Annotated in this window: 55 protein-coding genes (2 of these 55 cut by a window edge); 21 read left to right on the top strand and 34 right to left on the bottom strand. The window is 72.1% G+C overall.

Annotation, left to right across the window (positions count from 1 at the left end; genetic code table 11):
* Positions 1 to 731: the end of an AMP-dependent synthetase/ligase gene (locus ABZ386_RS10230; protein ID WP_351343084.1), read on the top strand. 1,096 nt of this gene lie to the left of the window's left edge; the window shows 731 of its 1,827 coding nt (coding positions 1,097-1,827); the start codon falls outside the window, past its left edge; its stop codon occupies positions 729 to 731.
* 74 nt (positions 732 to 805) lie between these two features.
* Complete coding sequence (locus tag ABZ386_RS10225; RefSeq protein WP_351343086.1) at positions 806 to 1,678, top strand: aldo/keto reductase; 873 nt, start codon at positions 806 to 808, stop codon at positions 1,676 to 1,678.
* A gap of 89 nt (positions 1,679 to 1,767) precedes the next feature.
* Here ABZ386_RS10225 and ABZ386_RS10220 read toward each other — a convergent pair whose 3' ends face one another.
* Both ABZ386_RS10220 and ABZ386_RS10215 read right to left on the bottom strand, forming a co-directional pair.
* A complete protein-coding gene (locus ABZ386_RS10220; RefSeq protein WP_356503338.1) occupies positions 1,768 to 2,754 on the bottom strand; it encodes a methyltransferase domain-containing protein in 987 nt (328 codons plus the stop codon).
* Between the two features lie 145 nt (positions 2,755 to 2,899).
* On the bottom strand, positions 2,900 to 4,621 hold the full coding sequence (locus ABZ386_RS10215; protein ID WP_351343090.1) for a glycoside hydrolase family 6 protein: 1,722 nt from the start codon (positions 4,619 to 4,621) through the stop codon (positions 2,900 to 2,902).
* Between the two features lie 407 nt (positions 4,622 to 5,028).
* Between ABZ386_RS10215 and ABZ386_RS10210 the strand changes: the two genes are divergently transcribed.
* Complete coding sequence (locus tag ABZ386_RS10210) at positions 5,029 to 7,947, top strand: glycoside hydrolase family 48 protein (RefSeq protein WP_351343092.1); 2,919 nt, start codon at positions 5,029 to 5,031, stop codon at positions 7,945 to 7,947.
* 210 nt (positions 7,948 to 8,157) lie between these two features.
* Complete coding sequence (locus tag ABZ386_RS10205) at positions 8,158 to 10,803, top strand: cellulose binding domain-containing protein (RefSeq protein WP_358964531.1); 2,646 nt, start codon at positions 8,158 to 8,160, stop codon at positions 10,801 to 10,803.
* Positions 10,804 to 10,849: 46 nt separating this feature from the next.
* Here ABZ386_RS10205 and ABZ386_RS10200 read toward each other — a convergent pair whose 3' ends face one another.
* Together ABZ386_RS10200 and ABZ386_RS10195 are read right to left on the bottom strand one after the other, a co-directional pair.
* Positions 10,850 to 12,724 carry a rhamnogalacturonan lyase gene (locus ABZ386_RS10200; RefSeq protein WP_358964529.1) on the bottom strand — a complete coding sequence of 625 codons (1,875 nt, stop codon included), beginning with the start codon at positions 12,722 to 12,724 and terminating at the stop codon, positions 10,850 to 10,852.
* Positions 12,725 to 12,756: 32 nt separating this feature from the next.
* Positions 12,757 to 13,713 (bottom strand): YafY family protein, encoded by a 957-nt coding sequence (locus tag ABZ386_RS10195; RefSeq protein WP_356615831.1) that lies wholly within the window; start codon positions 13,711 to 13,713, stop codon positions 12,757 to 12,759.
* A 39-nt stretch (positions 13,714 to 13,752) separates the two neighbouring features.
* On the opposite strand from ABZ386_RS10195, the gene ABZ386_RS10190 reads away from it, so the two are divergent.
* Positions 13,753 to 14,232, top strand: coding sequence for a hypothetical protein (locus tag ABZ386_RS10190; RefSeq protein ID WP_351343098.1), 480 nt, complete (start codon positions 13,753 to 13,755; stop codon positions 14,230 to 14,232).
* A complete protein-coding gene (locus ABZ386_RS10185; protein ID WP_356503345.1) occupies positions 14,229 to 14,705 on the top strand; it encodes a hypothetical protein in 477 nt (158 codons plus the stop codon). Before ABZ386_RS10190 ends, ABZ386_RS10185 begins: the two co-directional genes overlap by 4 nt.
* Here the strand turns inward: ABZ386_RS10185 and ABZ386_RS10180 are convergent.
* Both ABZ386_RS10180 and ABZ386_RS10175 read right to left on the bottom strand, forming a co-directional pair.
* A complete protein-coding gene (locus ABZ386_RS10180) occupies positions 14,674 to 15,417 on the bottom strand; it encodes a class I SAM-dependent methyltransferase (protein WP_358964527.1) in 744 nt (247 codons plus the stop codon). The two genes, ABZ386_RS10185 and ABZ386_RS10180, sit on opposite strands and share 32 nt — an antisense overlap.
* Before the next feature lie 4 nt (positions 15,418 to 15,421).
* Complete coding sequence (locus ABZ386_RS10175; protein WP_358964526.1) at positions 15,422 to 15,727, bottom strand: 4a-hydroxytetrahydrobiopterin dehydratase; 306 nt, start codon at positions 15,725 to 15,727, stop codon at positions 15,422 to 15,424.
* A gap of 127 nt (positions 15,728 to 15,854) precedes the next feature.
* On the opposite strand from ABZ386_RS10175, the gene ABZ386_RS10170 reads away from it, so the two are divergent.
* The 3 genes from ABZ386_RS10170 to ABZ386_RS10160 all read left to right on the top strand — a co-directional run bounded on the left by ABZ386_RS10170 (position 15,855) and on the right by ABZ386_RS10160 (position 18,171).
* Positions 15,855 to 16,661 (top strand): helix-turn-helix transcriptional regulator, encoded by an 807-nt coding sequence (locus ABZ386_RS10170; protein WP_351343106.1) that lies wholly within the window; start codon positions 15,855 to 15,857, stop codon positions 16,659 to 16,661.
* A gap of 84 nt (positions 16,662 to 16,745) precedes the next feature.
* The gene (locus ABZ386_RS10165; RefSeq protein ID WP_351343108.1) at positions 16,746 to 17,609 is read left to right on the top strand and encodes a helix-turn-helix transcriptional regulator; all 864 of its coding nucleotides are present in this window, start codon (positions 16,746 to 16,748) and stop codon (positions 17,607 to 17,609) included.
* A 94-nt stretch (positions 17,610 to 17,703) separates the two neighbouring features.
* Entirely contained in the window at positions 17,704 to 18,171 is a 468-nt protein-coding gene (locus tag ABZ386_RS10160) for a molecular chaperone TorD family protein (protein WP_351343110.1), read from the top strand.
* Between the two features lie 16 nt (positions 18,172 to 18,187).
* Here the strand turns inward: ABZ386_RS10160 and ABZ386_RS10155 are convergent, their stop codons facing one another.
* The 9 genes from ABZ386_RS10155 to ABZ386_RS10115 all read right to left on the bottom strand — a co-directional run bounded on the left by ABZ386_RS10155 (position 18,188) and on the right by ABZ386_RS10115 (position 30,667).
* Positions 18,188 to 20,272 (bottom strand): LamG domain-containing protein, encoded by a 2,085-nt coding sequence (locus ABZ386_RS10155; protein WP_358964524.1) that lies wholly within the window; start codon positions 20,270 to 20,272, stop codon positions 18,188 to 18,190.
* A 176-nt stretch (positions 20,273 to 20,448) separates the two neighbouring features.
* A complete protein-coding gene (gene dnaK / locus ABZ386_RS10150) occupies positions 20,449 to 22,314 on the bottom strand; it encodes a molecular chaperone DnaK (protein WP_355723747.1) in 1,866 nt (621 codons plus the stop codon).
* A gap of 63 nt (positions 22,315 to 22,377) precedes the next feature.
* On the bottom strand, positions 22,378 to 23,118 hold the full coding sequence (locus ABZ386_RS10145) for a glycerophosphodiester phosphodiesterase family protein (protein ID WP_351343113.1): 741 nt from the start codon (positions 23,116 to 23,118) through the stop codon (positions 22,378 to 22,380).
* On the bottom strand, positions 23,115 to 24,500 hold the full coding sequence (locus tag ABZ386_RS10140; protein WP_351343114.1) for a hypothetical protein: 1,386 nt from the start codon (positions 24,498 to 24,500) through the stop codon (positions 23,115 to 23,117). The genes ABZ386_RS10145 and ABZ386_RS10140 overlap by 4 nt, the downstream gene beginning before the upstream one ends.
* A 123-nt stretch (positions 24,501 to 24,623) precedes the next feature.
* A complete protein-coding gene (locus ABZ386_RS10135; RefSeq protein WP_114256363.1) occupies positions 24,624 to 25,052 on the bottom strand; it encodes an OsmC family peroxiredoxin in 429 nt (142 codons plus the stop codon).
* Between the two features lie 93 nt (positions 25,053 to 25,145).
* A complete protein-coding gene (locus ABZ386_RS10130) occupies positions 25,146 to 26,948 on the bottom strand; it encodes a hypothetical protein (RefSeq protein WP_358964523.1) in 1,803 nt (600 codons plus the stop codon).
* The gene (locus ABZ386_RS10125; protein WP_351343119.1) at positions 26,945 to 28,006 is read right to left on the bottom strand and encodes a MoxR family ATPase; all 1,062 of its coding nucleotides are present in this window, start codon (positions 28,004 to 28,006) and stop codon (positions 26,945 to 26,947) included. Before ABZ386_RS10125 ends, ABZ386_RS10130 begins: the two co-directional genes overlap by 4 nt.
* A 78-nt stretch (positions 28,007 to 28,084) precedes the next feature.
* Positions 28,085 to 30,103, bottom strand: coding sequence for a phage holin family protein (locus tag ABZ386_RS10120; protein ID WP_351343121.1), 2,019 nt, complete (start codon positions 30,101 to 30,103; stop codon positions 28,085 to 28,087).
* Positions 30,104 to 30,265: 162 nt separating this feature from the next.
* Entirely contained in the window at positions 30,266 to 30,667 is a 402-nt protein-coding gene (locus ABZ386_RS10115; protein ID WP_031118186.1) for a hypothetical protein, read from the bottom strand.
* A gap of 83 nt (positions 30,668 to 30,750) precedes the next feature.
* Between ABZ386_RS10115 and ABZ386_RS10110 the strand changes: the two genes are divergently transcribed.
* Entirely contained in the window at positions 30,751 to 31,524 is a 774-nt protein-coding gene (locus tag ABZ386_RS10110; RefSeq protein WP_355727666.1) for an MBL fold metallo-hydrolase, read from the top strand.
* A 29-nt stretch (positions 31,525 to 31,553) separates the two neighbouring features.
* Entirely contained in the window at positions 31,554 to 32,174 is a 621-nt protein-coding gene (locus tag ABZ386_RS10105; RefSeq protein ID WP_351343354.1) for a VTT domain-containing protein, read from the top strand.
* A gap of 87 nt (positions 32,175 to 32,261) precedes the next feature.
* On the opposite strand, the gene ABZ386_RS10100 is transcribed toward ABZ386_RS10105, so the two are convergent.
* The 4 genes from ABZ386_RS10100 to ABZ386_RS10085 form a co-directional block, all read right to left on the bottom strand.
* Positions 32,262 to 33,314, bottom strand: a complete 1,053-nt coding sequence (locus tag ABZ386_RS10100; protein WP_355727664.1) for an MBL fold metallo-hydrolase — start codon at positions 33,312 to 33,314, stop codon at positions 32,262 to 32,264.
* On the bottom strand, positions 33,311 to 34,558 hold the full coding sequence (locus ABZ386_RS10095; protein WP_356615843.1) for an aminotransferase class I/II-fold pyridoxal phosphate-dependent enzyme: 1,248 nt from the start codon (positions 34,556 to 34,558) through the stop codon (positions 33,311 to 33,313). Before ABZ386_RS10095 ends, ABZ386_RS10100 begins: the two co-directional genes overlap by 4 nt.
* A 239-nt stretch (positions 34,559 to 34,797) precedes the next feature.
* Entirely contained in the window at positions 34,798 to 35,505 is a 708-nt protein-coding gene (locus tag ABZ386_RS10090; protein ID WP_355727005.1) for a hypothetical protein, read from the bottom strand.
* Between the two features lie 193 nt (positions 35,506 to 35,698).
* Positions 35,699 to 36,493, bottom strand: coding sequence for an RNA polymerase sigma factor SigF (locus ABZ386_RS10085; protein WP_358964520.1), 795 nt, complete (start codon positions 36,491 to 36,493; stop codon positions 35,699 to 35,701).
* 241 nt (positions 36,494 to 36,734) lie between these two features.
* On the opposite strand from ABZ386_RS10085, the gene ABZ386_RS10080 reads away from it, so the two are divergent.
* Positions 36,735 to 38,531 (top strand): thiamine pyrophosphate-requiring protein, encoded by a 1,797-nt coding sequence (locus ABZ386_RS10080; protein ID WP_358964518.1) that lies wholly within the window; start codon positions 36,735 to 36,737, stop codon positions 38,529 to 38,531.
* Here the strand turns inward: ABZ386_RS10080 and ABZ386_RS10075 are convergent.
* Positions 38,482 to 38,667 (bottom strand): hypothetical protein, encoded by a 186-nt coding sequence (locus ABZ386_RS10075; protein ID WP_114256352.1) that lies wholly within the window; start codon positions 38,665 to 38,667, stop codon positions 38,482 to 38,484. The two genes, ABZ386_RS10080 and ABZ386_RS10075, sit on opposite strands and share 50 nt — an antisense overlap.
* 159 nt (positions 38,668 to 38,826) lie before the next feature.
* On the opposite strand from ABZ386_RS10075, the gene ABZ386_RS10070 reads away from it, so the two are divergent.
* The 5 genes from ABZ386_RS10070 to ABZ386_RS10050 all read left to right on the top strand — a co-directional run bounded on the left by ABZ386_RS10070 (position 38,827) and on the right by ABZ386_RS10050 (position 43,103).
* A complete protein-coding gene (locus ABZ386_RS10070; RefSeq protein WP_114256351.1) occupies positions 38,827 to 39,228 on the top strand; it encodes a DUF2795 domain-containing protein in 402 nt (133 codons plus the stop codon).
* 83 nt (positions 39,229 to 39,311) lie between these two features.
* The gene (locus tag ABZ386_RS10065; RefSeq protein ID WP_114256350.1) at positions 39,312 to 39,743 is read left to right on the top strand and encodes a CBS domain-containing protein; all 432 of its coding nucleotides are present in this window, start codon (positions 39,312 to 39,314) and stop codon (positions 39,741 to 39,743) included.
* Positions 39,740 to 40,414: a diguanylate cyclase gene (locus tag ABZ386_RS10060; protein ID WP_358964516.1), complete on the top strand. Its 675-nt coding sequence runs from the start codon at positions 39,740 to 39,742 to the stop codon at positions 40,412 to 40,414. The genes ABZ386_RS10065 and ABZ386_RS10060 overlap by 4 nt, the downstream gene beginning before the upstream one ends.
* Before the next feature lie 5 nt (positions 40,415 to 40,419).
* Positions 40,420 to 40,962 carry a type 1 glutamine amidotransferase domain-containing protein gene (locus ABZ386_RS10055; RefSeq protein ID WP_351343139.1) on the top strand — a complete coding sequence of 181 codons (543 nt, stop codon included), beginning with the start codon at positions 40,420 to 40,422 and terminating at the stop codon, positions 40,960 to 40,962.
* Positions 40,962 to 43,103: a catalase gene (locus tag ABZ386_RS10050; protein WP_358964515.1), complete on the top strand. Its 2,142-nt coding sequence runs from the start codon at positions 40,962 to 40,964 to the stop codon at positions 43,101 to 43,103. The genes ABZ386_RS10055 and ABZ386_RS10050 overlap by 1 nt, the downstream gene beginning before the upstream one ends.
* 106 nt (positions 43,104 to 43,209) lie before the next feature.
* Here the strand turns inward: ABZ386_RS10050 and ABZ386_RS10045 are convergent, their stop codons facing one another.
* Positions 43,210 to 43,497: a DUF6158 family protein gene (locus tag ABZ386_RS10045; protein WP_114256347.1), complete on the bottom strand. Its 288-nt coding sequence runs from the start codon at positions 43,495 to 43,497 to the stop codon at positions 43,210 to 43,212.
* Positions 43,498 to 43,562: 65 nt separating this feature from the next.
* Here ABZ386_RS10045 and ABZ386_RS10040 point away from each other — a divergent pair, with 65 nt between their 5' ends.
* Positions 43,563 to 44,663, top strand: coding sequence for a Vms1/Ankzf1 family peptidyl-tRNA hydrolase (locus ABZ386_RS10040; protein WP_351343144.1), 1,101 nt, complete (start codon positions 43,563 to 43,565; stop codon positions 44,661 to 44,663).
* Positions 44,664 to 44,694: 31 nt separating this feature from the next.
* On the opposite strand, the gene ABZ386_RS10035 is transcribed toward ABZ386_RS10040, so the two are convergent.
* Positions 44,695 to 46,314: an ATP-binding cassette domain-containing protein gene (locus tag ABZ386_RS10035; protein ID WP_351343146.1), complete on the bottom strand. Its 1,620-nt coding sequence runs from the start codon at positions 46,312 to 46,314 to the stop codon at positions 44,695 to 44,697.
* A gap of 53 nt (positions 46,315 to 46,367) precedes the next feature.
* Positions 46,368 to 46,910 carry an MOSC domain-containing protein gene (locus ABZ386_RS10030; protein WP_355725950.1) on the bottom strand — a complete coding sequence of 181 codons (543 nt, stop codon included), beginning with the start codon at positions 46,908 to 46,910 and terminating at the stop codon, positions 46,368 to 46,370.
* A 93-nt stretch (positions 46,911 to 47,003) separates the two neighbouring features.
* Between ABZ386_RS10030 and ABZ386_RS10025 the strand changes: the two genes are divergently transcribed.
* From ABZ386_RS10025 to ABZ386_RS10015, 3 genes are all read left to right on the top strand, one after another.
* On the top strand, positions 47,004 to 48,497 hold the full coding sequence (locus ABZ386_RS10025) for a diacylglycerol kinase family protein (protein ID WP_351343150.1): 1,494 nt from the start codon (positions 47,004 to 47,006) through the stop codon (positions 48,495 to 48,497).
* Positions 48,498 to 48,600: 103 nt separating this feature from the next.
* A complete protein-coding gene (locus ABZ386_RS10020) occupies positions 48,601 to 49,422 on the top strand; it encodes a class I SAM-dependent methyltransferase (protein WP_358964718.1) in 822 nt (273 codons plus the stop codon).
* A gap of 42 nt (positions 49,423 to 49,464) precedes the next feature.
* A complete protein-coding gene (locus ABZ386_RS10015; RefSeq protein ID WP_020270859.1) occupies positions 49,465 to 49,635 on the top strand; it encodes a hypothetical protein in 171 nt (56 codons plus the stop codon).
* A gap of 55 nt (positions 49,636 to 49,690) precedes the next feature.
* Here the strand turns inward: ABZ386_RS10015 and ABZ386_RS10010 are convergent, their stop codons facing one another.
* From ABZ386_RS10010 to ligD, 11 genes are all read right to left on the bottom strand, one after another.
* Positions 49,691 to 50,005, bottom strand: a complete 315-nt coding sequence (locus tag ABZ386_RS10010) for a gas vesicle protein K (protein WP_114256341.1) — start codon at positions 50,003 to 50,005, stop codon at positions 49,691 to 49,693.
* A complete protein-coding gene (locus ABZ386_RS10005) occupies positions 50,002 to 50,190 on the bottom strand; it encodes a gas vesicle protein (protein ID WP_003994122.1) in 189 nt (62 codons plus the stop codon). The genes ABZ386_RS10010 and ABZ386_RS10005 overlap by 4 nt, the downstream gene beginning before the upstream one ends.
* Positions 50,191 to 50,206: 16 nt before the next feature.
* Positions 50,207 to 50,962: a GvpL/GvpF family gas vesicle protein gene (locus ABZ386_RS10000; protein ID WP_355721420.1), complete on the bottom strand. Its 756-nt coding sequence runs from the start codon at positions 50,960 to 50,962 to the stop codon at positions 50,207 to 50,209.
* The gene (locus ABZ386_RS09995; RefSeq protein ID WP_114256339.1) at positions 50,959 to 51,297 is read right to left on the bottom strand and encodes a gas vesicle protein; all 339 of its coding nucleotides are present in this window, start codon (positions 51,295 to 51,297) and stop codon (positions 50,959 to 50,961) included. The genes ABZ386_RS10000 and ABZ386_RS09995 overlap by 4 nt, the downstream gene beginning before the upstream one ends.
* A complete protein-coding gene (locus ABZ386_RS09990; protein ID WP_358964512.1) occupies positions 51,294 to 52,418 on the bottom strand; it encodes an SRPBCC family protein in 1,125 nt (374 codons plus the stop codon). Before ABZ386_RS09990 ends, ABZ386_RS09995 begins: the two co-directional genes overlap by 4 nt.
* On the bottom strand, positions 52,415 to 53,104 hold the full coding sequence (locus tag ABZ386_RS09985; RefSeq protein WP_351343158.1) for a DNA primase: 690 nt from the start codon (positions 53,102 to 53,104) through the stop codon (positions 52,415 to 52,417). The genes ABZ386_RS09990 and ABZ386_RS09985 overlap by 4 nt, the downstream gene beginning before the upstream one ends.
* Positions 53,101 to 53,364, bottom strand: coding sequence for a gas vesicle protein GvpG (locus ABZ386_RS09980; protein ID WP_114256336.1), 264 nt, complete (start codon positions 53,362 to 53,364; stop codon positions 53,101 to 53,103). Before ABZ386_RS09980 ends, ABZ386_RS09985 begins: the two co-directional genes overlap by 4 nt.
* Positions 53,365 to 53,368: 4 nt before the next feature.
* Positions 53,369 to 54,142 carry a GvpL/GvpF family gas vesicle protein gene (locus ABZ386_RS09975; RefSeq protein WP_351343161.1) on the bottom strand — a complete coding sequence of 258 codons (774 nt, stop codon included), beginning with the start codon at positions 54,140 to 54,142 and terminating at the stop codon, positions 53,369 to 53,371.
* On the bottom strand, positions 54,139 to 54,573 hold the full coding sequence (locus tag ABZ386_RS09970) for a gas vesicle structural protein GvpA (protein WP_114256334.1): 435 nt from the start codon (positions 54,571 to 54,573) through the stop codon (positions 54,139 to 54,141). Before ABZ386_RS09970 ends, ABZ386_RS09975 begins: the two co-directional genes overlap by 4 nt.
* 46 nt (positions 54,574 to 54,619) lie before the next feature.
* Entirely contained in the window at positions 54,620 to 54,991 is a 372-nt protein-coding gene (locus tag ABZ386_RS09965; protein WP_356503367.1) for a gas vesicle protein, read from the bottom strand.
* A gap of 93 nt (positions 54,992 to 55,084) precedes the next feature.
* Positions 55,085 to 55,283, bottom strand: the final stretch of a protein-coding gene (gene ligD, locus ABZ386_RS09960) for a non-homologous end-joining DNA ligase (protein ID WP_355721431.1). It continues 731 nt past the right edge of the window; the window shows 199 of its 930 coding nt (coding positions 732-930); its start codon lies off the right edge, out of view — the gene reads right to left on this strand; it ends in the stop codon at positions 55,085 to 55,087.

The following is a 55,283-nucleotide window of genomic DNA, read 5'->3' as shown; positions in this document are numbered from 1 at the left end:
TGGACCGGCGGCTCGGACTGTTCTTCGCCGGCGCGGGCGTGCACATCTACGAGGGCTACGGCCTGACCGAGTGCACGGCCGCCGCGACCGCCAACCCGCCCGGGCGCACCCGCTACGGCACGGTGGGTCAGCCGATCCCGGGTATGACGGTGCACATCGCGGACGACGGAGAGATCTGGCTGCGCGGCGACAACGTGTTCCAGGGCTACCTCAACAACCCCAAGGCCACGGACGAGACCCTGCACGACGGCTGGCTGGCCACCGGTGACCTCGGCTCGCTCGACGAGGACGGCTACCTCACCATCACCGGCCGCAAGAAGGAGATCCTGGTCACATCGGGTGGCAAGAGTGTTTCGCCCGGTGTGCTGGAGGAACGCGTCCGGGACCACCCGCTGGTCAACCAGTGCATCGTCGTCGGCAACGACCGCCCGTACATCGCGGCCCTGGTGACGCTCGACCAGGAGGCCGTGGAGCACTGGCTGACCATGCGGAACAAACCGCAGATGTCCCCGGCGCAGCTGGTGCGCGACGCCGATCTGGAGACGGAGGTGCGCCGCGCGGTGGTCGCCGCCAACACCCTCGTCTCACAGGCCGAGTCGATCCGCACCTTCCGCATCCTGGCCCAGCCGTTCACGGAGGAGCACGGGTTGCTGACCCCGTCGCTGAAGCTGAAGCGGAAGGCGATCGAAAAGGCGTACGAGAACGAGGTCGAGGCGCTGTACCGGGCGTGACATCCGCCCCGCGGGGCAGGTGTCGCTTCTGAATTCTCCCGTCAGGAATGCATCACGGCTCGTGATCGTTGACGATGGGAGGACACCCTGACCACAAACCGAAGGATCGAGAGCTCGTGAGCAAGGTCCCCCCGATCATCCTGAACAACGGCGTCGAGATGCCCCAGCTGGGCTTCGGTGTCTGGCAGGTGCCGGACGACGAGGCGGAGTCGGCGGTCGCGACGGCGCTGGAGGCCGGGTACCGCAGCATCGACACAGCGGCGATCTACGGCAACGAGGAGGGCACCGGAAAGGCCATCGCCGCCTCCGGCCTCCCCCGCGAGGAGCTCTTCGTCACCACGAAGCTGTGGAACGCCGACCAGGGGTACGACTCCACGCTGCGCGCCTTCGACACGTCGCTGGAGAAGCTCGGCCTGGACTTCGTCGACCTGTACCTGATCCACTGGCCGATGCCCGACCGGGGCACCTACGTGGACACGTACAAGGCGTTCGAGAAGCTGCACGCCGACGGCCGGATCCGGGCCATCGGTGTCTCCAACTTCCTTCCGGAGCACCTGGAGAAGCTGATCGGCGAGACGTCGGTCGTCCCGGCGGTCAACCAGATCGAGCTGCACCCGCACCTGCAGCAGCACGCCTCCCGCGAATACCACGCGGAGCAGGGCATCGCCACGGAGGCCTGGTCGCCGCTCGGCCAGGGCAAGGGCCTGCTGGAGGTCCCGGCGATCGTGGCCATCGCCCGGAAGCACAACCGCACGCCCGCCCAGGTCGTGCTGCGCTGGCACATCCAGCTGGGCAACGTGGTGATCCCGAAGTCCGTGACGCCGTCGCGGATCAAGGAGAACATCGAGGTCTTCGACTTCAGCCTGGACACCGAGGACCTGGCGGCCATCAGCGCCCTCAACGAGGACCGTCGCATCGGCCCGGACCCGGTGGAGGTCAACTCCTGACCCGCACCGACAGCGCCCCGGTCTCCTGAGCCGCTACGCGGCCGGAACCGGGGCGCTGTCCGTGTCCGCCCCCTCGGACTCGGCGGGGGTCAGACCGGCCGGACGGCCGTGTGCACGGTGTGGGCCTCCAGGACGAACACGTCCGGACGGCGGTGCAGGCTCGCCTCGTCGTCGGGGTCGAGGAGGCGGTCGAGGGTCGCCAGGTCCTCGGCGTCGAGGCCGTCCGTGATCCTCTCCCGCACGTGCGACAGGGACGTGACCACATAGGCCCGCGCCCGCTCCGAGGCGGGTGCGGGCAGGTCCAGGAGGAACGTGTGGGTCCTGGTGTGCTTCAGGCCCGCGCCGGCCAGCAGGGCCGGCCAGTCCTCCGTCACCGCGACATGGCCCGGCAGGCCGGTGCGCATCTGCGTGAACCACTCCGCCTCCACCGCGTCGATCCGCGCCTGGAGGCCCGGCCGGCCGATGCCGATGTCGCGCGGCAGGAACCGCGGGGGCAGCCCGCCCTCCATGAGGGCCAGCGTGCCGCCGGGCGCGAGCCGTGCCGCGAAGGCGGCGAGCGCGGCCCGCTGGTCGCCGAGGTGGTGCAGGCTGCGGCTCGCCCAGAGCAGGTCGGCGGGGTAGTCCAACTCGTCCAGTACGTCCGGGAGTTCACCGGCGATCGTGCTGAAGCGGTCGGCCACCCCCTGCCGCTCGGCTCGCGCCCTGGCCCGTTCCAGCAGCGGCTCGGACCCGTCCACCGCCACGATCCGCGCGCCCGGGAACGTCTCCGCGAACAGGCACGACACGACGCCCGGCCCGCTGCCCGCGTCGACGATCAGCCCCGGCTCGGTCACCTCCTGCGCCAGCCAGCCCAGGGCCCGCTCGTACAGGGACGAGAACAGTTCCGCTGAGGACTCCAGCATCGGGCCCATCTCGGCCCAGTCGATGTCCGTGTGATCGTGGTGGTGACCCTGCCCGGGCCCGTGCCCGGGCCCGTGATCGTGCCCCCGGCGCCCGGGGTCGCCGTGCTGCCCGTGCTCGTGATTCTGCCCGTGCTGCCCGTGGTCGTGGTTCTGCTCGTGGTGGTCGTGCGCCATGGTGGTCAGCCTCTCGCTCGGATGCCGTCAGCCTGCGCCGACGCACCGCGAGAAGGCCACCACTGTTGCCGCTCCCGCAAAAATCACGCACCGATCCGCCGGGGCCGAAGCCCCGGCGGACCCGTGGGGACGGGACGTCAGCCGGTCACGACAGCGGCGGGTACGCGTTCTGCATCAGCTGCCGGAACTGGGCGGAGAACCAGTCCCCGGACAGCGGCGCGTCCGGCAGGGCACCCGACATGTTGTAGTTGTTGCGTGCGTTGCCCTCGTACGTCGGGTCGCACATCCGGTCGAAGCCCTTGCCGTCGGGGTTCTCGATCATCTTGCTCGCCCCGTCGGACTCGCCCGGGGGCTTCATCCACACGTACGCGTCGATCCCGGCGGCCGGGTTGGCCTGCGGGCGCTCGCCGAGGCCGGCACCGGACTGGTTGCACCAGTTGCCGACGTGGAGGCGGCGGTCGTAGCGGCCGCCGTCGACGTAGGTGTCGACGGAGGTCTGGGGACCGGGACCGGCGGGCCGGGCCGTGCCGCCCCAGCCGTTGCGGGAGGTGTCGATCAGCATGCCGATGCCGGAGTTGAAGCCGACCGAGACCAGCTGGTTGCGGAAGGCCTGGGCGAAGGACAGCTCGTCGGTGTAGCGGTTCCAGTCGACCCACTTCGACTCGCGGACGGACTTGCCGGCCACGTTGTCGTTGATGGAGAAGTTGTTCTCCTTCAGGGCGCTGTAGTTCGCCGTGTTGGTGATGAAGCCGTGGACGTCGTTGACGGTCGCGCCCTCGGCGGTCGCCGCCTCCTTGAACAGGGTGGCGGAGGGAGCGAAGTTGTCGTCCCAGCCGATCCAGCCGTGGTGGCCGGCGTCGACGTAGTTGTAGACGTTCGGCACGTCGCCGAGCTTGTTCAGGGCGTAGCCGACGCCCTTGACGTAGTTGCCGTTGGCCTTCATGACGTCGCACTGCGGGGTGGCCGTCGGGCGGCTGCCGGTGTTGGTGACGAGGTTCGGCAGCGAGTCGATCTCGACGGTGGTGACGATCCGCAGCCCGGCGTACTTCGGGTCGGCGAGGATCGCCTTGATCGGGTCGATGTACTCGGTCTTGTAGCGGCCGATCTCGTCGGCCTTCAGCTCTCCGTTGGAGGCGAGGGCGGCGCAGTCACGGCCGGGCAGGTTGTAGATGACGAGCTGGACGACGAGCTGGCCGGAGCCCTTCTGGCGCAGTGCCTCGTCGAGGTGGGCGCGCAGGCCCATCTTGCCGCCGGCGCCGTTGATCGCCGCGATCCGGTCCAGCCACACACCGGTCGGCTGGTTGGCGACCCGGCTGCCGCCCGGCTCGGCCGCGGCCTTCGCGGACCACTCCGGGTTCACGTACACCTTGGCGCCGTCGTAGGGGTTGTTCACCCGGTTGGCGGGGCCGCCCGGGTCCGGCGGATCCGTGGGGCCGCCCGGGCCGCCGTTGTCGACGTTGCAGGTCACGCCGTCGAGGGTGAAGGTGGCCGGGATCGCGTTGCTGCCGCTGTAGCTGCCCTGGAAGCCGAAGCTGACCGAAGCACCGGTGGCGAGCTGGGCGTTGTAGCTCTCGTTGGCCGCGGTGACGGCGGCCCCGCTCTGGCTGATCTTGGCGTTCCAGCCGCTGGTGACCTTCTGGTTGCCGGCGTAGGACCACTTCAGCGACCAGGAGGACTTGGCGGCGCTGTTGTTGGTGATGGTCACGGCGGCGGTGAAGCCGGTGCTCCACTGGTTCTGGATCTTGTAGTCGACGGTGCAGGGGACGGCGGTGGTGCCGGCGCCGCCGGGGTCGGCGGCGAACGCGGTGCCGGTGACGCCGGCGACCAGGGCCATGGCGGCCAGTAACGCTGTTCTCGTACGGCTCATGAGTGCGGGTTTCCCTTTCGGTGGTGGGGGTGTCAGCCGTTCAGGGCGCGCTCCGACAAGGACAAGGACACGAGGAACCCGGCACCGGCGCTCGCGCAGCCGGGGACGACCGCGGAGGCGGCGGCTATAAGTACTGAACGCGAGGGGTGTCGCATGAGCGACTCCGTGCAGGTCGGGCCCGTCGTGACGGACGCGTCGACTGATGGAATCGCTCCCACTGGTGTCAAGGAAGGTAGCGCCAAGTGTCGGCAAAGAACAGGGGAGTCACTGACTTTCGCTCAACACACGGCGTCGAATCTTTTCGACTCTTCAAGCACCTTGACCGGTACCACACCCGTCCTCACTATGGGAGCGCTCCCACTGGTTCAAGCCTTGACTTCTCCGAGCCGCAAGGAGGAACCAGCACCATGCATCCCCCACCCCGGAGACGCAGAGCCGTGCGGCGCCTGTGGACCGCCGCACTCGCAGCTCTCGCGCTTCCGTTGACGATGCTCTCCTCAGGGACCACTCCCGCGCAGGCGGCGGCACTCCAGTGCAGTGTCGACTACAAGACGAACGACTGGGGTTCCGGTTTCACGGCGGACCTGACCCTCACCAACCGCGGCACGGACGCCATCGACGGCTGGACGCTGACCTACGCCTACTCCGGCAACCAGAAGCTGGGCAACGGCTGGAACGGCAGCTGGTCGCAGTCCGGCCAGACCATCACCGTGAAGAACGCCCCGCACAACGCCCGGGTCGCCGCGGGCGCCGCCGTCTCCACCGGCGCCCAGTTCTCCTACAGCGGCAGCAACGCCGCGCCGACGTCCTTCGCGGTCAACGGCACCCCCTGCACCGGCGCGCACCAGCCGCCGATCGCCGTGCTGACCAGCCCGGCCGCGGGCGCCGTCTACACCCAGGGCGAGGCGGTGCCGCTGGCGGCCACCGCCGCGGCCGCGGACAACGCCACGATCAGCAAGGTGGAGTTCTACGACGACACCAGGCTGCTGGGCACGGACACGAGCGCGCCCTACTCGCTCTCCGTCTCCGACTTGACCGTGGGCAGTCATTCGCTGGTGGCGAAGGCGTACGACAGCATGGGCGCCTCCGCGAACTCCACCCCGGTCGGCATCACGGTCGCCGCCGGCCCCACCGTGGTGGCCTCGCCGCTCCAACTGGGCGTGCAGTCGGGCAAGTCGGGCACGTACGAGGTGAAGCTGTCGAAGCAGCCCGCGTCCAACGTGACCGTCACGTCGGCTCGCGCCAGCGGCAACTCGGGCCTGTCGGTCACGGGCGGCGCCTCGCTCACCTTCACGCCGCAGAACTGGAACACCGCGCAGAAGGTGACCGTCACGGCCGCCAACTCCGGTACCGGTTCGGCCGTGTTCGAGTCGACGGCCCCGGGTCATGCCAAGGCCTCGGTCACCGTCACCCAGCTGGCGGCGACGAAGGCCTACGACGCCCGCTTCCTGGAGCTCTACGGGAAGATCACCAACCCGGCGAACGGCTACTTCTCCCCCGAGGGCATCCCGTACCACTCGGTCGAGACGCTGATCGTCGAGGCGCCGGACCACGGCCATGAGACCACGTCGGAGGCGTACAGCTACCTCCTGTGGCTCCAGGCCATGTACGGCAAGGTGACGGGCGACTGGTCGAAGTTCAACGGCGCGTGGGAGCTCATGGAGAAGTACATGATCCCCACCAAGGCCGACCAGCCGACCAACTCCTTCTACAACGCCTCCAAGCCGGCGACCTACGCGCCCGAGCTGGACACCCCGAACGAGTACCCGGCCAAGCTCGACTCCGGTGTCTCGGTCGGCCCGGACCCGATCGCGGCCGAGCTGAAGAGCGCGTACGGCACGGACGACGTCTACGGCATGCACTGGCTGCAGGACGTGGACAACGTCTACGGCTACGGCAACTCGCCCGGCAAGTGCGAGGCGGGTCCCTCGGACACCGGACCGTCGTACATCAACACCTTCCAGCGCGGCTCGCAGGAGTCGGTCTGGGAGACGGTGCCGCAGCCGACCTGCGACGCCTTCAAGTACGGCGGCAAGAACGGCTATCTGGACCTGTTCACCGGTGACGCCTCCTACGCCAAGCAGTGGAAGTTCACCAACGCGCCGGACGCCGACGCGCGCGCCGTGCAGGCCGCCTACTGGGCGGACCTGTGGGCCAAGGAGCAGGGCAAGGGCGGGCAGGTCTCCGCGACGGTCGCCAAGGCGGCCAAGATGGGCGACTACCTGCGCTACTCGATGTTCGACAAGTACTTCAAGAAGATCGGCAACTGCGTCGGTCCCTCGACCTGCCCGGCGGGCACCGGCAAGGACGCCTCGATGTACCTGATGTCCTGGTACTACGCCTGGGGCGGCGCCACGGACACCAGCGCCGGCTGGGCCTGGCGCATCGGCTCCAGCCACGCCCACGGCGGTTACCAGAACCCGCTGGCCGCATACGCGCTGGCCAACTACGCCCCGCTGAAGCCCAAGTCGGCGACGGGCGCGGCGGACTGGGCCAAGTCCCTCGACCGGCAACTGGAGTTCTACCGCTGGCTGCAGTCGAGCGAGGGGGCCATCGCGGGCGGCGCGACCAACAGCTGGGCGGGCCGGTACGCGACCCCGCCGGCCGGGAAGTCGACGTTCTACGGCATGTACTACGACGAGAAGCCCGTGTACCACGACCCGCCGTCCAACCAGTGGTTCGGCTTCCAGGCGTGGTCCATGGAGCGGGTCGCCGAGCTGTACCAGCAGACGGGCAACGCGAAGGCCAAGACGGTCCTCGACAAGTGGGTCGACTGGGCGCTGTCCAAGACCACGTTCAACCCGGACGGCACCTTCCGGATCCCGTCGACGCTCCAGTGGTCGGGGCAGCCCGACACCTGGAACGCCTCGAACCCCGGCTCCAACAGCGGGCTGCGGGTCAGTGTCGTGGACTACACGAACGACGTCGGTGTGGCTGCCGCGTTCGCCAAGACGCTGACGTACTACGCCGACCGCTCCGGTGACACGGAGGCCGCGGCGGCGGCGAAGAAGCTGCTGGACGGGATGTGGGACAACCACCAGGACGCCCTCGGTATCGCCGTCCCGGAGAGCCGGGCCGACTACAACCGCTTCGACGACCCGGTGTACATCCCGAGTGGCTGGACGGGCACGATGCCGAACGGTGACGCGATCAACTCGTCGTCGACGTTCGACTCGATCCGGTCCTTCTACGAGGACGACCCGGCCTGGTCGAAGATCGAGAGTTATCTCGCGGGCGGCGCGGTGCCGTCGTTCACGTACCACCGGTTCTGGGCTCAGGCGGACATCGCGACGGCCATGGGCTCGTACGCGGAGCTTCTCGAATAGCCCCCGCCGGGCGCTCCGCGGGTGGCGCGGGGACTTCGGCTGCGGGTCCGGCTGTGGCTGGTCGCGCAGTGCCCCGCGCCCCCAGGACAGCGTCCGAAGCTCTGCGTACACGGCTCCGCACCTGACGCGGGGCCACGGCCGGGCGACTCCACCCGCACGGGAGCCGCCCGGCCCTCGCACGTTCCCCCCTCCCACGGAAGGAACCCCACCGTGCGAAGAACCCGTATCCTCACGGCCGTGCTGGCGCTGGCGGCCGGGCTGCTGTCGGGTGCGCCCGGCGCCCTGGCCGCCGACCCGCCCTCGCCGAAGATCAGCGCCGACACCTACACCTGGAAGAACGCGCGGATCGACGGCGGCGGCTTCGTCCCCGGCATCGTCTTCAACCGATCGGAGAAGAACCTCGCCTACGCCCGCACCGACATCGGCGGTGCCTACCGCTGGCAGGAGTCCTCGAAGACCTGGACGCCGCTGCTGGACTCGGTCGGCTGGGACGACTGGGGGCACACGGGCGTCGTCAGCATCGCGTCCGACTCCCGCGATCCGGACCGGGTGTACGCGGCGGTCGGGACGTACACCAACAGCTGGGATCCGAAGAACGGCGCGGTCATGCGCTCCTCGAACCGGGGGGCCAGCTGGCAGAAGGCGAACCTGCCGTTCAAGCTGGGCGGCAACATGCCGGGGCGGGGCATGGGCGAGCGGCTGGCGATCGACCCGAACCGGAACAGCGTGCTGTATCTGGGGGCGCCCAGCGGCAAGGGGCTGTGGCGGTCGACGGACTCGGGCGCGACCTGGTCGCAGGTGGCCAACTTCCCCAACGTCGGCAACTACGCGCAGGATCCGAGTGACACGTCCGGCTACGCCTCCGACAACCAGGGCATCGTCTGGGTCACCTTCGACGAGTCCACGGGCACGGCCGGGAACGCCACGAAGACGATCTACGTCGGGGTCGCCGACAAGGACAACGCGGTGTACCGGTCGACGGACGCGGGCGCGACCTGGCAGCGGCTGGCCGGGCAGCCGACCGGCTACCTCGCCCACAAAGGCGTCCTCGACGCGAAGAACGGATACCTGTACCTCGCCTACAGCGACAAGGGCGGCCCGTACGACGGCGGCAAGGGCCAGTTGTGGCGCTACGCGACGGGGACGGGGGCCTGGACGAACATCAGCCCGGTGGCGGAGGCCGACACCTTCTACGGCTTCAGCGGGCTGACCGTGGACCGGCAGAAGCCGGGCACGGTGATGGCGACGGCGTACAGCGCCTGGTGGCCGGACACGCAGATCTTCCGCTCCACGGACAGCGGCGCCACCTGGTCCAAGGCCTGGGACTACACGTCGTACCCGAACCGCGAGAACCGCTACACGATGGACGTCTCGTCCTCCCCGTGGCTGACCTGGGGCGCGAACCCGCAGCCGCCCGAGCAGACGCCGAAGCTGGGCTGGATGACCGAGGCGCTGGAGATCGACCCGTTCGACTCGAACCGCATGATGTACGGGACGGGCGCGACGATCTACGGCACGGAGAACCTCGGGAACTGGGACAGCGGAGGCAAGTTCACCATCAAGCCGATGGTCCGGGGCCTGGAGGAGACCGCGGTCAACGACCTCGCCTCTCCCCCGTCGGGCGCCCCGCTGCTGAGCGCGCTGGGGGACATCGGCGGCTTCCGCCACACGGATCTGACGAAGGTCCCGTCGATGATGTTCACCCAGCCGAACTTCACGACGACCACGAGCCTGGACTTCGCCGAGTCGAACCCGGACACGGTCGTCCGGGTCGGCAACCTCGACTCGGGCCCGCACGTCTCCTTCTCGACGGACAACGGCGCCAACTGGTTCGCGGGCACCGACCCCTCGGGCGTGAGCGGCGGCGGCACGGTCGCGGCGGCGGCCGACGGCAGCCGGTTCGTGTGGAGCCCCGAGGGCGCCGGCGTGCACCACGCGACGGGCTTCGGCACGTCGTGGCAGGCGTCCGGCGGGATTCCCGCCGGGGCGATCGTCGAGTCGGACCGCGTCGACCCGAAGACCTTCTACGGCTTCAAGTCGGGGAAGTTCTACGTCAGTACGGACGGCGGGGCGACGTTCAAGGCGTCCCCGGCCACCGGCCTGCCGAGCGGCGACAGCGTCCGCTTCAAGGCCCTGCCCGGCGGGAAGGGCGACATCTGGCTCGCGGGCGGCGCCCCGGACGGCGCGTACGGCCTGTGGCACTCCACGGACGGCGGCACGAGCTTCACGAAGCTCTCCCACGTCGAGCAGGCCGACACCGTCGGCTTCGGCAAGGCGGCCCCCGGTGCCTCCTACCAGACGCTCTACACCAGCGCCAAGATCGGCGGTGTGCGCGGCATCTTCCGCTCCACCGACAAGGGCGCGAGCTGGACCCGTATCAACGACGACGCCCACCAGTGGGGCTGGACCGGCGCGGCGATCACCGGTGACCCGCGGGTCTACGGCCGTGTCTACGTCTCGACGAACGGCCGTGGCGTCATCTACGGCGACAGCTCCGACGGCGGCGGCACGGGCCCCGGCGGGCCCGGACCCGACCCGGTCGGCGCCTGCAAGGTGACGTACAAGGTGACCAGCCAGTGGTCGGGCGGCTTCCAGGCGGACGTCCAGCTCACCAACACGGGCACCGGCCCCTGGAACGGCTGGTCCCTGAACTGGGCCTTCCCGGACGGCCAGAAGCTCACCCAGGCGTGGAACGCCGAGGCGTCGCAGTCGGGTTCGACGGTGACGGCGAAGAACGTCGGCTGGAACGGCACGGTGGCGGCGGGCGCGTCGGTGGGCTTCGGCTTCACGGCGAACTGGTCGGGGGCGAACACGAAACCGACCGCGTTCAAGCTGGGCGACCGGACCTGTAGCTGACGCGGGGTGGGTGCGCTGCCCTCGGGGTGGCGCACCCACCGGTGTCTTACGGGGTGTAGACCGTCGGCCGGGGAGCTGTTGCCATGCCGCTGCCGAGGAAGAAGCTCGGGTGCGGGGGCTGGTTGTAGGCCGTGTTCTGCCAGGCCAGGGCCGTGCGGTACTGGGTGTCGTGGAGCAGGGTGGTGATCTTCGAGTTCGTCTCGTGCGGGGTGGAGTAGATGCGCAGCGCCGTGTTGTCGCTGGTGCGCCAGACGACCTCCTCGCGCCAGTCGCCGAGGATGTCACCGGAGAGGACCGGCGTGGACTTCGTGCCGTTGTTGGACGAGACGCCGGAGCCGGTCAGCAGGCGGGTGTCGCCGGAGGTGCCGTACTTGTCGATGCGGGTGCCGTCGAGGAGTTCGCGGACCGGGTCGCCGTCCCACCAGGACAGGAAGTTGACGCTGGACGGCTCGCGGCCCAGGGAGGCGCCGGTCGCCGAGCGGAGGGTGGTGTCGGCGGCGGACCAGGCCTCGGCTCCCGCGCTGCCGGCGTAGACGTCGGCGGCGACGCCCCGGCCGTTGTCGGAGCCCGACGCCGTCTGCCACAGGATCTGGCCGGTGCGGGCGTCGGCCATCCAGGACCCGGGCTTGCTGGAGTCCTCGGAGACCTTGAAGTACTCCAGGCCCGCGCGGGAGGGGTTGAGGTCGCCGACGTGGCCGGCGTCGCCGTGGCCGAGCCGGGTGGTCCACAGTCCGCTGCCGTTGTCGTCCACGGTCATCGCGCCGTAGACGATCTCGTCCTTGCCGTCGGCGTCGACGTCCGCGACGGACAGGCTGTGGTTGCCCTGGCCGTCGTAGCCCTTGCCGCTGTTGGTGGAGGAGGTGGTGTCGAAGGTCCAGCGGCGGGTGAACTGGCCGCCCCGCCAGTCCCAGGCGGCGATGACCGTGCGGGTGTAGTAGCCGCGCGCCATGATCAGGGAGGGGCGGGAGCCGTCGAGGTAGGCCGTGCCCGCGAGGAAGCGGTCGACGCGGTTGCCGTAGGAGTCGCCCCAGGAGGAGACGGTGCCCCGGCCGGGGACGTAGTCGACGCTCTGCATCGCCTTGCCGGTCCGGCCGTCGAACATGGTCAGGAACTCGGGGCCGGAGAGCACATAGCCGCTGGAGTTGCGGTGGTCGGCGGAGGAGCTGCCGATGACCGCGCCGGTGCCGTCCCTGGTGCCGTCGGCGGTCTTCATGGCGACCTCGGCCTTGCCGTCGCCGTCGTAGTCGTACACCTGGAACTGGGTGTAGTGCGCGCCGGAGCGGATGTTGCGGCCCAGGTCGATGCGCCACAGCCGGGTGCCGTCGAGCTTGATGCCGTCGACGACGGTGTTGCCGGTGTAGCCGGACTGGGAGTTGTCCTTGGCGTTGGTGGGCTGCCACTTCAGGACGAGGTCCAGGGCGCCGTCGCCGTCGAGGTCGCCGACGGAGGCGTCGTTGGCCTCGTAGGTGTACGCGACCCCGTCGGGGGTCGTGCCGCCTGCGGGCGGGGAGATCGGGACGTCCTTGTAGCCGGTGCGGAACTGGACCGCGTGGACCGAGTCGCCCTGCTCCGTGCCGCCCACGACCGCGCGGACGGTGTAGTCGGCGCCGGCGGGGGCGCCGGAGTGGAAGTAGTTCGTGCTGCCCGTGATCGGCGTGGAGTTGACCTTCGTGCCGGCCCGGTACACGTTGAACGACACGTCGTTCGGGTCGGTGCCCAGCCAGCGCCAGCTGACCAGGTTGCCGCTGCCGGTGTGGACGCTGACCACGCCCCGGTCGAGCTTCTCGACCTGCCGGGCGGTGGCCGCGTGGGCCGCCTCCTGCGTGGCGAAGGTGGTGAGACCGGCGCCGGCCAGGGCCGCCGCGGTGACCGCCACGGGGAGGATCAGGCGGCGTCTGCGGTGCCTGTGCGGGTGCTTCACTGACGGACCTCCTGGGAGGGTGGGGGGTTCCGTCAGAGGTCGCCGCCGGCGGCGCGGGGGTTGCCGTACCTCTCGGCCAATTCGGCCGCGGTCCGGGCCATCCGCTCGCGCAGCTCGGGAGGTTCGAGCACCTCGATGCCGGAGCCCAGGCGCAGGAACTCGGCGTGGGCGTGGTCGACGGACTCGATGGCCACGGTGACGGTGGTCCAGCCGTCCTCGTCGAGGTGCCCCTCCGGGGCCCGGCCCGTGAGCGTCACGCCGGGCGCCAGCCGGACCACGGCCCGGCCCGCGCGGAGCCGGTGGTGGAAGTCCCGCTGGTACGCCGCCCAGTACCCCGCCAGGTCGAAGCCGTCCGGGCGGGTGAACTCCTCGCCGGTGGCGGTGAGTCGCAGCATCTGGTCGACCCGGTAGGTGCGCGGGCCCGGGCCCGCGACGACGTACCAGCGGCCCGCCTTGAGGACGAGCCCGTACGGCTCCAGGCGGCGCTCCACGTCGGTGGGCTCGCGCCAGCGGCGGTACAGGACGTGCACGGCGCGGCTGTTCCAGACGGCGTCGGCGACGGCCGGGAGGTACGGCGTCTCGTCGGCGTCGGCGTACCAGCCGGGGGCGTCGAGGTGGAAGCGGCCGCTGATCCGGTCGGCGTGGGCGCGCAGCTCCGGCGGCAGGGCGGCCCGGACCTTGAGCTGGGCGGCGGCCAGGACGGAACCGAGCCCGAGCTGGGCGGCGGCCCCGGGCGCGCCGGCCAGGAAGAGGGCCTCGGCCTCGTCGGTCGTGAGGCCGGTGAGCCGGGTGCGGTAGCCGTCGAGGAGACGGTAGCCCCCGGCGTGGCCCGCGTCGCCGTACAGCGGGATTCCGGCCGCGCTCAGCGCCTCGACGTCCCGGTACACCGTGCGCACCGACACCTCCAGCTCCTCGGCGAGCTGGGCGGCGGTCATCCGGCCACGGGTCTGGAGCAGCAGCAGGAGGGAGACGAGTCGGCTGGACTTCACTGACACAGGATGTCAGGGGATCCGCTCTAGCGTCCCGTCATGCCCTTCAGCGAGAAACTGCTGACCGTGCCCCCGCCGATCCAGGTGGCCGGGCGGCACGTCAAGCGCTACCACGTCACCGCCGACCCCGCCGGCATCGAGCCCGAGGTGGAGAAGGCGGCCTACGCGATCCTGCCGGAGCTGCTGCCGGAACCGGACGGCACGCCCCCGGCGACCTTCGTCGTCCTGCACCGGGGCGGTGACGACGGCGCCTACCTCAACGCGTACAGCTGGGTGTGGGACAACGTCCTGCACTTCCAGGGTGCCGCGGCGGGCCAGCCGGTGCTGGGCTGCCCGGACCGCGACCCGACCCGCTTCATCACTCCCGAGCTGCCGTGGATCGGCTGCGTCTGGGAGCTGCCGCCGATCCTGCACGAACGGGACGCCTGGGTACGGCACCTGCTCGTGCCCGAAGTACCCGACCTCAAGGCCTACTTGGCCGACTCCCTGCCCGAAGGAACCACGGGGGACCGCACATGAGCAGCGCGCACGACTTCGACTTCTTCCACGGCGACTGGGACGTCCTGCACCGCCGCCGCACCGACTTCCTCGACCCGGACAGCGGCTGGGAGGAGTTCTCGGGCACCAGCCGCTGCCGGCCGCTGTTCGACGGCACCGCGAACCTCGACGAGATCGACATGCCGCACCTGTCGGCCAAGGGCGCGACGCTGCGGCTCTTCGACCCGGCGACCGAGCGCTGGTCGCTGAACTGGGCCTCCAGCATCACCGGAACCCTGTTCCCCCCGGTCTTCGGCCGGTTCGAGGGGGGACGCGGCGACTTCCACGGCGACGACACCTACGACGGCAAGGACGTCCGCGTGCGGTTCGTCTGGTCGGGCGTCTCCCCCACGACGGCCCGCTGGGAGCAGGCGTTCTCCGTCGACGGCGGGGAGACCTGGCTGACCAACTGGACCATGGCGTTCACCCGGTCTTCCGGAACGCCCGCAGGCTGAACACCGGTTCGGGGCGCGGCCGGTCCTGGTCGGGCAGGCGCGCGAGCTCCAGGGCGAAGCCCTCCGCGAGCGGGTCGCCGGGCGGGAGGGTGACGAACCAGCCGCGGCGCAGGTCGGCGACGGTGCGGCGGGGGCTGCGGCCCTGGCCGTGCCCGGTGAAGCGGGCCTGTCCGGCCGGGGCCAGGCCGTGGGCGGCGGCGTGGGACTCGACGTCCGCCGCCGCGTCCCGGACCGGGCTGGGCGGACGGGAGGACAGGACGACATCGATGTCACTGCCCACGTTGTGGGAGGCGGCCTTGTCGACCGTGGTGACGTAGACGCCGCCGGGCCGCAGCACCCGGGCGCACTCGCCGACGATGGCCCGCACCTCGGCGGGCCCGGCGGCCAGGTGCAGCAGCCACACGCTGCACACGGCGTCGAACTCGCCGTCCCGGAACGGCAGCCTGCGGCTGTCGGCGCGGACGACGGCGCCGGGCAGCCGGGCGGCGGCCCGCCGGGTCATCGCGGGGGCGAGGTCGACGCCGGTGACGCGCATGCCGTCGCGCGCCGCCGCGAGCCTGCGGGTCACGATGCCGGTGCCGCAGGCGACGTCGAGCAGGCTGCGCGTGTCCGGCGGCAGAAGGCTCAGCACCGCCGCCGCGGCGGCGGCCGCCCTGGGCTCACCGCCGCGCGAGGCGTCGTACCGCTCCGCTTCCTTGTCGTAGTCCAGCACGCCGTCAGTGTGCCCCGTGCCCGGGGGCGAGGTCCTCCACCCTGCGGGCGAGCTCGAAGTCCTTCTCGGTGACGGCGCCGCCCGCGCTGTGCGTGTGCACGGACAGGGAGACGGTGTGATAGCCGAGCGTGAGGTCGGAGTGGTGGTCCAGTTCCTCCTGGACCTGGGCGATGTGCACGACCATCGCCGTCGCCGCGAAGTGCGAGCCGAGCCGGTAGGAGCGGGCGAGGCGGTCCCCGTCGAGCGACCAGCCCGGCAGCTCGGCCAGCCGGTCCTCGATCTCCTTCTGCGACAGCGGTTCGACGGGCATGGGCTGCGCTCCTTCCCTGGCTCCGGACTCCTCGGTGTCCTCTCAGCCTGCCACAGCGAGGCGCCCGAGACCCTGGTCAGAGGGGTATGCCTGTCCGGCGCGACCGGTTCTCGACTACGGTCCTGACATGACCACTCACCCGTCCACCGCCGACCAGGGCGTGGGCCCGCTGCTGCGGGCCTGGCGGGAGCAGCGGCGGGTCAGTCAGCTGGAGCTGGCCCTGCGCGCGGACTCCTCGGCCCGGCACATCAGCTTCGTGGAGACGGGCCGCTCCCGGCCCAGCGAGGAGATGGTGCTGCGGCTGGCCGAGCACCTGGACGTCCCCGTGCGGGAGCGCAACGCGCTGCTGCTGGCGGCCGGTTACGCCCCGCGCTACCCGGAGACGCCGCTGGACGACCCGGCGCTGGGCGCGCTGCGGGAGGGCATCGAGCGGCTGATCGGCGGCTACGAGCCGTATCCGGCGCTGGTGGTGGACGCGCTGTACAACGTGGTGGCGGCCAACCGGGGGATCATGGCGCTGGTCGACGGCGTGGACGAGTCGCTGCTGGAGCCGCCGCTGAACGCGATGCGGCTGGCGCTGCACCCGCAGGGCCTGGCGCCTCGCATCCGCAACCTGCGCGCCTGGCGCGGGCACCTGCTGGAGCAGATGGAACGGCAGATCGCGCTGCACCGCTCCGAGCCGCTGCGGGCGCTGTACGAGGAGGTGGCGGCGTACCCGGTACCCGAAGCGGACCCGGCGGAGGAGCCCGCCGAGGCGGTGCCGTACTTCGCGCTGCCGCTGCGGATCGAGCACGAGGGGCGGACGCTGTCGTTCATCTCCTCGATCTCCACGTTCAACACGCCGATGGACGTGACCGTCGCCGAGCTGGCCATCGAGACGCTGCTCCCGGCCGACCCGGCGACCGTCAAGTACCTCCAGTCGCTGCTGCCCTGACAGGTCCTCGCCGTGAGGACTGTGATACAGGCCACCGGGCGTGACAGACTGATCGCAGGCTTGGGCGCGTTGGGGAGGCGTGGCGTGAGTGAACGGCGGGCCGCACCCACCGTGGGCCAGGTGGTGCTGGGCAAGCGGCTGCAGGAGCTGCGCGAGGCGGCCGGACTCAGCCGTGACGAGGCGGCGCGGGTGCTGCGCGTCGCCCCCGCGACGGTCCGGCGGATGGAGACCGCCGACGTCGCGCTGAAGATCCCGTACGTGCAGATCCTGCTGACCGCGTACGGCGTGCCCGAGCACGAGGTGGCCGCGTTCGTCGACCTCGCCGAGGAGGCCAACCGGCCGGGCTGGTGGCAGCGGTTCCACGACGTGCTGCCGGAGTGGTTCAGCCTGTACGTGAGCCTGGAGGGCGCCGCCCGGATCATCCGGTCGTACGAGCCGCACTTCGTGCCGGGGCTGCTGCAGACCGAGGGATACGCGCGCGCGGTGCTGGAGGCGGGCACGATCGGGAACTCCGGGCCGGAGGCCGTGGACCGGCACGTCTCGCTGCGGATGGAGCGGCAGCGGCTGCTGGAGGGCCCGAACCCGCCGCATCTGTGGGTCATCATGGACGAGACGGTGCTGCGCCGCCCGGTGAGCGTCGACGGCCGGGTGATGCGCGACCAGCTGGACAAGCTGCTGGAGTACGCCGCGCGCGACCGCGTCACGCTGCAGGTCGCCGAGTTCAAGGACGGTCCGCATCCCGGGACGTACGCGCCGTTCTCGCTGTTCCGCTTCGCGGAGCCCGAACTGCCCGACATGGTGTTCACGGAGTACCTGACCGGGGCGCTGTACCTGGACTCCCGCAAGGAGGTCTCGGCGCACCTGGAGGTCCTGGACCACATGACGGCCCGGGCGGGCTCCACGCAGCGCACGGAGGAGCTGCTGCGGGAGTACCGCGACAGCTTCTGAGCCCGCCCCCTGACCCGTACGGACCCCGCCGACGGGTGGGCCCTCCGGCCCGCCTCTAGCGTCGGGATCGCGGGGCGCACGCGAAGGAGGTCCGATGCCCGGATTCGAGGTGCTGTACCAGGCGGCCGCGCTGTGCCTGATGTTCCCCGACGACGACTTCCGCACCCGCCTGCCGTTGCTCCGCGAAGCCGCCCCGCAGCTGCGGGAGTTCGCGGACCACGCGGCGCTGACCCCGCCGCGCGAGCTGGCGGCGCACTACGTCGAGGTATTCGAGGCGGAGCCGGACCACAGCCTGTATCTGAGCGCGTGGCGCGAGGCGGCCCCCACGCCCTCCGAGGAGCTGTACCGTTCGCACGGCCTGGAGACGACCGGCGAGGAACCGCCGGACTTCCTGCCGGCGGTCCTGGAGTGCGCGGCCCGCACCGGCGACAGCCAGCTCCTGGCGGACCACCGCGACGGCCTGGACCTGCTCCGCTCCAGGCTCATCGCCTTCGGCACGCCGTACGCGACCGTCCTGGACGCGGTGTGCGCGACACTGCCGCCCGCGCACACCGCGACCTAGGGGCCGGGCGGTCCGGCTAGCAGAAGCACGGCTCCCCGCCGGAGCCCAGGAACGGGATGTCCTCGTCGGTCAGCGCGCCGGCGAAGGCGTGCACCTCGTCCACGTCGCCGTGCAGGTGCTCGCCCCAGCCGTCGCCGGTCCGTGCCCGTCCGATCTGGAGCGGGCCGGAGCCCTTCCAGTGGTTCGGGAGGTCCGCCGTCGCTTCGGCACCGGTTTGGCCGTCGAGGTAGAGCCGGACCTTGTCGGTCGCGTCGTCGTAGACCACGGCGACCCGGTGGCCCGAGCCATCACGGCCGTCCGGCCAGGCGGACTGCGCCACGACGGTCTCGGAGGCGCCCCGCTCGTCCTTGTGGGGCATCACCAGCTGCCAGGCGTGCTGCTCGGGGTCGTAGCGGACCTTGAAGGCGTCGGTGTGCTCACCGGGCAGCGACAGCACCGTCATGGGGCCTTCGGGCTCGGTGTCCGCCAGCCGGACGACCACGCCGACGGTGAAGCTGTCGGAGGTGTCGACCACCGGTCCCCCGGCGGTCGCATGGCCGGTCCTGCCGTCGAGCGCCAGGTGGCCGTCACCGACGAGCGCCCCCGGCGCCGGCACGCAGTCCGGGTCGATCCAGGGGAGGCAGGAGTCGTCCGGGACGCGGTAGATCGTCGCGCCGGGGCCCAGCTTCAGCGGGGCGCCGTCGCCCTGTTCCGGGCTGGCGCCGTCCGCGGCCGTCTCCAGGGACCAGTGGCCGCGCGACGACGGCTTGCGGTAGGCCAGTTCGGTGGCCTCGGCGGGGACGACGACCCGGTCGTGGACCTTGACGTCGCCCAACTGGCCGTGCCAGCGGTCGTGGTAGCCGTTGCCGTCGCGGACGCGGCCGATCTGGAAGGCGCCGGCGGTCGCGGTGGGGCGGGCCTCGGTGGGGTCACCGGCCTGGTGGCCGTTGACGTAGAGCCGCGCCTTGCCGGTCTCGGCGTCGTACACGCCCAGCAGATGCGCCCATTCACCGGTCTCGGGCGCACCGCCCGACACCTGGGCACCGCCGACGGTGAAGGTCCACGCCGGAGCCTCGCCCCGGGCGCTCAGGCCGAGGGAGAAGGCAGCGCTCTCCCCCGCGTCCTGGGCGGCGACCGTCATGTTCCGGTCGGTCTGTGCGGGACGTACCCAGGCACTGAGGGCAAAGCTCTCGCGGGGGTCGGTCACGGCGGGGACGCCCGGGGTGAGGTAGCCGTGGCTGCTGCCGTCCAGGATCGCCGTCGCGGTGAGGGCGGTGCGGGCGGGGGCCGGGCCGCCGAAGGTGACGCCGGCGCCGGCCTGCGCGTCGGTTCCCGTCTCGGCGTCGGCTCCGGAGGCGCCCTGGGCGTCGTCCAGGGGCCAGTGGGCGACGGGGGCGCGGCCGTCCTTCACGTAGAAGCGGTACGAGGACTCACCGCTGCTGCGTCCGGAACGGTCGATGGCCCGGACGGTCAGCCGCTCGGGACCGGAGTCGAGGGGCAGGAAGGGAATGATCGCGGGCCCGCCGGGCCGCTCGGGACGGGCGGTTCCGTACGGGCCGCCGATGAAGTCGTACTCGTAGGAGACGACGTCGTCCGAGGGGGAGTCCATCGTGAAGTGGCCGTACACGCCCACTCCGTCCACCCAGAACACCTCCTCCGGGTACTCGGGGGAGGAGATCTTCGCCGGTTCCGGGTTGTCGTCGTCGTAGACGAACTCGCAGACCGAGCCCTCCCCCTCGGAGCTCCAGGGGGAGTTCGCCGCGCCGTCGTTCGCGCGCACGCGCCACGAGATGACGGTGTCCGGCGGGAGGACGTCCTCGGGCATGCGCCACTGCTGGCGGGTGCCGGAGAGCGTCTCGTGCGTCACGAACGAGCGCCGCTGCTGCGTGCCCGCCGCGTCCGTCCACCAGGCCTCGAACTCGCCCCTGACCATGTTGGCCTCGGCGGGATGGTTGTCCTCCGCCGGGTCGTACAGCACGGCGGTCAGGGTGGGCGGCCCGGAGACGTACACCCGCTCGTTGCCCGCGGCGCACGCCTTGTACCCCGTCTTCAGATCCTGGACGAGCGGCTGCTTCGGCGGCAGGTTGTCCGCGGCCTGTGCCACGCCCGTGCCGGTCGTCATGACGGCCGCCACCGCGCACCCCACCGCCAGCCGTCTGCGTCCGCCGGATCTCTTCCCTGCGTCCAACTGTCCCTCCCCTGTGAACTTCCCTCGGCCCGTTGGTCACACGAGCCGCTGGAGGTTAACAGGGGCCACCGACATCGGTGGAACAGTTTTTCCTCGGACGGGAGTCCGGACTAGGCGGCACCGCCCTTCTCGTCACCTCGGTCCTTCTCCTCGTCCACGATCTCCGCGTCGACCACGCCCTCCTCGTCCCTCGGGGTGCCGGAGGGTTCCTCGGCCGGGGTCTGCTGGGCCTGGGCGTACATCGCCTGGCCCATCTTCTGGCTCACCGAGGCGAGTTTCTCGACGCCGGCGCGCAGGGCGGCGGTGTCCGCCTGCTGGTCCAGTTGCGCCTTGAGATCGGCGAGGGCCGACTCGACCTCGGACTTGGTGTCCGACGGGACCTTGTCGGCGTTGTCACGGAGGAACTTCTCGGTCTGGTAGACGAGTTGCTCGGCCTGGTTGCGGGTCTCGGCGGCCTCGCGGCGCTTGCGGTCCTCCTCGGCGTACTGCTCGGCCTCGCGCATCATGCGGTCGATGTCGTCCTTGGGCAGGGCCGAGCCGCCGGTGACGGTCATCTTCTGCTCGCGGCCGGTCGCCAGGTCCTTGGCGGAGACGTGCATGATGCCGTTGGCGTCGATGTCGAAGGCGACCTCGATCTGCGGGACGCCGCGCGGGGCCGGCGGCAGGCCGGTGAGGTCGAAGACGCCGAGCTTCTTGTTGTACGCGGCGATCTCGCGTTCGCCCTGGTAGACCTGGATGCCGACCGAGGGCTGGTTGTCGGCGGCCGTCGTGAAGATCTCCGAACGCCGCGTCGGGATCGTGGTGTTGCGCTCGATGAGCTTGGTCATGATGCCGCCCTTGGTCTCGATGCCCAGGGACAGCGGAGTGACGTCGAGCAGCAGCACGTCCTTGACGTCGCCGCGCAGGACGCCCGCCTGGAGTGCGGCGCCCACGGCCACGACCTCGTCGGGGTTGACGCCCTTGTGCGGGTCCTTGCCGGTGAGTTCCTTCACGAGGTCGGTCACCGCGGGCATCCGGGTCGAGCCGCCGACCAGGATCACGTGGTCGATCGCGGACAGCTTCACCCCGGCGTCGTCGACCGCCTGGTGGAAGGGCGTCTTGCAGCGGTCGAGCAGGTCGGCGGTGAGCTCCTGGAACTGGGCCCGGGTGAGCTTCTCGTCGAGGTGCAGGGGCCCTTCCGCGGAGGCCGTGATGTAGGGCAGGTTGATCGTCGTCTCGGTGGAGCTGGACAGCTCGATCTTGGCCTTCTCGGCGCCCTCGCGCAGCCGCTGCACGGCCATCTTGTCCTTGCCCAGGTCGACGCCGTACTGGCCCTTGAAGCGCTTGATCAGGTACTCGACGATCCGCTGGTCCCAGTCGTCGCCGCCGAGGTGCGTGTCGCCGTTGGTGGCCTTGACCTCGATGACGCCCTCGCCCATCTCCAGCAGCGACACGTCGAAGGTGCCGCCGCCGAGGTCGAAGACGAGGACCGTCTGGTCGTTCTCCTTGTCCAGGCCGTACGCCAGCGCCGCCGCCGTCGGCTCGTTGATGATCCGCAGGACCTTCAGGCCCGCGATCTCACCGGCCTCCTTGGTCGCCTGCCGCTGGGCGTCGTCGAAGTACGCGGGCACGGTGATCACCGCGTCGGTGACGTCCTCGCCGAGGTAGGACTCCGCGTCCCGCTTCAGTTTCTGCAGCACCCGCGCGGACAGCTCCTGCGCCCGGTAGCGGGTGCCGTCGATGTCGCCCTGCTCGGGGAAGCGCCAGTGCGCGTCACCCATGTACCGCTTGACCGAGCGGGCGGTGCGCTCCACGTTCGTCACGGCCTGCCGCTTGGCGACCTCGCCCACCAGCACCTCGCCGTTCTTGGCGAACGCCACGACCGAGGGCGTGGTCCTGGCGCCCTCCGCGTTGGCGATGACGGTGGGCTCGCCGCCCTCCAGCACCGCGACCACCGAGTTCGTGGTTCCGAGGTCGATCCCTACCGCACGTCCCATCGCCGTCCCCTTCCGCCAGGGCGCTCTTCACACTCTCCAGCACAAAACTTGAGTGCGCTGTTGTCAATGCCGCGAAGGGGTGATCGGCCCCCGGAGCGCCACGGCCCGCCGGGGCCGGTCGGTGACCAGGACGTCCACGCGCGGATGCGCGAGGAAGGCGCGCATGAGGGTGTCGTCGTTGACCGTCCACACCAGGGTGAACAGGCCGTGCCGGGTCGCCTCGCGCAGCACGTTCGTCCTGGCCAGGCGCTGGTGCACGGCGACGCCGTGGGCCCCGCAGGCGCGGATGCGGCGGACGGGGAACAGCTCGCTCAGCCGCGTCCCGGGCAGCCGGGCCAGGGCCAGTTCCCGGCGGTCGCGCCCCAGGGACAGGGCGGTGCGCACCCCGGGATGCGCCCGTGTGACGGCCGCGACGGAACGGTCCTCCAGCGTGGTCACGACGAGCCCGTCCGCGCCGAGCAGCGCGACCGCCCGGTCGGTCACCTCCCGCTCGTAGCCCGTCTCCTTCAGGTCCAGGTGAGCCACGAGCTTCCCGGCGATCAGCGCCATGACGTCGTCCACCACCGGCACCTCGTACCCGGCCCGCTCGCACAGCTCGGCGTGGGTGAGCGCCGACAGCGGCGGCCCGGCGGGGCCGACCCGGGGGTCGTGGTAGACGACGAGGACGCCGTCCCCGGTGCGGCGGATGTCGAACTCGACGTACTCCGCGCCGGACTCCAGCGCGTCCTCGTACGCCTCCCAGGTGGCGGCTCGGGCGCGCTCGGAGCCGCCCCGGTGGGCGGAGACGGCGGGGTGTGGCGTCATGGTCGTCGGCTCCCGGAAGGCGAGCGCGGAGGCGGGACGGGCACGAAGTCGTCGTCGGGCGCCGGCAGCAGCGGGCCGGAGCCGGCGCGGACCCGTCTGAGCAGGACCCAGCCGATCAGGACGAGGACGACGAAGGGCAGCCAGGCCAGCGCGTACGCCGTTCCGTAGGCGCGCAGGTCGAGGATGGAGCGGTGCTCGTCGACGTTCGTGCCGTTCACGCCGAAGAAGGCCAGCAGCAGCGTCGGCGGCAGGGCGATCAGGGTGGCGGCGGCGACGAGGCCGGAGACGGTGCGGTCGCGGCGGTCGTCGCGCTCGGCGAGTTCGGCGTCCAGGGCGGCGGAGCGGGCGCTGATCACCGAGGTGAGGCGTTCGACCATGCGGGCCGAGTTCTCCAGGCTGTCGCGGATGCCGAGGGCGTCGCCCAGCGAGGACTGGAAGGCCTCGGTGATCATCTCGGGGATCAGCAGGCTGTCGACGTAGGCCTCGACACCGAAGGCGAGGTCGAGCTGGAGTTCGTTGACGCCCGCGGAGAGCCGGGAGATCAGGGAGCGGATCTCGGTGGGCGAGTCGGCGTCGGCCCGCTCGTTGGCCTTCATCATGGCGAAGGCCGCGAGGCGGGTGCGCTGGAGCACGGCCAGGGCGGAGATCATGCCGATGGCGACGAGCACCAGGCCGTTCTCCACGTGCGGGGCCCAGCCAGTCTGCACGGAGACGCCGCGGCCGAGGGCGGACAGGGTGACGCCGTGGTTCCGCAGGTGCGGCGCGAGGCTCGGGTCGTGCGGCGCGGCCGGGTTCCAGGGCATCCTGCCGCGGTAGACGATCTCGTTCAGCAGGACGGCCCTGCGGGCCTGGTCGGCGGTGAGCAGCTCCCGTTGCAACCGGCCGCCGGGGAAGACGAGTTGGTGCACGTTCTGGCCGAGGGCGAGGGGCCGGCCGCCGAGTTGTGCGGACAGCGCCGTCAGCAGCGGGCGGTCGTCGAGTTCGATGCGGTCCCGGTCGAAGCAGGTCGTGGCCAGCCATGCGGCGAGGTCGCCGGCCGTGGTCTCGCCGGCGAAGGCGCAGTCCACGACCAGGGTGGCGTCGCCGCGCGGCGTGGTGACGACGAGGATCCGCAAGGAGGCGAGTGCGAGGCCGTGGTCGCCGTGCGGGAGGCGCAGCCGGCGGGGCGCCACCTGCTCGTCGAGCACCGGGACGGGCAGCACGTCCTGGCTGGTCATCAGGTGGGAGGCGAAGCGGCCGTAGTCGTAGCGGTCGACGAGGGCGCCCAGGGCGGTGTCGCGGGGGCGCAGCCGGCCGGAGAGGCTGAACAGCAGCAGGACGCGGGTGCGGTCACGGGTGGCGGAGTCGAGCACCGTCGCGCTCGGGGACGTTCCCGGCAGCATCGCGTTCCTTCCCGCCCGTCGGTTCGAAAAGCGTCTGGTTCATACCCCGGCCGCGGGGGGTGAACCGACGACGTCGCGCGGGCCGCCCCGGTGGGCGGGTCCGCGCGACGCGGGTGAGCCCGGTCAGGCGAGCTTGGCCGTCAGCGTGATCGGCGTGGCCTTGAGGGCCTGGCTGACCGGGCAGCCGACCTTGGCCTCCTCGGCGGCGGCCAGGAACGCCTCCTCGTCCATGCCGGGGACGGTGCCCTCGACGGTGAGGTGGATGCCGGTGATGCCCTCACCGGGCTGGAAGGTGACGTCCGCGGAGGTCACCAGCTTGGTCGGCGGGGTGCCGGCCTTGTCGAGGATGTTGGAGAAGGCCATCGAGAAGCAGCTGGAGTGGGCCGCGGCGATCAGCTCCTCCGGGCTGGTCTTCCCGCCCGGCTCCTCGGTGCGGGCGGCCCAGCTGACGGGCTGCTCGCTGAGGATGCCGGAGGAGTCGAAGGTGACGACCCCGTTGCCCTTGAAGAGGTTGCCTTCCCAGACGGTGTGTGCGGAGCGTGTGGTTGCCATGACGCACCCTTTCCAAAATGTCCGACTGTATGTGTCTTCAGTGGTCCAAGTGACCCGTTACCGGGTCGCGGCCCCATCTGATCACACTACGACTCAACTCACGTGGAAGACCGGGCCCCTTGCGGTGAACGGCAGGCGTCCTCCTCGGGGGATCAGGTACGCGTGCTCGCGCCGCACGCGCAGGGTGTCGCACCAGCCGTCGGTGATGACGAGGACGGGCGCGCCGGGCGGGAAGTCGTCGGCGCGGTGCAGCAGGTCGATGCCGGGTTGCAGGACGGTGCCGCCGCGGCCGCGCACGCGGACCCGTCCCGCGATCTCGGTGACGGGCAGATAGCCCGCGTCGTGCGGGGCCGCGTCGCAGAACACGACCCGGGCGGCGGGCACGTCCCGGGCCTCGGCGTAGGAGGCGATGGCGCCCAGGGCCTTGCCGAGCAGCACGCGGTCCATGGAGCCGGAGGTGTCCAGGACGACGCCGAAGGTGCAGCGGGCGATCTCCTCGGGCGGGAAGTGCCGCCCGGCGCGCGGGATGTCGGGCGTGGCCGCCTGGCGCCGGGAGGGGCGGGCGTAGGAGCGGACGGGTTCGGGGCGGGGCACGAACTCGTCGAACCAGCGGGCCAGACGCGCGTCCCAGGGCAGCGGCGGGTGGCTCAGCGCCCGGATCTCCTCGACCAGCCCACCGGGCAGGAAGCCGCGCTCCTGCCGCTGGTGCAGGTCGAGGCCCTGGGCGAGGCCGCGGCGGTAGAACGCGTCGAGGTCGACGTAGTCGCGGGGCGAACCGAGGGGGCCGCCGAGGATGTCGCCCACGCCCTTGCCGCGCAGGGTGGCCAGGCGGCGGGTGCGGCGCAGGTCGCCGGCGATGCGGTCGTAGACCTCCTCGGCGGAGAGCCCGGCGAGCTGCGGGTCGTGCAGCAGCCCCGCGGGCATGGTGCCGACCTCCATCTCGGTCAGCCAGCCGTTGACGACGTAGTCGCAGGCGACGTTGAAGAGGTAGGGGTCGCGGGTGCCGCAGCGGTCGCCGTGGCGCAGGGCGGCGTGCAGCATCTCGTGGGCGAGGACGAACCGCCACTCCTCGTCCTCGAAACCGCGCAGGGGGTTGATGTAGATCTCGCCCGCCTCGGCGTCGACGGCGGCGACGGCGATGCCGTGGGCGCGGGCGAGTTCGGCGTCGGCCACCAGCTTGATGCCGGCCGCGATGCCGCCGAGCAGCGGGTAGGAGGAGATGAACCAGCTCAGCGCCCGCTGCCAGGGCTGCGGCCGGGCGACCTCGCCGGTGAGGCTGTCGCGGCGCCCGCCCGCCATGTCCATCGCGGCGGACACGGTCCGGGTCAGGGCGGTGGCGAAGGCCAGCTGCCAGTCGGGCGGCCGGGACCAGCCCGTCCACGGCACCAGCACCTGGTCGGGCTCGTCACCCGCCGTGCCGCAGCGCTCGTAGACCGGGGGCAGTCCGTCGCGCCGCCAGCGGGCGGCGAGCTGCTCCTCGTCGCCGTCCGGGTAGGAGGCGGGCAGGTGCTCGGGGGTCTCGCCGATGGTGAAGCCGAGCAGGAAGCGGTTGACGACGACGCAGCGGGCGGCGAGGTCGAAGCGGTCGGGCTGGACGCGGTCGCCCTTGACCGCCGGGACGTGCCCGAAGCCGAGGTGGAGGACGGCGTGGGCGAGTGCCCAGGCCCAGGCGGCGGGCTCGGCGAGCCGGTCCGGGTGGACGTGCAGGTCGCCGTCGGAGTCGACGGTGACGAGGCCGTCCCGGGGTGCGAAGCGGCACTCCTCCTGGCGGCAGACGTCGAACTCCACGGCCGCGAGGGCGGCGTTGGCCTTCATCAGCCGCATGCCCTCGGCGAAGGCCTCCCCCGCGAGGTCCCGCTTCTTCTTGCGCCGGTCCTTGCCGTGGGCGCGGCTCACCGCCGCGCCTCGACCAGCCGGGGCATGTCCCGCGCCGCCTCGACGAGGAACCAGGAGGGCAGCACGGGGTTGCCGTCGGCGTCGGAGGCGATGACGGTCTGGGCGACCTCGACGGATATCTCGGCAAGCTGCACCAGCAGCGACTTGGCGCGGTAGGCGGTCTGCCGGCCGTTCGCCGACATGTGCTCCTTGCTGACGGGCAGTTCCTTGACCAGGCGGCCGCGGAAGGAGTCGGCGAGGTAGTAGAGCAGGTCGCGGTCCTCCGGGCGGTTCGGCCAGCGGGCGTCGCCCTTGATGATCGCCTCGATGCCGTAGCGGCTGCGCACGACCTTGACGTAGCCGCAGAACGCCTGGGCGTGCGCGGGCGTCAGCGTGCCGTGCGCGAGCACCCGCAGCGTCTCCTCGTCCAGGTCGCGGCCGAAGGAGTGCAGGGCGTCGGAGAGCATGTGCCAGGAGCGGGGCGTGGAGAACGGCTCCTCCGTCTTGGGCGGCTTGGACCAGAGGTGGTCGGGCCGGTCGGTGAGGTGGTCCGCGATCCAGGGGTGGATGCCGTTGTTCCCGGCCCAGGTCAGCCAGTCCTTGGCGGAGGCCTCCAGGTGCACGTGGGTGAGCCGGTTGACCAGCGCGGAGGCGATGGGCCGGGCGAGCGCGTTGTCGGTGGCGCGGTTGCCGGCGCCGACGACGATCGAGCCCTTGGGCAGCTCGTAGGTGCCGATGCGGCGGTCCAGGATCAGCGAGTAGAACGCCTTCTGCACATCGGGCGTGGCCGCGTTGAGCTCGTCCAGGAACAGGCAGTAGGGCTCGTCCCGGGCGATCGCCTCGGGCGGGCAGAACACCGAGCGGCCGTCGCGGATCTGCGGGACGCCGATGAGGTCCTCGGGGGCGAGCTGGGTGCCCAGCAGGCTCACGCACTCCAGGCCCAGCGACTCGGCGAAGTTCCGCACCAGGGAGGACTTCCCGATGCCGGGGGCGCCCCAGATGAAGACCGGCCGCACGGTGGCGAGGCCGAGCAGCAGGTCGGGGAGGCGGGCGGGCGTGACGGTGACGGCTGCCTGCAAGGCAGGGGCTCCTTGGGAGGTAGGGAGAAGACGAGCCCCACCAGTGTGGGAGCACGGCTCCTCGAACGCAGCCCAATTTCAGGCGGCGCGCTCCTCGCTCGTCTCCAGCGGCACCTGCGGTCCGTTCGATTCGCGCAGCCAGCGGCTCAGGACGCGGTGGACGTGCTCGGCGCCGACGAGTTCCGCCCCGTCCTCCACCGGCGCGGACAGGACGAGCGGCGACAGCAGGAAGGGCTTGCCCTGGGCGCCGCCGAGGCCGCCGTGCGAGCCGATCTGCTCCTCGAAGGCGAGGACTTCGCCGTCGGCCGGGTCGTGGAAGGAGTTCACCATGATGTCGGCGGTGTGCGGGAACGTGTGCGTACGGCGGACCGCTTCGACCGCGCCCGGCCCGAACGGGGCGAGCGGGCCGGGGTCGTCGTCGAGGTCGGCCAGCGGGATCTCCGCTCCGTACGCGCCGAGGACGACACCGCCGTGCCGGTCGCTGCGGACCAGCAGGAAGCCGATGCCGGGGTGGTTGGCGAGGGTTGGCAGCAGCGCGGGGTGGCGGGCGTCGATCTCCTCCTTGCTCATCCGGTGCGTGACGTCCGGGAAGGAGACCAGGCCGAGGTTGCCGGAGGCCAGCACGATCGGCTCCGAGCGGCGCGCGGGGCGGTGCTGCCCCTCGCCCTCCTCGACCGGGATGCGCAGGGCGGCGCGCACGGCCGTGCGGGCCTCCGCGCCGCTGCGGGTGCGCTCCGCGCGGCGCGGCACGGGCAGTCCGCAGCCGGCCCGCACCAGGTCGCCGAGGGTGAGGCCGTAGCGGGAGCGGAAGGTCTCCCCGGGGCTCTGGCCGTGGTCGGACAGCACGACGATCCGGTACGGGCGCGGGGCGTGCTCGGCGACGTTCTCGATCAGCGCGAGGGAGCGGTCGAGGCGTTCGAGGACCTTCTGCGCGTCGCGGCTCGCCGGGCCGGAGTGGTGGGCGACCTCGTCGTAGGCCACGAGGTCGGCGTAGACGGCGGTGCGCCCGGCGAGCATGTCGCCCGTCACGGCGGCCACGACGACGTCCCGCTCGACGACGGTCGCGAAGGCGCGGATGAACGGGTAGAGGCCGCCGCGGGAGACGCGCGGGCGCTGCTTGCGCAGCCTCGCCCGGGTGGACTGGCCGATCTCCCGGCCCACCTCGGCGACGAAGGACAGCGCCGTGCGCACGGCGTTGGCCGGGTCGGAGAAGTAGGCGAAGTACCCGGCCCGGGAGCGGTTCTCGCGGCTGCGGCGGCGGGTGGCGATCGACAGCACGAGGGCCTGCTGCCCGGCGCCGCCGCTGAACAGGTTGCCGCGGGAGGCGCCGTCGACGCTCAGCAGACCGTCGTGTCCCGCGTAGCCGACGGCACGCCGCTGGAGTTCGGCGGCGCTGGTCGGGCGGTTGCAGACGACGACCTCGCGGGTGTCCTTCTCGTACCAGCGGAACGCGGGGACGTCGTGGTTGCTGCCGTGCAGGATGCCGAGCTGGCTGGCGCCGGTCTGGCTGGACCAGTCGGTGCGCCAGGGCGTGAGGCGGTGGGTGGGGCGGCCGCCGTCGCCGGGGCCGAGCCAGCGGGCGACGGTGGGCATCAGGCCCTTGCCGACCGCGTCCAGCAGGGTGTCGTGGCCGACGCCGTCGAGTTGCAGGAAGACCGTGCCGGGGCCGGCCGGGCAGGGTGGTCCGGACCGGCGGCGGCGGTCGGAGAGGCGGTACAGCCGGCGGCGGTAGGCGTCGTCGTCGCGCACGGCCAGGGCGGCGCCCGTCGCCGACGCGACGGCCGACATCACGGCGGCGACCACGACGGCGGTCTCCGGGGCGGCGGCGCCGCGCTCGGCGGGGTTCAGGCGCAGGGCGAGCGTGAGCAGCGCGCCGTTGAGGAAGAACACCAGCAGCCCGAGCACCAGCGCCGGCACGAGGAGCAGCAGCCGGACCAGCAGCGGCCACACCAGGGCCGACAGCAGTCCGAAGGCGCCGGCACCGAAGGCCGCGGTGACGGCGATGTCGGTCGCGCTGTCGCCGTCGGCCGACCGGAGCCGGAAGTCCGGGAGGATCCCGGCGAGCACGAGCATGGTGACGGTGGAGACCACCCACACGGCGACGCTCCGCCCCACCTGACTGGCAACCCGCCGCCACCGCACGTCCAGCCACCTCACGTCCTGGCCCGCCCCGACCGCGGGTCCTCACCCACAGTCTCTCAATGCCCTGGAGGTGGCCTGCCGTGCCTCCGGCGTCCTTCGAGTCGGGGCCGCCCCCGCTCAGCGGCCGTCGTAGCCCGCCGTCGGCATGGAGAGCCGGCGGTGCACGCACGCCTTCATCGCCGCGTCGTACGCCGGCTCCGCGTGCCCCACCGTCTCGACCCGTACCCCGCGCCGCGCGCACTCGGCGGTGAACTGCTCGACGGACGCGAGCGCGCTCTCCAGGACCCGCCGGCTGGGCGCCACGAACAGGTCGAGGCCGGGCCGGACGCCGTCCCACAGCGCGCCGTGGTCGGGGCGCAGCCCCCGCACCAGCAACTCCCGGCTGACCACGTAGCCCCGCTCGGCGGCCCAGCGGGCGCACATCGCGTGCTGGCTGCGGGAGTCGACGAGGAACGGATCGTCGTCCAGCTCCTCCAGCGGCGTCAGACTCGCGATCGCCGTGACCCGGACCGGCACCATGGCGTCCCCCCTCACCTCCGGTTTCGCCGCCGACCCTACTCCTGCACGTAGGCTTCGGGGAGTCGCGCGAAGGAGGCAATGAAGTGCCGGTGGAGATCACCTGGTGGGGTCACGCCACTTGCACGGTCGAGGACTCGAACGTACGCGTACTCACCGACCCGTTGTTCGCGCGCCGGCTCGCGCACCTGCGCCGCCGGCGCGGAGACCTGCCGCCGCCCGGCGCCCGGCGGGCGGACGTGGTGCTGGTCTCCCATCTGCACGCCGACCACCTGCACGTGCCCTCGCTGATGGGGCTCGCGCCGGGCACGCGCCTGCTCGTGCCCCGGGGCGCGCGCCGGGCCGTCCCCGGTCTGCGCCGGCTCGCGCACCTGCGGGTGAGCGAGGTGGCTCCCGGGGACGAGACACCGGTCGGCGACCTCGTCGTACGGGCGGTGCCCGCGCGGCACGACGGGCGGCGGCTGCCGCTCGGACCCCACCGCTCCCCCGCTCTCGGCTACGTCATCGCCGGTGAGGCGCGGACGTACTTCGCCGGGGACACGGGGCTGTTCGACGAGATGGCCAAGGAGGTCGGGCCGGTCGAGGTGGCGCTGCTGCCGGTGGGCGGCTGGGGGCCGTACCTGGGCGAGGGGCATCTGGACGCGGGCCGGGCGGCGGAGGCGCTGGCGCGGCTGGCGCCGAGCAGTGCGGTGCCGGTGCACTACGGCACGTACTGGCCGATCGGGATGGACGCCGTGCGCCCCCATGAGTTCCATGCGCCCGGGGACGAGTTCGTACGGCTGGCGGCCCGGCACGCGCCGGACGTGACGGTGCACCGGCTGGGACACGGAGAGAGCGTGCGCCTGGAGGGCGCGCGGTGACCTGGTCCGCGCCCCTGGCGGGGGCCGGCGTGCCTTTGCTGGCGGCGTCGGCCGTCACCCCGGCGTCCGTGGTGCCGGAGTCCACGCAGCAGGCGATCGGGTATCCGACGCTCTTTCTGCTCGTGCTCGTCGGGGCGCTGGTGCCGGTCATCCCGACGGGGGCGCTGGTGAGTTCGGCGGCGGTGGTCGCGTTCCACCAGACGGCGCCGTTCTCGCTGGCGATGGTGTTCGTGACGGCGTCGCTGGCGGCGTTCCTGGGCGACGCGGCGCTGTACTGGCTGGGGCGGCGCGGGATGAAGTCGAAGAACGGGTCGCGGTGGCTGGAGGCGATCCGGGCGCGGGCGCCGGAGGACCGGCTGGCGCAGGCGCAGGGGAAACTGGCCGCGCACGGGGTGGCCGTGCTGGTGCTGTCCCGGCTGGTGCCGGCGGGGCGGATTCCGGTGATGCTGGCGTGTCTGCTGGCGAAGTGGCCGCTGCGGCGGTTCTCCCGGGGGAACTTTCCGGCCTGTCTGGCCTGGGCCGTGACGTATCAGTTGATCGGGATTCTCGGGGGGTCGTTGTTCGACGAGCCGTGGGAGGGTGTGGTGGCGGCGATCGGGCTGACCTTGCTGATCAGTGTGGTGCCGAGTCTTGTGCGGCGGGTTCGGTAGCGCCGTTGGTGGTACGCGGTTGTCTTCGGGGTGCGGGTGGTCTGGGGTGTTCGCGCAGTTCCCCGCGCCCCTTTCAGGTCGGTTCTCCTACAGCACCATTGACGCGCCCACCGGCATGTCCCACAGGTTTTCGCGCGGCAGGCCCGTTTTTTCCCAGGCCGCTCGGACTCGTGCGAGGGGTTCCAGGACCGGTTCCGCCGAGAGGACGAACGTGGCCCAGTGCATGGGGGCCATCCTGGTCGCTCCCAGGTCCTGGGCCGCTCGGACCGCTTCCTCCGGGTCGCAGTGGACGTCGCTGAGCCACCAGCGGGGGTCGTAGGCGCCGATAGGGAGGAGGGCGAGGTCGATGCCGGGGTAGCGGCGGCCGATGCGGGAGAACCAGTGGCCGTAGCCCGTGTCGCCGGCGAAGTAGACGCGTTGGCCCTCCTGGTCGGTGAGGACCCAGCCGCCCCAGAGGCTGTGGCAGGTGTCGGTGAGGGTGCGCTTGGACCAGTGGTGGGACGGGACGAAGTCGAAGCGGACGCCGTTCAGTTCGGCCGCCTCCCACCAGTCGAGCTCCGTCACGCGCGTGAAGCGGCGGCGGTGGAACCAGCGGGCGAGTCCCGCCGGCACGAACACCGGGGTGTCGCGCGGGAGTCGGCGCAGCGTGGGGGCGTCCAGGTGGTCGTAGTGGTTGTGGCTGATGACCACGGCGTCGACGCGGGGCAGGTCCTCCCAGGGGACGCCCACGGGAGTGATGCGGGCCGGGGTGCCGAGGATGCGGCGGGACCAGACCGGGTCGGTGAGGACGGTCAGTCCGCCGATCCGCACGATCCAACTGGCGTGTCCCGCCCAGGTGACGGCGACCGTGCGGGCGTCGACGCGGGGCAGGGGGGCCGGGGCGTAGGGCAGCAGGGGGATGTCGGCGAGGCCTTCCGGGCCGGGTCTCACGGCGCCCTCGCGGGCGAAACGGGCCATGGCCTTCAGGCCGGGGAGCGGGGCGGTCAGCCGGTCGTGGAAGGTGCGCGGCCACACTCTCCGCTCGGCCAGCGGCCGGGGTTCGGCCAGGGGCGGGTACGGGGGCGCGAGCGGGGACGGGAGGGCGGGACCATCGGCTTCCCGGGTGGTCGTGCTCGTGGTCGACTCGGACTGCTGCGTCATCGAGGAGGCTCCCATCGCTGAGCGTCGTCGCGGAGGTCGTCGAAGACCGACTTCAAGTGGATCAACGCGTGGTGCACGTGCGGCAGTTCCAACGGCGTGGGTGATGTGAGGCATTCCGCGCGTTCCGTGTCGGAGCCGGCCACCAGTGCGCCGGTGGAGAGCCGCACGCGCGGGGCTTCGAGCTCGTCGCCGAAGCGGTGGCCGCCCGGCGCGGGCATGCCGAGGCGGGCGGAGAGGAAGTCCTCCAGCTCCTGCGCGTCGCCGACGCCGTGCGCGCTCAGCGCGGGGCGCAGCGGGGAGAGGTCGACGTACAGGTGGCGGCCGGCCTGCGGCGGCCGGGCGAGGGCGCCCGCGCCGACCACGGCGGCGTGCGCCTCGGCCGCCACGCGCGCGTGCAGGCGCACTGCCCCGGCCACGCGCGCGGTCACCGGTTCCGGTTCCGTCAGGGCGTAGCCCGCCGCCGCGGCGACGGGGGCGGCGACCCGGGCGTCGAGCGCGGTGAGGACGTCGAGCACGCGCGCGTGGAGGCCGTCGGCGTCCTCGCCGGCCGGGAAACGGGCCACGGCGGCGGGCCAGCCGGGCGGGAGCAGGGCACCGGCCAGGTCGGTGACGACGGTGACCCGGTCGGGCAGCATCTCGGCGGGGCTGAGCAGCACGGTGTCGTGCGGGTCGTGCAGGGTGTCGCGCCAGGTCTCGTCGCTGACCAGGTGCAGGCCCTCCCCCTGGGCGGCCTCGACGGTCTCGTGCAGCAGCTCGGGCGGGGCGACGGTCCCGGTGGGGTCGTCGGCGACGGAGAGCACCAGCAGGCGCGGGTCGCCGCCCTCGGCGCGGACGCGGCGCACCGTCTCCAGCAGGGCGTACGGGTCCGGGACGCCGCCGCTCTCCGGCGGGGTCGGCACATGGAAGGAGGGGCGTCCCAGCAGGCGTGCGTACGGCGCCCACCAGGCGGCGCAGGGTCTCGGGACGAGGACGTCGCCGCCGAGGGCGGCGGTCAGCGCGAGCAGCAGGGCGGGCGCGCCGGGGCCGGCGGCCACGCGGTCGGGGTCGCAGTGCAGTCCGCGCCGGTCCCAGTAGCCGCAGGCGGCCCCTCGCAGGGCCGGTCCGCCGCCGACCGGTTCGTGGTCGCCGCGGGAGGCCGCGGCGGCGAGCACCGCGGACAGCTCCGGCAGCACCGGCAGCCCGTCCTCGGGGAGCGGGGGCCCGAACCGGACGGGGCCGTGGCCTACCGGGTCCGTCCGCCGCATCCGTACCTCCGCAGTGCCTGGTGCCGCCGTGTCCTGTCGCCTTCGGCGCGTGCCCTGTCCGCTGCCCGGAGTTCCGTACGGTGCGACTCGTGCCCTCGGCCACTGAGTACCCAGGTCGCCGCCGCCCCATGGGCACCCGGCCGGGTTGTGACGGTCACAGCATGAGCGGGCCGGCGCGGGGAAGCGGGGGGCGTGCGGGGCGTCGGTGTCGCCGGTGCGCGCCGGTACGCGCCGGGGGGTCAGCGGTACATGTCGGTCTCGCGGTTGCGCAGCCGGTGCACGGCGGCGCCGAACGCGCCCGCGATCAGCACCCCGCCCGCGACCAGGGCCGGCACGGAGTCGGTGAAGGCACCGCCGTCACCGGCCCGCACCCCGCGCTGGACGGCCGCGGGGCCGCAGTCGGTGTGGTGCGGGGCGGGGTGGTGCTGGTCGCCGTGCTGCGGGTGTCGGTGATGCGGGGACTCGGGACAGGGCTTGTGCGTGGGCTTGTGGGTGGGATGGTGCGACGGCTTGTGGGGGCCGGAGCCGTGGGCCACCGTGAAGGTCGCGCTCCACTGCTTGCCCTCCCCGCCGGGCGCGGCCGGGCAGGTGCCGTCCACGGTCCAGGCGGAGTCCTCGCCCAGGGCGTCCGGATCGCCCTCGAAGTTCTCGGCGGAGGCGATGCGCGCCGTGCCGCGGTAGGCCGGGCCGGACACCTTGTCGTCGTTGCCGGTGACCCTCCGCAACGGCACGGTTCCCTCGTCGAAGGCCTGCGAGGTGGCGTCGATGGTGTCGGGCGGCGGCCCTCCGGTCGGGTCACAGCTGACCGAGACGGTGAGCGTGCCCCCGGGCTCGACGGTGGCGGGACTGACCTCGGCGGCGGGTTCGGCGAACGCGCCCGGCGCGAATCCCACCAGGGCGGCCCCGGCGAGAACGGCGACGGACAGGGCGTGCGGGCTGCGGCGCATGGAGGGGACTCCTTCGGTTGTCATGCCCCTTAGCCATGACAGCCCGCCCGCAGCGGGCCCGCGCGAAACCGGACCCCATTAGCGGGACAGCACCCTCCGAACGGGTGAAAGTGAAACACCCGAGGGGCGCGGGGAACTGCGCGACCAGCCACAGAAGACCGGCACCCGCGAAACCGCCGGAACCCCCACGGCGCTAGGCGACATCCCGCATGACCTGCTCCCGCACCCGCCCACAGCACCGGCTGATCAGCCGGGACACGTGCATCTGCGAGATCCCCAGCTCCTCGGCGATCCGGCTCTGCGTCATGTCGGAGAAGAACCGCATGTACAGGATCGCCCGCTCCCGCTCCGGCAGCGCCGCCAGCCGCGACTTCACGGCCTCGCGGTCCACCACCGTGTCCAGCGCCGGGTCCACCGACCCCAGCGCGTCACTCAGCGAGTACCCGTCCTCGCTGCCGGGCAGCTCCGCGTCCAGGGACAGCGCCGTGAAGCTCTCCAGCGCCTCCAGGCCCACCTGGACGTCCTCCTCGCTCATCTTCGCGTGCGCGGCGATCTCGGCCACGGTGGGCCTGCGGCCGGAGATGGTCTGGGACAGGTCCTGGGAGGCGAAGCGCACGCGGTTGCGCAGGTCCTGGACGCGGCGGGGCACGTGCAGGGTCCACATGTGGTCGCGGAAGTGCCGCTTGATCTCGCCGGTGATGGTCGGCACCGCGTAGCTCTCGAACGCGTTGCCGCGCGCGGGGTCGTACCGGTCGACGGCCTTGACCAGGCCGAGGGCCGCGACCTGCCGCAGGTCCTCGAAGTTCTCGCCGCGGCTGCGGAAGCGTCCGGCGAGACGGTCCGCCATGGGCAGCCAGGCTTCGACGATCTCGTCCCGGAGGGCGTCGCGCTCCGGGCCGGCGGGCATGGAGGTGAGCCTGCGGAAGGCCTCGGCGGTGTCGGGGGCGTCGTCGTGCGGGTGCTGCTTCGCGCTGGTTCGGGTCGGCATGATGCGTCGCAATTCCCTTGAGGTGCTCTGTGGTGGACAGTCACCGCGGGAGCGCGTCGACGGTGCGGACCAGGGGCGCCGGTGACGGCGCGATACGCCGCTCCCACGGGCGTGCCTCCTGTCCGAAGCACTGAGGTGCGCCTGCCCCCGGCCCCCGCCCGCAAACCCGGCCAGGTTTTCCGCCGTCGCGCAGGGTGACTCGTACTGCTGGCTCTGTCCCCATACGTCCGGGAGGTCGTACATGAGCACCAAGGTCTCCGACCACGTCCTGCAGAGGCTGCGCGAGTGGGGGGTGGACCAGGTCTTCGGTTATCCGGGGGACGGGATCAACGGTCTGCTCGCGGCGTGGGGCCGGGCCGAGAACGAGCCGCGTTTCGTGCAGTCGCGCCACGAGGAGATGTCCGCGTTCCAGGCGGTCGGCTACGCCAAGTTCAGCGGCCGGCTCGGGGTGTGCGCCGCGACGTCGGGGCCGGGCGCGATCCACCTGCTGAACGGCCTGTACGACGCCAAGCTGGACCACGTCCCGGTGCTGGCGATCGTCGGCCAGACGCACCGCACCGCGATGGGCGGCTCCTACCAGCAGGAAGTGGATCTGCACACGCTGTACAAGGACGTCGCCTCCGAGTTCGTGGAGACGGTGACGGTGCCGGAGCAGCTGCCGAACGTGCTGGACCGGGCGATCCGCACCGCGTACGCGCGGCGCTGCCCGACCGCGGTCATCATCCCCGGCGACGTGCAGGAGCTGGACTACTCGCCGCCGACGCACGAGTTCAAGATGGTCCCGTCGAGTCTGGACCGCAGCTCGTGGACGGCGGTGCCCTCCGAGGACTCGGTGCGGCGGGCCGCGGAGATCCTCAACTCCGGTGACAAGGTGGCGATTCTGGTCGGCCAGGGCGCGGCCGGCGCGCGGGCCGAGGTGGAGCGGATCGCGGAGCTGCTCGGCGCGGGCGTCGCCAAGGCGCTGCTCGGCAAGGACGTCCTCAGCGACGAACTGCCGTACGTCACCGGCTCGATCGGCCTGCTGGGCACCCGCCCGTCCTACGAGCTGATGCGGGACTGCGACACGCTGCTGACGATCGGCTCGTCGTTCCCGTACAGCCAGTTCCTGCCGGAGTTCGGCAAGGCGCGGGGCGTGCAGATCGACATCGACCCGCACATGGTCGGGATGCGCTACCCGTACGAGGTGAACCTGGTCGGCGACGCGAAGGCCACCCTGGAGCGGCTGATCCCGCTGATCGAGGGGGGCCGCGGGCGCGAGTGGTACGACACGGTGTGCGACAACGTCACCCGCTGGCACGACGTCATGGAGCGGCGGGCGGGGCTCGACGCCCATCCGATCAACCCGGAGTACGTGGCCCGCGCCCTGGACCCGCTGCTGCCGGACAACGCGATCGTCACGTCCGACTCGGGTTCGACGGCCAACTGGTACGCGCGGCACCTGACGATGCGGCCGGGCATGCGCGGCTCGCTCTCCGGCACGCTGGCGACGATGGGCTGCGGGGTGCCGTACGTGATCGGCGCGAAGTTCGCCCACCCGGACCGGCCGGCGATCGCGCTGGTCGGGGACGGGGCGATGCAGATGAACGGGATGGCGGAGCTGATCACGGCGGCGAAGTACCGCCACCAGTGGGAGGACCCGCGGCTGGTGATCGCGGTGTGGAACAACCACGACCTGAATCAGGTCACGTGGGAGATGCGGGCCATGGAGGGCGCGCCGTCGTTCCTGCCGTCGCAGGAGCTGCCGGACGTGCAGTACGCCGCGTTCGCGCGTTCCCTGGGGCTGACCGGCATCCGGGTGGAGAAGCCGGAGGACGTCGAGCCGGCCTGGCGTGCCGCGCTGGAGGCGGACGGTCCCGCGGTGGTCGAGTTCCTGACCGATCCGGCTGTCCCACCGATCCCGCCGCACGCCACCTGGGACCAGATGGAGGCGACCGCCGCGTCGGTCCTGAAGGGCGACGCGGACCGGGGATCGATGGTCAAGCAGGGCTTCAAGGCGAAGGTGCAGGAGTTCCTGCCGGGGCGTGAGAAGAAGAAGTAGCGGCCGCGGGGGCGGGGGCGCCGGCCGGTTCGTGCCGGTCGGCGTCGTCCTGTGGCAGCAGCAGTTCCTCGTACCGGCCCAGCACCAGCACCACTCCGAGCATGAGCAGCGGGATGAGCACAGCGAGCATCGCCATGGCGTGTCCTTCCCCAGAGATGAGTGGGGGGTGTGATCCGGGTCTCCCGCAGGCCATGGCGCAAACCAGGGCGTGCGGCGGTGATCCGGTGGGCCGAACCCGTGTCGGCTCCCGGTGTTCGGGTACGCGGTGCGGACCCCCGAAGGTCTGGAGGGAGACATGCAGCGAGGCAGCGACCGGCTGAGCGTCCACCGGGACGACGAGATGAAGCACGAACTGCAGGGTCTGCTCAGGTCCGGGCACCCCACGCGCAGTGAGGAGTGGCACGACCCGGAGCCGGCCGCCGAGGACGACCCCGAGGTCGCGTACGGGCCGGTGACGCCGAGCCGTCGGCCGACGTCCCTGGAGTCGGTGCGGCTGGAGCTGGCCCGGATGCTGGGCCGCAGGGCGTTCCCCGCGAGCCCGCGTGAGCTGGCCCGTGAGCTGCGCGGCCACCAGGCGCCCGACGCGCTCGTCGAGGCCCTGGAGCGGCTGCCGCGCCAGAAGCGCTACGGCAACGTCCAGGAGCTGGCCGAGGCCCTGGTCCGGGCCCGGGAGACCGGGCCGGAGGAGTACGCGTAGGAACCGCGTCGGGGGCACCGCGGGGCGTCGTCCGGCGCGCCGCGGTGCCCCCACCGGCGTGGGAGCCGAGGGAGGGCCCCGTGATGGCCGAGTTGGTGAAGGACGTGATGACTCCGGGTGTGGTCGCCGTGCGCCCGGACGCCTCGCTCGTGGAGGCGGCGCAGTTGATGCGCACCCAGAACATCGGCGACGTGGTGGTGGCCGACGGGCAGGACGTGATCGGTGTGCTCACCGACCGTGACATCACGGTGCGGGCCGTCGCCGACGGTGCCGACCCGATGTCGGTGAGCGTACGGGCCGTGTGCACGCCGGATCCGGTGACCGTGACGCCGGACGACCCGGTGGCGACCGCGGTCACGCTGATGCGCGAGCACGCGGTGCGCCGGCTGCCGGTGGTGGAGAACGGGCTGCCGGTCGGGATCGTGAGCCTCGGCGACGTGGCCGAGGCCGAGGACCCCGCGTCGGCGCTCGCCGACATCAGCCGCGCGGAGCCGGACACCCGGGGTGGTGCATGAGCACGGATCAGGCGAGGGAGATCAGCGCCACCGGCGTCACCGTGGACGTCGGTGACGCCACGACCCGGTACCTGATGTACGGGCTGCTGCCCAGCTGGTTCGTGCCCGGGGTGGCCGACTGGGTGATGCACCGGCGCACCCGGATCGAGGAGACGGCCGGGACGAAGGAGTCCCTCATCCACTCGTTGATGATGGCCGAGGTCGGCATCCCGATCACCCTCACCCTGCGCTACGAGGTCAACCCGCTGCTGCTGAGCGTGCAGCTGGGCGGCGCCGCGGTGCACGAGGCGACGGCGCTGTGGGACGTCCGTACGGCCGTCGGGAGCGACCGGGAGGTCAAGCCGGTCGAGCAGCACATCCACAGCTTCCTGGAGTCGCTGCCGTTCGGGGCGCTGGCCGCCCTGATGTGCCTGCACGCCGACCAGGTGAAGTCCCTGCTGCGCGGCGGCCGGGGCGACCCCGACGCGTGGCGGCTGGTGCTGCGGCGGCGGCCGCTGTCGCGCGGCTACCTGGCGGGCATCGCCGCCGCGATCGGCACGTGCGTGCTGCTGCCGTACGGCGAGGAGCTGCTGCGGTGCGTGCGCGCGGGCCGCAGGAACCGCAAGAACGACAAGAACACGAGGAGCGACGCGGCGCACTGGAGCGCCGCGGGCTCCGGGAAAGGACGTTGAACATCATGCGTATCGCTTTTCTGGTCGCACCCGAGGGCGTCGAGCAGGTCGAGCTGACCGATCCGTGGCAGGCCGTGAAGGACGCCGGGCACGAGCCCGTGCTGGTGTCGACGAAGCAGGGTGAGATCCAGGCCTTCCACCACCTCGACAAGGCGGACACCTTCCCCGTGGACGAGGTCGTGGGCGAGACCGAGCCCGGCTCGTTCGGCGCCCTGGTGCTGCCGGGCGGCGTGGCCAACCCGGACTTCCTGCGGATGGACGCCAAGGCCGTCGCGTTCGTCCGGGACTTCTTCGAGCAGGGCCGCCCCGTGGCCGCGATCTGCCACGCGCCGTGGACGCTGGTCGAGGCGGACGTCGTACGGGGCCGGACGCTGACCTCCTGGCCGAGCCTGCGGACCGACATCCGCAACGCGGGCGGCACCTGGGTCGACGCGCAGGTGAAGGTCTGTGACCACGGGGCGGGCAAGCTGGTCACCAGCCGCAAGCCCGACGATCTGAAGGCGTTCTGCGAGACGTTCCTCGACGTGTTCGCCGAGGAGGCCGCCTGATGGCCTCTCCCGCCGACCGCAAGCAGGAGCAGCGCGAGGCGGCCGGGGCGGACGACCCGGCCGGCGGGCCGCTCACCACCGACCAGGGAGTCGCGGTCGACCACACCGACGACTCCCTGGCGGCCGGGGAGCGCGGCCCGACACTGATGGAGGACTTCCACTTCCGGGAGAAGCTCACCCGCTTCGACCACGAGCGGATCCCGGAGCGGGTGGTGCACGCCCGGGGCGCGGGCGCGTACGGGTATTTCGAACCGTACGAGTCCTGCGCGGAGTTCACCCGCGCGGCGTTCCTCCAGGACCCGTCGGTGCGCACGCCCGTGTTCGTGCGGTTCTCGACCGTGCAGGGCCCGAAGGGCTCGGCGGACACCGTGCGGGACGTGCGCGGCTTCGCGACCAAGTTCTACACCTCGGAGGGGAACTACGACCTGGTCGGGAACAACTTCCCGGTCTTCTTCATCCAGGACGGCATCAAGTTCCCGGACTTCGTGCACGCGGTGAAGCCCGAGCCGCACAACGACATCCCGACGGGCGCGTCGGCGCACGACACCCTGTGGGACTTCGTGTCGCTCCAGCCCGAGACGCTGCACGCGATCATGTGGCTGATGTCGGACCGGGCGATCCCGCGCAGCTACCGCATGATGCAGGGCTTCGGCGTGCACACCTTCCGGTTCGTGAACGCGGACGGCAAGGGCACGTTCGTGAAGTTCCACTGGAAGCCGCGGCTCGGTGTGCACTCGCTGGTGTGGGACGAGGCGCAGGAGTGCCAGGGCCGCGACCCGGACTTCAACCGGCGTGACCTGTGGGACGCGATCGAGGCGGGCGAGTACCCCGAGTGGGAGCTGGGGGTGCAACTCGTGCCGGAGGAGGACGAGTTCGCCTTCGACTTCGACCTGCTCGACCCGACGAAGATCATCCCGGAGGAGCAGGTGCCGGTGCGGCCGATCGGCCGGATGGTGCTGGACCGCAACCCGGAGAACTTCTTCGCGGAGACCGAGCAGGTCGCCTTCCACACGGCGAACGTCGTCCCCGGCATCGACTTCACCAACGACCCGCTGCTCCAGGCCCGGAACTTCTCCTACCTGGACACGCAGCTGATCCGGCTCGGCGGGCCCAACTTCTCGCAGCTGCCGGTGAACCGGCCGGTCGCACCGGTGCGCAACAACCAGCGCGACGGCTACCACCAGAGCGCGATCCACTCCGGCACGAACTACTTCCCGAACTCGCTGGGCGGGGGCTGCCCGGCCCACGCGGGTGCCGGTGCGGGCGCCTACACCCGCCCCCAAGCTCTCGGATCCGCTCGAGCAGGGGGTACCCCCTTCACGGAACGCGTCGACGGCCACAAGATCCGGCGGCGCAGCCCCAGCTTCCAGGACCACTACAGCCAGACCGCGCTGTTCTGGAACAGCATGGCGGACTGGGAGAAGCAGCACATCGTGGAGGCGTTCCGGTTCGAGCTCGGCAAGGTCGGGGCGATGACCGTGCGGGCCCGTACGGTCGAGCACCTGGCCAAGGTCGACGGGGACCTGGCCGCGCGGGTGGCGCGGGGCGTCGGCGTACCGGTACCGGCCGGGGCGGAGACCCCCGGCAAGCAGGTCTCCCCCGCCCTCAGCCTCGAGTCGCTGCGCGGGGACGGTTCGATCCGGACCCGGCAGATCGCGGTCCTCGTCACCGACGGGGTGGACGCCGAGCAGATCACCTCCGTGCGGGAGCGGCTGGCCGCCGAGGGGGCGATCGTCGAGGCGCTGGCCCCGGCGGACGGGACGATCACCGGCGCCGACGGCGAGACGTACGCGGTCGACCGGGCGCTGCCGACCGTGGCGTCCGTGCTGTACGACGCCGTGCTGCTGCCCGGCGGGCCGGTCGGCACCCCGCCGACGGCGGCCGACCCGGACGCGGTGCGGTTCGTGCGGGACGCCTTCCGGCACGGCAAGCCGGTGGGCGCGCTCGGCTCGGGCGTGGGAGTGCTGTCGGCGCTGGAGCCCGAGGGGCTCCACCTGTCGACGGAGTTCCAGCGGGTCGTCACCGACCAGGGGGTAGTGACCGACACGTCGCCGGGGCCGGCGAGCGAGGAGTTCCTGGACGCGTTCGTGGCCGCGATCGCGGCGCACCGGCACTGGGGGCGTCCGCCGGTACGGCGCTGAAGGGCAGGGCCGGGCCGGGTGTCTCCGGTCCGGTCCCCGGACACGCCGGGCTCTGTTCCCGGGTTCCGGTCTGTCTGTCTGTCCTCCTGTCTGTCCTCCGAGGGGCTCAGGTGCCGGGGGTCGTGGGAGTCGCCGACTCCCCGCTCCCGCGCTCCCGGGCCCCTTCGCGTGTGCGGCCCGCGGCGACCGGGCGGCGCGGGTTGCGGCGCAGGAATTCGCCCTCCAACTGCGCCATGCGCTCGTTGTGGGCCCGCAGCGCGTCGTTCGAGCCGTACAGCAGCGTGTCGTGGCGCGTGCGGTGGATGGTCTCCAGCTCCTTCATGAGCTGCTGGTCGTCCAGCCGGTCAGGGTCCACTCCGGTCATGGTGTCGCCCCGCTCGTCGTGTTCGTTCATGTGGTCCGGGTACCCGCCCCGGGAGCAACTGAGCACTACCCCCGAGCGGCATCCGGGAGGGAGCCATGGATCTCGCATTTCTGCACCCACTGTACGAACACCAGGGGCCCTGGGCCTCTGTGTACGTCGACACCTCCCGGCACACGGAGGACACCCCCCACGAGCGGCACCTGACGGCCCAGGCGATGGCCAGGGAGCTGGCCGCGCAGGGCGCGGACGAGGCGACCTGCCGGGCCGTGCAGAACGCGATCGAGGATCTGCGGCACTCGTCCGAACCGCACGGCCGAGCCCTGTTCGCGCGGGCCGGCCAGGTCGTCCTGGACCCGCCGCTGGTCCGTCCCCCGCAGGGCGGCGACTGGGCCGAGTGGGCCCCGCTGCCGCGGGTCACGCCGCTGCTGGAGCTGGCCGGCGAGAACCCGGTGTGCGTGGTGGCGTACGTCGACCGCAAGGGCGCGGACTTCGAGCTGCGCAGCGCGCTGGGCCGGGAGGACGCCGGGAGCGTCACCGGGCGCCAGTGGCCGGTGCACCGGACGAGTTCGGTGGACTGGTCCGAGCGGCATTTCCAGCTGCGGGTGGAGAACACCTGGGAGCACAACGCCGCGGAGATCGCCGACGCGCTCGCCGTGTGCCAGGAGGAGACCGGGGCCGACCTGCTCATTCTCGTCGGTGACGACCGTGAGCGGCGGTCCGTGTACGAGCGGCTGCCCAAGCGGCTGCACGACCGGGTCGTCCAGGCGCCGCACGGCACGGGCAGCCGGCTCCTCGACGAGGACGTCGAGCGGGCCCGCGCCGAGCACATGGCGCGGCAGGCCGAGGCGGAGCTGGAGCGGTTCCGCGCCGCCCGGAACCCGGACGACGAGGGCCGGGCCGGGGCCGTGGAGGGCGTGCCCGCGCTGGTCGAGGCGGCGCGGGAGCATCGCATCGACGAGCTGCTGATCAGGGTGGACGGGCCGGACGCGCACCGCGAGGTGTGGATCGGCGAGGACCCGGACCAGCTGGCGGTGCGCCGCACGGATCTGAAGGTTCTCGGCGAGCAGCACTCCTGGCCGGCCCGGGCGGACGACGCCCTGATCCGGTCGGCGGTGGCGACGGACGCGCCCGCGCTGTCGGTGTCCGAGCGCGAGGTGCCGGTGGGCGGCCTCGGGGCGCTGCTGCGCTGGAAGTGAGCGGGAACGAACGGGCTCCGTCCCAGGAGACCTAGCGCGCCCGTTCCACCCGGCGTTCGTCCCAGACCGGGTCCGGGGTCTCCCGGACCCGGCCGTCGCTGCCGAAGACCAGGTAGCGGTCGAAGGAGCGGGCGAACCAGCGGTCGTGGGTGACCGCCAGGACCGTGCCGTCGAAGGCCTCCAGGCCCTCCTGGAGGGCCTCGGCGGACTCCAGGTCCAGGTTGTCGGTCGGCTCGTCGAGCAGCAGGGCCGTGACGCCCTGGAGCTCCAGCAGGAGGATCTGGAACCGGGCCTGCTGACCACCGGACAGCCGTTCGAACGTCTGCTCGGCCTGGTTGGTCAGCTCGTAGCGGCGCAGCCGGGACATGGCGGCGCCGCGGTCCTGGGAGTGCTCGGTCCAGAGGATGTCCAGGAGCGTGCGGCCCTCCAGCTCCGGGTGGGCGTGCGTCTGGGCGAAGTGGCCGGGCACCACCCGGGCGCCGAGCTTCCACTCCCCCGTGTGCGCCACGTCGTCCCCGGCGAGCAGCCGCAGGAAGTGCGACTTGCCGGAGCCGTTCGAGCCGAGCACGGCGACGCGTTCGCCGTAGAAGACCTCCAGGTCGAAGGGCTTCATCAGGCCCGTCAGCTCAAGTCCCTCGCAGGTGACGGCCCGTACGCCGGTGCGGCCGCCCTTGAGCCGCATCCTGATGTCCTGCTCGCGGGGCGGCTCCGGGGGCGGCCCGGCCTCCTCGAACTTGCGCAGCCGGGTCTGGGCGGCCTGGTAGCGGGAGGCCAGCTCGTGGCTGACGGTGGCCGCCTGACGCAGGCTCAGCACCAGCTTCTTCAGCTGGGCGTGCTTCTCGTCCCAGCGGCGGCGCAACTCCTCGAAGCGGGCGAAGCGTTCGCGGCGGGCCTCGTGGTAGGTGGCGAAGCCGCCGCCGTGCACCCAGGCGTCGGCGCCGGCGGGGCCGGGTTCCAGGGAGACGATCCGCTGGGCGGCGCGGGCGAGCAGTTCGCGGTCGTGGGAGACGAAGAGGACGGTCTTGCGGGTCTCGGCGAGGCGTTCCTCCAGCCAGCGCTTGCCGGGGACGTCGAGGTAGTTGTCGGGCTCGTCGAGGAGGAGGACCTCGTCGGTGCCGCGCAGGAGCGCCTCCAGGACGAGGCGTTTCTGCTCACCGCCGGAGAGGGTGCGGACCTGCCGCCACTGCGCCTTGTCGTACGGGATGCCGAGCGCGGCCGTGGTGCACATGTCCCACAGCGTCTCGGCCTCGTAGCCGCGGGCCTCGGCCCAGTCGGCGAGCGCCTGCGCGTACTTCAGCTGCGCGGCCTCGTCGTCGACGGTCATGAGGGCGTGCTCGGCGGCGTCCACGGCACGGGCCGCTTCGCGGATGCGGGGCGTCGCGACGGACACGAGGAGGTCCCGTACGGTCGTCTCGTCGCGTACGGATCCGATGAACTGCCGCATCACGCCCAGGCCGCCGCCGACGGTGACGGATCCGCCGTGCGGCCGGATCTCGCCGGCGAGCATGCGGAGCAGGGTGGTCTTGCCGGCGCCGTTGGGCCCCACGAGGGCGACCACGGCGCCCTCCCCCACCCGGAAGGACACATCACCCAGCAAGGCCCGTCCGTCGGGCAGGTAGTACTCCAGGTGTGCGGCTTCGAGGTGACCCATGCCCGCGATTCTCCGCGGCGCCGCACTCGCCGGGCAAACGCATTTCCGAACGGTCAGACCCGCTCCAGCGGCCGGTGCGGCTCGGCGGGCAGCTCCGCCTCGATCCGGTCGCCGGGGCGCACCACGCCCCCTTCCCGCACCACGCTCATGATCCCGGCCTTGCGCACGACGTTCCCCGCCTCGTCCCGGCCGACGACCCGCTTCAGCAGCCCGCCCTGGAAGGCGTCGATCTGCACGCAGGGATTGCGCAGGCCGGTGACCTCCAGGACCGCGGAGTCCCCGATGCGCAGCAGCGTGCCGGTCGGCAGGCCGAGCAGGTCGACGCCCGCCGTGGTGATGTTCTCGCCCAGCTGACCGGGCGCCACCTCGAAGCCGTCCTCGGCGACCTCGGCGAAGAGCTCCTCGTGCATGAGGTGGACCTGGCGCAGGTTCGGCTGCGTGGGGTCCTGCGCGACGCGCGAGCGGTGCTTGACCGTGACCCCGGCGTGCACGTCCCCCTCCACCCCGAGGCCGGCGAGCAGGGTGATGCTGTCCCGGTTGGGCTTGGTGAACGAGTACTCCCCGTTGCTGCTGACCGCCGTCACGCGCCCGCTCATGTCGTCGTCTCCCCCTGTCCGGCCACCATGATCAGCCACGAGCTTGCCCGGGGGCGGCCGGTGTGTCCACCCCCCGCCGGGTACCCGCACCTCATGAATCCCCCCGACCTGGACCTCGCCACGAAGCCCGGGCACCATCCCCTGCGCGGCCGCGCCCTCGCTGTGGACCGCCGTCTCTTCGAGGCCGCCGCGGCCCGGCGCCGGACGGGGGCCGGCTCCGTCCTGTCCCGGCTGGGCCGCGGCGCGGACCACGGCGCGCTGTGGTGCGTGACCGCCGCCGCCCTCGCGGCGAGCCGCACCCCCCGTGCCCGCCGCGCGGCAACCCGCGGCCTGGCCTCGCTGGGCCTCGCCTCCCTCGCCGTCAGCGCCCTCGGCAAGCGCACGGTCCGCCACCCCGGCCCGGCGCTCGCCCCGGTCCCGCTGCTCCGGCGGGTGCGGCGGCGGCCGGTCACCACGTCGTTCCCCTCCGGGCACGCCGCGTCGGCCGCCGCCTTCGCCGCCGGCGTCGCCCTGGAGTCCCCGGCCTGGGGCACGGTCGTCACCCCGGTGGCCGCCTCGGTCGCCCTCTCCCGCGTCTCCACCGGCGACCACTTCCCCAGCGACGTCCTGGCGGGCGCCGCCCTGGGCGTGGGCGCCGCGTTCGCCGTCCGGGGCCTGGTGCCGACGCGGGGGCAGGCCACCCCGCCGGGCCGCCCCCGCGCCGAGGTCCCGGCGCTGCTGGAGGGCGAGGGGCTCGTCCTCGTCGCGAACACCGCCTCCGGATCCGCCGAGCGGGCCCGCGCCCTGCGGGACGCCCTGCCGCGCGCCGAGGTCGTCGAATGCCGGCCGGAGGACGTCCCGGCCGAGTTGGCCAAGGCGGCCTCCCGGGCCCGGGTCCTCGGGGTGTGCGGCGGTGACGGCACCGTGAACACCGCCGCCCGGGTCGCGCTGCGCTCCGGCCTGCCCCTCGCGGTGCTGCCCGGCGGCACCCTCAACCACTTCGCCTACGACCTCGGCGTGGAGGACGTGCGCGATCTGGCCCGTGCGCTGCGCCAGGGCGACGCCGTGCGCGTGGACGTGGGGCGGTACTCCTGCGGCGGCGAGGAGGGCGTCTTCCTCAACACGTGCAGCGTCGGCGTCTATCCGGAGCTGGTGCGCGAGCGGGAGCGCTGGTCGCACCGGATCGGCGGCTGGCCGGCCGGTGTGCTCGCGGCGCTGCGGGTGCTGCGGGCCGACCGGCACCCGCTGGAGGCGGAGTTCCAGGGCCGTACCCGGCCCCTGTGGCTGCTGTTCGCGGGGAACGGCACCTATCACCGCATGGGCCTGGCGTCCGGACGCCGGCGGGACCTCGCGGACGGGCAGCTCGACGTGCGGGTCGTGCACGGCGGCCGCCGGCCCGCGGTGCGGCTGCTCGCCGCCGCCCTCGCCGGGCCCCTGACCCGCTCCCCCGCGCACGCGGCCGTCCAAGTGGGCCGGCTGCGCCTGGACCACGTGACGCCGGGCACGCTCCTCGCCTACGACGGTGAAGTGACCGAGGTGGCGGGCCGCGTGGAGCTGGAGAAGCTGCCCCAGGCGCTGACCGTGTACCGGCCCATCACCGGTTACTGACGCATCGTCAGCTAGTCCATATCTTGATACGTGGGTCTCATTATTCGGGCGAGATGCGTACGGTGATCTCATGCCGACCGGAACGGAAGGGGTGGGATCCGCCATGCCGGAACCACGGGAGACCGCCGTCTACACCCACGGGCACCATGAGTCCGTACTGCGCTCGCACACCTGGCGCACCGCCGCCAACTCGGCCGCGTACCTGCTGCCTTCGCTCAAGCCCCACATGAAGGTCCTGGACATCGGCTGCGGTCCGGGCACCATCACCGCCGACCTGGCGGCGCTCGTACCGGACGGGCACGTCACCGGTGTCGACCGGGTGCCGGAGATCCTGGAGCAGGCCCGGGCCACGGCGGCCGGACGGGGACTGGCCAACGTCGATTTCGCGGTCGCCGACGTGCACGCCCTGGACTACCCCGACGACACGTTCTGCGTCGTCCACGCCCACCAGGTGCTCCAGCACGTGGGGGACCCCGTGCGGGCGCTGCGGGAGATGCGGCGGGTCGTCCGGCCCGGCGGCATCGTCGCCGTGCGGGACGCCGACTACGAGGCCATGACCTGGTACCCGGCGTCCGCGGGGCTCGACCACTGGCTGGACCTCTACCGCCGGGTCGCCCGCGCCAACGGCGGCGAGCCGGACGCCGGACGTCGGCTGAAGGCCTGGGCGATGCGGGCCGGCCTGACCGACATCACGGCGACCGCCGGCACCTGGACCTTCGCCTCGCCCGAGGAGCGGGCGTGGTGGAGCGGGCTGTGGGCCGACCGCACGCTGGCGTCGACGTACGCGGACCGGGCCCGGCAGGGCGGGCACGCGAGCGAGGCGAAGCTGCGGGCCGTGGCCGACGCCTGGCGGGAGTGGGGGAAACGCGAGGACGGCTGGTTCAGCGTGCTGCACGGAGAAATTCTCTGCCGAAAGGAAGCCTGAAACCCGATTTCCGGGACACTCTGAAAGCAGGAGGTTCGAATTATGGTTCCCATCCTGCTGGTGCTGCTTCTGGCCTTGGTTCTGTTCGGCGCCGGATTTGCAGTAAAGGTACTCTGGTGGATCGCACTGGCGGTTCTCGTCCTGTGGCTGCTGGGATTCTTCGTCCGTGGTACGTCGGCAGCCGGCGGCCGGGGCCGTTGGTACAGGTGGTGAATGAGCCGCCTCACCGGCGGTGAATAATCCCCCCCCCCGCTTCCCCGGGACTGATTCAGTCCCGGGGAAGCAGCGGTCCGAGCGGCCCGAGGTCCAGGTTGAGGTCCTCGGGCCGCAGTCCGTAGCGGTCGCGCAGCTCCGCCATCCGCTCCTCCAGCAGCATCAGGGTGAGCCCGATCCGCTCCTCCTGGTCCTCGCTGAGATCCCCCACGTCGAACCGGCGCAGCGCCTGGCGCTCCATGAGCTGGCGCAGCAGTTCCACGACGGTCAGCACGAGTTTGACCAGGTCGCGCTCGACGGTGTCGGGCTCCAGGTCCAGCCGGTTGCGGTGCGGCCGGGGCTCGGGCCGGTGGTGGTCGGGGGACGTCACAGCAACTCCTCGAACGGGGAGGGCACCTGGGCGTTCACCGAGCTGATGAGCGCGTTGAGGTCGATACGGACGAGGTCGACGTCGGCGATGCGCAGGGTGATGTCCCCCGTGATCACGACGCCGCCGGCGAGCAGCCGGTCGAGCAGGTCCACGAGGGCGACCTCACGGCGTTCCACTACGGTCACGGCTTCTCCCCGTCGGTCATGCGTCCTCCCCGGCGAACGAATAGGCGGCCCAGGGCCCGGTGAGTTCGACCCGCATTCCGGGCACCTCGCCCTTCGTGCGGTCCACCATCTCCACGAATTCCTCGGAATGCGCGCGCGGCACGAGATAGGCGGCATTCAGTACGTTCCGCCCGGTCGCCTTGGACAGTGCGGGATTCTGCGGGGGATGCAGCCGGGAATCCTCCGCGAATGCGGAAAGCTGCTCGTGCAGCCGGGTCGAGAAATTCTCGGCCTTCTGCCACATCTCCTCGTGCGACCGGGTCTGCATACGCCGCTGCCGCAGGTAGTCCCGGCCCGAGGTGGCCTTCTGCGCGGGCCGGGGACTCTCCTGCGGTTCGGACTCGGCGTACACCTTGACGCCCCACTCGACGCGGCCCTCCAGCCGGTCGAGGGTGCGCCGGAAGTCCTCCTCGCGCGCCTCGATCATCGTCCGTACGCCGCTGTCGTCCCGGAAGACGGTGCCGAGCCGCAGCGGCAGCGGGGTCGTGACGGTGGTGAGCGCGTCGATCACGCCCTGGTGGGCCCGGGCCGTCTCGGTGAGCCAGTCCAGGTCCTCCAGATGGGCGCGGAGCGGTTCCTCCGCGAAGTCCCGCTCCGGCACGTGGCTGACCACGGCGACGAGGCCGTGGTGGGTCAGCGCTCTGGGCGGATCGCCCGCCACCCCCGTCAGCTGGGCCTGGAGCGGTGTGCCGAAGGGGCGGCAGACGGCGTAGACGTACCGCAGTCCGGTCACGGTGCCTCCTTCTTCTCCGCGCGGCCGGGCTCCAGTTCCTCCAGCCGGGCCAGCCTCTCGCGCAACTCGGCGTTCTCACGGGCCAGTTCGTCGCGGCGGGCCCGCGAGGACAGGGCCGGGTCGGTCTCCCACCAGTCGATGCCCATCTCCTTCGCCTTGTCCACCGAGGCGACGATCAGCCGCAGTTTGATGGTGAGCAGTTCGATGTCGAGCAGGTTGATGCGGATGTCGCCCGCGATGACGATGCCCTTGTCGAGCACCCGTTCCAGGATGTCGGCGAGGTTGGCGCCGCCTCCCTGGCCGTAGGGTTCGGGCATCCTGTGGGGCGTCGTCATCGCCGGCTCCCGCCTTCGGCGTACTCGACTTCGTCCTCGTACTCGCCCTCGGGCTCCTCGTCCTCGGGCTCTTCGTCGCCTTCGGCCTCCTCGTCGTAGTCGGCCTCGGCCTCTTCCTCGTCCTCGTACTCGCCCTCGGGCTCGTCCTCGCCTTCCTCCTCCTCGGTTTCCTCGTCCTCGTAGGCGTCCTCCGGCTCCTCGTCCTCGGGGCGCTCCTCGGACTCCTCCTCGGACTCCTCCTCGGACTCCTCCTCGGCGACGGCGTCCTCGTGGCTGCGGACGACCTCACCGTCGCGGATCTCGCCGCGCCAGCTGTCCTCCGCCTCGCCCTTGATCGTGATGAAGCGGGCGAAGTTCTTCAGGTCGAGCCGGGCCCGGCGGCCCTGGGCGCGCCAGATGTTGCCGGTCTTCTCGAAGAAGCCGGAGGGGTAGTACTCGATGACCAGCAGGACCCGGGTGAGGTTGTCGGCGAGCCGGTGGAAGGAGACGACTCCCTTCGTGGAGCCCTTGGCGCCCTCGGAGGTCCAGACGATGCGGTCGTCGGGGACCTGCTCGGTCGTCGTCGCCTTCCAGCTGCGGTTGGACCACCAGATCTTCGCCTGCCAGTCGGAGGTGGTGTCGTCGGCGCGGCTCGCGCTCTTGACGCCCTTCGCGAAGGTGCTGAAGTCCTGGTACTGCGTCCACTGGTCGTACGCGGTGCGCAGCGGCACGCCGACGTCGATGTGCTCGATGATGACGGTGGGCTTGTTGCCGGAGCGGCCCTTGCCCTTGCCTTTGCCGCCCAGGCCCTTGACGGCGCCGGTGACCTTGTCCTTGAGGTGCGAACCGCCGGTCTCCAGTGCGGTGCGCAGCGGCCCCTTGCCCTCGGTGAGCTTGCGGCCGCCTTCGAGGGCGAGCTTGGCGAACCCGGGGCTGTTGCCCTCGGCGATGTCGTTCAGCTTGCCGGTGGTCTCGCCGAGCTTGCGGCCCACTCCGGTCAGCATGCGCGTGGCCTGGGCGGCGAGGTATTCCTGGACTTCGGCCTTGAGCCGGTCGGCGGCCTCGCTGTGCGCCAGGTCGGTGAGCGGGTTCTTCGCCGCTCCCTTCGCGGCGGAGGTACCTGTTCCGAGCGTGTCGGTCATCCCTCACCGCCTCCCTTCGGCAGCCGGGAGCGGGCACTGCCGCCCCTGTTCCCGGCGGTCGCCTTCTTGGCGGCCGTCTTCTTCGCCGCGGCCTTCCGGCCCGCCGCCTTCTTCGCCGGGGCCTTCTTGGCGGCGGCCTTCTTCGCCGGGGCCTTGCGCGCCGGCTTCTTGGCGGGCGCCTTCTTGGCCGGGGCCTTCCTCGCCTCCGGTTCCTCGTCCTCGTCCTCGTCCTCGCCCTCGTCAGGGCCGGAGTCCTCGGGCTCCTGCGCCTCGGGCTCCTCGCCCTCGTCGGCTCCGGAGTCCTCCGGCTCCTCGTCCTCGTACTCGGCGTCCTCGGCGTCGGCGTCCTCGTCCTTGCCGCCGGGCACCACGCCCGTCAACTGGTCGCGCACCTGGGCGGTGCGGCCGTGCAGCCGGTCGGCGAGGGCGTCCATCTGCCGCTCGACCATGGCGCCGGAGGCCGCCTTGCCGACGCCGCGCAGGTCCTCGCGCAGCTGGTCCCCGATCTCCTTGAACTGCGGGTTGTTCCGCAGCTGCTGCTGGAGCAGCTCCGCGACCATGCGCGGACTCAGGTTCAGCTTCTTCCCGGCGACCAGGCCGCCGACGGCCACCGCCATCTTCAGCTTCTTGGTCCGTCCCAGGAGGTATCCGGCCCCTATGGCGAGACCCAGTCCCACTCGGTTCATGGTGTTGTCCCGTTGCCTGTTCCCGCGCTCCCGCGCGACGCGATCTCCAGCCGGTCGAGGAGTTCGTCCTCGAGGCGGTCGAACTCCTCCTCCGTGATCTCTCCGGCCTCCAACTGCTCCTCCAGACGGGACAGCTCGGCCCGGACCGTGGCGGGGTCGTAGTAGATCCGCTCGGCCTCCTGGAGCACCTGTCTGATGGCCCAGGCGCTGCCGCGCACCGGTGCGAACGGCAGCAGCAGCACCTCCGAGATCAGGCCCACGTCGTCACCCCGCTCCGGTGTCCGTGCCACTCGCCGCGGTGCCCGCGGGCTCGGCCGGGCCGGGCTCGACGAAGCTGTAGGGGGGCAGCGGGCCGTTGACCCGCACCTCCAGGTGCGGCAGGTCCTTGCGGGCCTGCTCCACCGCGGCCAGGAAGTTCTCGGCCGACTCCCGGTCCACCAGGAACGACACGTTGGCCAGCCAGCCCGTGGACTCGGGGCCCACGCTCACCGCCTCGGCGACGGGTTCCAGGACGCTCTGGAGCGCGGCGGCGTCGTCGGCCTCCCGGGCCTTGACGGCGGCCGCGACCATCTCGCCGAGCCGGATCTTGTCGTCGTAACTGCCGCCGCCCGCCTGCCGGTTGGCCTCGGCGAGGCCGCGGATCTCCGGGTTCTCGGCCATCACCTGGTGCAGGACGGCCTCTTCGACGTGGTTGGCCTTGACGTTGTACTCGACCCGGCCGTCCAGGGCCCGCAGGCGCTCCTTGTAGTGCTCGGCGCGCTCGGCGAGCACCCCGGTGATCGACTTGTCGTCCGGGGCGACGCTGCCGAACCGCATGGGCAGCACGCAGCCGGCCGCGCCCGCCTCGCTGAGCACGTTCTGGTGGGCGAGCAGGTCCTTGCGCTTGGGCCGCAGCCCCTCGGGCGCCTCGCTGACGACGGCCGCCAGGTCGCCCTCCCGCAGGATGCGCACCGGGCGGGGCGGGTCACCGACGCCGCCCATGCCCTCGGGGAGCCCGGGGTGCGAGCTCGCCGCGATGCCGTAGACGTAGGTGCTCACTCCTGCTCCTCCTTACGGCGGGCCGACGTGCTCTTGCGGGCGCGCGGACGCGACTCGGTCTCACGCTCGGAGCCTTCGCTCCGCGCCTGCTTGAAGGCGTCGGAGATGGTCTCGGCGGCGCCGGACAGCGCCCCCTTGGACTTGCCGCGGGCGCCGGACTCGGTCATCTCCCCGACCAGGTCGGGCAGGCCCGGGTCCTTGCGCGGCCCGGCCTCCAGGTCGAGCCGGTTGCACGCCTCGGCGAAGCGCAGATAGGTGTCGACGCTGGCGACGACGACGCGGACGTCGATCTTCAGGATCTCGATACCGACCAGGGACACTCGAACGAACGCGTCGATCACGAGCCCCCTGTCCAGAACGAGTTCGAGCACGTCGTAGAGACCGCTGCTGCCGCCTCCGCCGCCGGTCTGCTGTGCCGGTACGACAGTCATGCCGGCTGTTCCTCCTCGTGTGTGGGTGTGGTTCCGGTCGGGCGGCCTAGCGGCCGCCGGGCCTGCGCGCGTCGGATCGACCGCGTTCATAGCGGCGGACGCGCCGGTAGCCGGTGAGCTGACCCTGGGGGTCCAGCTCCACCTGGTAGCTCGCCATCAGGCTCATCGTGTCGGGCACGCGCTCGAGTTCGAGTACCTCGACCTCCAGCGACCAGCCCTCGTCCGTCTGCTCGAAGGACGACACGGATTCGGCCTCCATGCCGGTGAGCTCCGCGAGCTGCCCGCGCGCCTGGCGCAGCACCTCCATCGGGCTCGGCCGGTTGTCGGCCGCCTGCTTGTGGTCCGAAGTGTGCGTATTCTGGGAGTCCTGGGACTTCTGTGAACTCTGTGACTCTTGCGTGTTTTTTGTGTTCGACATGGCCACCTCCCCCTCCGTGTGGCCGCAAGAGTGTTCGCCAAACCTCTACGGACGCATGCATCTGCCACCCGCCCGGAGCGGCCCGCGGGTGGTTCAGCCGCGCAGGGCGTGCAGCCGGCGCCGGGCCGACCCCAGCGCCCGGCCCCGGTTCAGCAGGCCTGACCAGGGGTTGGTCCGAGCCTGCTCGACGGCGTCGGCGAGGGTCCAGCGGCGGGCGTGCAGCTCCGGGTCGTCGAGCTGGTCCCAGGTGATGGGGGTGGCCACGGGGGCGCCCGGCCGGGGCCGGACGGTG

It is taken from the genome of Streptomyces sp. NPDC006140, from assembly GCF_040628815.1.
In the GTDB taxonomy this organism is placed as follows: Bacteria; Actinomycetota; Actinomycetes; order Streptomycetales; family Streptomycetaceae; genus Streptomyces.
This window is presented reverse-complemented; position numbering and strand designations above follow the sequence as displayed.

Bases quoted from the DNA above. Each gene is read 5' to 3' on its own strand.
- ABZ386_RS10080 (WP_358964518.1), top strand. From the start codon at position 36,735: ATGAGCACCAAGGTCTCCGACCACGTCCTGCAGAGGCTGCGCGAGTGG.
- ABZ386_RS10020 (WP_358964718.1), top strand. From the start codon at position 48,601: ATGCCGGAACCACGGGAGACCGCCGTCTACACCCACGGGCACCATGAG.
- ABZ386_RS10060 (WP_358964516.1), top strand. From the start codon at position 39,740: ATGAGCACGGATCAGGCGAGGGAGATCAGCGCCACCGGCGTCACCGTG.
- ABZ386_RS10210 (WP_351343092.1), top strand. From the start codon at position 5,029: ATGCATCCCCCACCCCGGAGACGCAGAGCCGTGCGGCGCCTGTGGACC.
- ABZ386_RS10050 (WP_358964515.1), top strand. From the start codon at position 40,962: ATGGCCTCTCCCGCCGACCGCAAGCAGGAGCAGCGCGAGGCGGCCGGG.
- ABZ386_RS10085 (WP_358964520.1), bottom strand. From the start codon at position 36,493: ATGCCGACCCGAACCAGCGCGAAGCAGCACCCGCACGACGACGCCCCC.
- ABZ386_RS10175 (WP_358964526.1), bottom strand. From the start codon at position 15,727: ATGCCCGTCGAACCGCTGTCGCAGAAGGAGATCGAGGACCGGCTGGCC.
- ABZ386_RS10140 (WP_351343114.1), bottom strand. From the start codon at position 24,500: ATGCTGCCGGGAACGTCCCCGAGCGCGACGGTGCTCGACTCCGCCACC.
- ABZ386_RS10145 (WP_351343113.1), bottom strand. From the start codon at position 23,118: ATGACGCCACACCCCGCCGTCTCCGCCCACCGGGGCGGCTCCGAGCGC.
- ABZ386_RS10070 (WP_114256351.1), top strand. From the start codon at position 38,827: ATGCAGCGAGGCAGCGACCGGCTGAGCGTCCACCGGGACGACGAGATG.
- ABZ386_RS10055 (WP_351343139.1), top strand. From the start codon at position 40,420: ATGCGTATCGCTTTTCTGGTCGCACCCGAGGGCGTCGAGCAGGTCGAG.
- ABZ386_RS10170 (WP_351343106.1), top strand. From the start codon at position 15,855: ATGACCACTCACCCGTCCACCGCCGACCAGGGCGTGGGCCCGCTGCTG.
- ABZ386_RS10190 (WP_351343098.1), top strand. From the start codon at position 13,753: ATGCCCTTCAGCGAGAAACTGCTGACCGTGCCCCCGCCGATCCAGGTG.
- ABZ386_RS10045 (WP_114256347.1), bottom strand. From the start codon at position 43,497: ATGAACGAACACGACGAGCGGGGCGACACCATGACCGGAGTGGACCCT.
- ABZ386_RS10065 (WP_114256350.1), top strand. From the start codon at position 39,312: ATGGCCGAGTTGGTGAAGGACGTGATGACTCCGGGTGTGGTCGCCGTG.
- ABZ386_RS10095 (WP_356615843.1), bottom strand. From the start codon at position 34,558: ATGCGGCGGACGGACCCGGTAGGCCACGGCCCCGTCCGGTTCGGGCCC.
- ABZ386_RS10030 (WP_355725950.1), bottom strand. From the start codon at position 46,910: ATGAGCGGGCGCGTGACGGCGGTCAGCAGCAACGGGGAGTACTCGTTC.
- ABZ386_RS09965 (WP_356503367.1), bottom strand. From the start codon at position 54,991: ATGTCGAACACAAAAAACACGCAAGAGTCACAGAGTTCACAGAAGTCC.
- ABZ386_RS10115 (WP_031118186.1), bottom strand. From the start codon at position 30,667: ATGGTGCCGGTCCGGGTCACGGCGATCGCGAGTCTGACGCCGCTGGAG.
- ABZ386_RS10135 (WP_114256363.1), bottom strand. From the start codon at position 25,052: ATGGCAACCACACGCTCCGCACACACCGTCTGGGAAGGCAACCTCTTC.
- ABZ386_RS10220 (WP_356503338.1), bottom strand. From the start codon at position 2,754: ATGGCGCACGACCACCACGAGCAGAACCACGACCACGGGCAGCACGGG.
- ABZ386_RS10215 (WP_351343090.1), bottom strand. From the start codon at position 4,621: ATGAGCCGTACGAGAACAGCGTTACTGGCCGCCATGGCCCTGGTCGCC.
- ABZ386_RS10025 (WP_351343150.1), top strand. From the start codon at position 47,004: ATGAATCCCCCCGACCTGGACCTCGCCACGAAGCCCGGGCACCATCCC.
- ABZ386_RS10155 (WP_358964524.1), bottom strand. From the start codon at position 20,272: ATGACGACCGGCACGGGCGTGGCACAGGCCGCGGACAACCTGCCGCCG.
- ABZ386_RS10015 (WP_020270859.1), top strand. From the start codon at position 49,465: ATGGTTCCCATCCTGCTGGTGCTGCTTCTGGCCTTGGTTCTGTTCGGC.
- ABZ386_RS10040 (WP_351343144.1), top strand. From the start codon at position 43,563: ATGGATCTCGCATTTCTGCACCCACTGTACGAACACCAGGGGCCCTGG.
- ABZ386_RS10100 (WP_355727664.1), bottom strand. From the start codon at position 33,314: ATGACGCAGCAGTCCGAGTCGACCACGAGCACGACCACCCGGGAAGCC.
- ABZ386_RS10185 (WP_356503345.1), top strand. From the start codon at position 14,229: ATGAGCAGCGCGCACGACTTCGACTTCTTCCACGGCGACTGGGACGTC.
- ABZ386_RS10035 (WP_351343146.1), bottom strand. From the start codon at position 46,314: ATGGGTCACCTCGAAGCCGCACACCTGGAGTACTACCTGCCCGACGGA.
- ABZ386_RS09985 (WP_351343158.1), bottom strand. From the start codon at position 53,104: ATGAACCGAGTGGGACTGGGTCTCGCCATAGGGGCCGGATACCTCCTG.
- ABZ386_RS10090 (WP_355727005.1), bottom strand. From the start codon at position 35,505: ATGCGCCGCAGCCCGCACGCCCTGTCCGTCGCCGTTCTCGCCGGGGCC.
- ABZ386_RS10075 (WP_114256352.1), bottom strand. From the start codon at position 38,667: ATGGCGATGCTCGCTGTGCTCATCCCGCTGCTCATGCTCGGAGTGGTG.
- ABZ386_RS09995 (WP_114256339.1), bottom strand. From the start codon at position 51,297: ATGACGACGCCCCACAGGATGCCCGAACCCTACGGCCAGGGAGGCGGC.
- dnaK (WP_355723747.1), bottom strand. From the start codon at position 22,314: ATGGGACGTGCGGTAGGGATCGACCTCGGAACCACGAACTCGGTGGTC.
- ABZ386_RS10225 (WP_351343086.1), top strand. From the start codon at position 806: ATGGGAGGACACCCTGACCACAAACCGAAGGATCGAGAGCTCGTGAGC.
- ABZ386_RS09970 (WP_114256334.1), bottom strand. From the start codon at position 54,573: ATGACTGTCGTACCGGCACAGCAGACCGGCGGCGGAGGCGGCAGCAGC.
- ABZ386_RS09990 (WP_358964512.1), bottom strand. From the start codon at position 52,418: ATGACCGACACGCTCGGAACAGGTACCTCCGCCGCGAAGGGAGCGGCG.
- ABZ386_RS10160 (WP_351343110.1), top strand. From the start codon at position 17,704: ATGCCCGGATTCGAGGTGCTGTACCAGGCGGCCGCGCTGTGCCTGATG.